The sequence below is a fragment of the Nonomuraea sp. NPDC004186 genome (assembly GCF_053603495.1).
The window spans coordinates 1-56451 of sequence record NZ_JBSGFQ010000059.1 but is presented as its reverse complement, the minus strand read 5'-3'; the positions used below and the strand labels follow the sequence as shown (position 1 = coordinate 56451).

Below are 56451 nucleotides of genomic sequence, written 5' to 3'. Positions count from 1 at the left end.
GGTCCCGCAGCTGGCCAGTGCCTTGCCCGAGGTCTCCGGTGACGGCAAGGAGGTGACGATCAAGCTGCGCGAGGGCGTGAAGTTCAACGACGGCACGGCGTTCGACGCCGAGGCGGTCAAGAAGTCGCTGGACCGGCACCGCACCTGGGAGAAGTCCGCGCGCCAGGCCGACCTGGCGGCGGTGTCCAAGGTGACCGTGGTCGACCCCACGACGGTCAAGCTCACGCTGACGCAGGCGTTCACGCCGCTGACCGCGCAGCTCGCCGACCGCGCCGGCATGATCATGTCGCCCAAGGCCCTGGACGCGGGCAACGACAACTTCGGGGCGAGCCCGGTCTGCGTCGGGCCGTTCAAGTTCGCGAGCCGCACGTCCGGCAGCCAGATCGTGCTGGAGAAGGCCCCCGACTACTACGACGCGGCCAAGGTCAAGCTCGACAAGCTCGTATACAAAATCATCGTGGACCCGAACGTACGGGCCGCGAACCTGAAGTCCGGCGACGTCCAGGTGGGCGACAACCTCGCCACCACCACGGTCAAGGGCGTGCAGAGCGACCCCAACCTCAAGGTCGTGTCCGGTGGCGGCCTCGGCTACTACGGCATCACGATCAACACCGGCAACGCCGGCGGCTCCACCGAGAAGCCCGGCACGGTGAACACGGCGCTGGCCAAGAGCCCGCAGCTGCGCGAGGCGTTCGAGCTGGCCCTCGACCGCGACGTGATCAACAAGACCGTCTACAACGGCCTGCACGAGGTGGACTGCTTCCCCGTGCCGGTGGACAGCCCGTACCGCGCCAAGGACCTGCAGTGCCCGGCGCGTGACCTGGCCAAGGCCAAGCAACTGGTGCAGGCGTCCGGCGTGCAGACGCCGATCCCGGTCACGCTCACCAGCCCGAACGACGCCACCAACGTGCGCCTCGCGCAGGTCATCCAGCAGATGACCAAGGAGGCGGGCTTCAACGTGAACGTGCAGACCGCCGAGTTCGTCAGCACGCTCGAGCAGGGCAAGTCCGGCAAGTTCGACGTCCTGCTGAACGGCTGGTCGGGCCGCGTCGACCCGGACGGCAACCTCACGAACCTCATCACCAGCCGCGGCAGCAACAACTACAGCGGCATGTCCGACCCGGGCATCGACGACCCGATCAAGCAGGCCGCCGCCGAGTCGGACCCGGTCAAGCGGGCCGAGCTCTACGCGGGCGCCCTGAAGAAGGCCGCCGAGGTGAGAGGCGTCCTGTACCTGTACCACAACAAGTACTACCTGGGCATGAGCAAGAACGTGGCCGGCGTCCAGTACTTCAAGGACGGCCTGCCGCGCTTCGTCACCGCCGGGTTCACCGCGTAATGCTCTGGTTCATCCTCCGGCGCTGCGGATCGGCCGTGATCGTGCTGTTCCTGGCCAGCGTCCTGATCTTCCTCGGGATCAGGGCGCTGCCCGGGGACCCGGCCACGGTCATGGCGGGCGAGGAGGCCTCGCCCGCGGTGATCGAGGCCATCCGGCACGAGTTCGGCCTGGACAAGCCGCTGCCCGCCCAGTACCTCGACTACGTCGGCCAGACCCTGACCGGCAACCTCGGCCGCTCCACGCAGGACCAGCTCCCGGTGATCGACATCATCGCCGAGCGGCTGCCGGTGACGCTGGAGCTGTCGGCCCTGGCCATGCTGGTCGCGATCGTCGTCGGGGTGGGCGCGGGCATCGTCGCGGCCGTCCGGCGCGGCCGGCTCGCCGACTACCTGGCCACCGGGTTCGGCCTGGCCGGGCTGTCGGTGCCGCACTTCTGGCTCGGCCTGCTCGGGATCCTGCTGTTCGCGGTCACCTGGCGGGTCCTGCCCGCCTCCGGGTACGTCCCCTTCACCCAGGACCCCGGCCAGAACCTCCAGCGCATGATCCTGCCCGCCCTCGTGCTCGGCACCGGCTTCGCCGCCATCCTCATGCGGCAGACCCGCTCGGCCATGCTCGGCGCGCTCTCGGCCGACTACGTCCGGACCGCCAGGTCGAAGGGCCTGTCCGAGGTCAAGGTCGTGGGCGCGCACGCGTTGCGCAACAGCCTGACGACCGTGGTCACGGTGCTCGGCCTCCAGCTCGGCGCGCTGATCAGCGGCGCGGTGGTGACCGAGCAGATCTTCGTGATCCCCGGGTTCGGCAAGCTGACCGTGGACGCGGTGCTGACCAGGAACTACCCCGTCATCCAGGCCGTCGTGCTGATCACGGTCATCGGGTACGTGCTGGTCAACCTGCTGGTCGACATCGTGTACGCGTTCCTCAACCCCCGGATCAGGCTGTCGGGGGGCGCGAATGACTAGGCTGTGGCGGCGTTTCAAGAGGCGCCCGATGCCGATGGCCGGGCTGGTGCTGGTGGTCGCGTTCGTGCTGCTGGCGCTGATCGGGCCGCTGGTGACCGGCGACCCCACCACGCAGGACTACCTGGCCACGCTCGCGCCTCCGTCGGGCGCGCACCCGATGGGCACCGACGACCTGGGCCGCGACGCGTTCGCCAGGATCGCGCACGGCGCGCAGGTGTCGTTGCAGGCCGGCGTGCTCTCCACGCTGCTGGCGATGGTCGTGGGCATCCCGATCGGCCTGGTCGCCGGGTTCTACCGGCGCTGGCTCGACCCGGTCGTGATGCGGCTGGTGGACGTGACGCTGGCGTTCCCGTTCCTGGTGTTCGCGGTGGGCCTGGCGGCGATCATCGGGCCCTCGCTGAAGGGCGTGGTGTTCGCGCTGGGCTTCTCGCAGCTTCCCGCCGTCATCAGGATCACCCGTGGCGAGGTGCTGGCGGTCAGGGAGATGGACTACGTGGCCGCGGCCGTCGCCGACGGCGCGGGCGACGGGCACCTCATCTTCCGTTACGTGCTCCCGAACTGCCTCAACCCGCTCATCGTGCAGGCCACCGTGGCGATCCCGGGGGCGATCATCGGCGAGGCCACGCTGTCGTTCCTGGGGCTGGGCGTGCAGCCGCCCACGCCCTCGTGGGGCGTGATGCTGACGACCGCGCAGCAGTATCTGAGCGACGCCCCCTGGCTGGCCGTCTGGCCCGGGATCATGATCGCGCTGGCCACGCTCGGCTTCAACCTGCTGGGCGACGGGCTGCGGGACGTTCTGGACCCGAGGAGCGGCCGATGAGCCTGCTGGAGATCACCGACCTGAGGGTCGGCTTCGACACCGAGGACGGCCTGGTGCAGGCGGTCAGGGACATCTCGCTCACGCTGGACGAAGGCGAGATCCTGGCGCTGTGCGGCGAGTCCGGCTGCGGCAAGTCGGTCACCGCGATGTCGGTGCCCAGGCTGCTGCCGCCCGAGACGACCCGGCTGTCCGGCTCGGTCAAGCTGGACGGGCGCGAGCTCACCACGCTCCCCGAGGCGGACCTGCGGCACGTACGCGGCAAGGACGTCTCGGTCGTCTTCCAGGAGCCGATGACCTCGCTGAACCCGTCGTTCAGCGTCGGTTACCAGATCATCGAGGTGCTGCGCAGGCACGAGCGCCTCTCGCGCCAGGCCGCCAGGAGCCGCGCCGTCGAGCTGCTGGAGCTGGTCGGCATCCCGGCGCCGCAGCGCCGCATGAAGGAGTACCCGCACCAGCTCTCCGGCGGCATGCGCCAGCGCGTGATGATCGCGATCGCGGTGGCCTGCTCGCCCCGTGTGCTGATCGCCGACGAGCCCACCACGGCGCTCGACGTGACGATCCAGGCGGGCGTGCTGGACGTCTTCCGCGACCTGCGCGACCGGCTCGGCACGGCGATCATCCTCATCACGCACGACCTGGGCGTGGTGGCCGACATCGCCGACCGGGCCGTGGTCATGTACGCCGGCCGCGCCGTCGAGCAGGCCCCGGTGGCCGAGTTGTTCGCGAACCCGCGGCACCCGTACACGCTGGGCCTGATGAACGCGCTCCCGTCCGCGGCGGTCGACGGCCGCCTGGCCGAGATCCCCGGCATGGTGCCCTCGCCGCTGTCGGATCCCGACGAGTGCGCGTTCCAGGCCCGCTGCCCGCGTGCCCAGGACGACTGCCGCGCGGCCAGACCCCCGCTCGAACGGCACGCGGACGGCCATCTGGCGGCCTGTTTCCACCCGGGAGGCAAGCAGTGATCCTGCGGATCGACAACCTGGTCAAGCACTACGGCCAGGTACGCGCCGTGGACGGCCTGTCGCTGGAGCTCGCCCAGGGCGAGGTGCTCGGCCTGGTCGGCGAGTCGGGCAGCGGCAAGTCCACGGTCGGCAAGTGCGTGCTGCGCCTGACCGAGCCCACCTCGGGGGCCATCGAGCTGGACGGCCGCGACATCACCCATCTGTCGCGCCGGGCCATGCGCCCGCTGCGCAGGGACGTCCACATGGTCTTCCAGGACCCCTACTCCTCGCTCAACCCGCGTTTCACGATCGGGCAGATCGTCGCCGAGCCGCTGCTGCGGCACAAGGTGGCCGACCGGCGCGAGGTCTCCGGACGCGTGTCCGCCATGCTGGAGAAGGTGGGGCTGCGGCAGGAGATGCGTTCCCGGTTCCCGCACGAGCTGTCCGGCGGGCAGCGGCAGCGGGTCGGGCTGGCCAGGGCCCTGATCCTGGAGCCCAAGCTGGTCGTGGCGGACGAGCCGGTGTCGGCGCTGGACGTGTCGGTGCAGGCGTCGGTGCTCAACCTGATCACGGACCTGCAGCGGGACATGGGGTTCTCGTGCCTGTTCATCACGCACGACCTGTCGGTGGTGGAGTTTCTCGCCGACCGGATCGCCGTCATGTACCTGGGCAAGATCGTCGAGTCCGGCCCGACGGCCGAGATCTTCGCCGCGCCGCGGCACCCGTACACGCAGGCCCTGCTGTCGGCGGCGCCGGTGCCCGATCCGGTCCGGCAGCGGGAGCGGCGCAGGATCGTGCTCGGCGGGGACGTCCCCAGCCCGGTCGACCCGCCGTCCGGGTGCCGGTTCCACACGCGGTGCCCGCTGGCGTACGACGCCTGCCGTACCGAGGAGCCGCCCTTGACCGACCCACGTGGGAACGGCCATCCGGCCGCGTGCCACTTGGTAACGGCGGACCACGTCCCCGACGCGGCCGCCAATCACTAGAAGGAGAGATCTTGTTCACCACCAGGCCCGAGCTGACGGGCGACTTCGGCATGGTCGCCAGCACGCACTGGCTGGCCTCGGCCACCGGCATGGGCGTGCTCGAACGCGGCGGCAACGCCTTCGACGCGGCGGTGGCCGCCGGGTTCGTGCTCCAGGTCGCCGAGCCGCACCTGAACGGCCCCGGCGGCGAGGTGCCGATCCTGCTGTGGAGCGAGGACGAGCAGAAGGTGTCCGTGGTGTGCGGGCAGGGCGTGGCGCCGGCCGCGGCCACCATCGAGCGCTACACCGGGCTGGGCCTGGACATCGTGCCCGGCACGGGGCTGCTGGCGGCCACCGTGCCGGGGGCGTTCGGCGGCTGGATGCTCATGCTGGAGCGCTGGGGCACCTGGTCGCTGGCCGACGTGCTGGCCCCCGCGATCCACTACGCCGAGCACGGGGTGCCGGTGCTGGAGCGCATCGCGGCCACGATCGAGTCGGTCGAAGGACTGTTCAACGACGACTGGCCGACGTCGGCGGCGACCTGGCTGCCCGGCGGCCGGGTCCCGGCGGCGGGGTCGAAGCTGGCCAACCCGGTGCTGGCGGCCACCTACCGGCGGGTGGTCGCCGAGGCCGAGGCCGCGTCGAGCACCCGCGAAGGACAGCTCGACGCCGCCCGCCGCGCCTGGTACGAGGGGTTCGTGGCCGAGGCGATCGCCGAGTTCTGCGCCAAGACGGCCTGGCGGGACAGCAGCGGCGAGGCGCACGGCGGGCTGCTCACCGGCGACGACCTGGCCCGGTGGTCGGCCTCGGTCGAGGAGCCGCTCGCCTTCGACTACCGCGGCCACACCGTCTACAAGACGCGGCCGTGGGGGCAGGGGCCGGTGTTCCTGCAGCAGCTCGCGCTCCTGCAGGGCTTCGACCTGGACGGGATGGAGTTCCTCGGCGCCGACTACGTGCACACGGTGACGGAGGCCGCCAAGCTCGCCTTCGCCGACCGCGAGGCCTGGTACGGCGACACCGACGTCCCCGTGTCCGACCTGCTCAGCGAGGCCTACAACGCCGAGCGGCGCAAGCTCATAGGCGCGCAGGCCAGCTTCGAGCTGCGGCCCGGCGCCCCGGGCGGCCGCGTGCCCAGGCTGCCCGACTACCCCGCGCCCGGCACGGCGAGCGACGCCCCCGGCATCTCCGGCGCGCGCTCCCCGCAGGGCGTCGGCGAGCCGACCGTGGCCCGTGACGGCACGGTGAAGGGTGACACCTGCCACCTCGACGTCGTGGACCGGTACGGCAACATGGTCTCCGCCACCCCCAGCGGCGGCTGGCTGCAGAGCTCCCCCACCATCCCCGAGCTGGGCTTCTGCCTGGGCACCAGGGCTCAGATGTTCTGGCTCCAGGACGGGCTGCCCGCCTCGCTGCGCCCCGGCACGCGTCCGCGCACCACGCTGACGCCGTCGTTCGCGCTCAGGGACGGCAGGCCGTGGCTGGCGTTCGGCACCCCCGGCGGCGACCAGCAGGACCAGTGGAGCCTGAACTTCTTCCTCGCGGTCGTCCACGGCGGGCTGAACCTGCAGGAGGCCATCGACGCCCCCATGTTCCACTCCGAGCACTTCCCCAGCTCGTTCTTCCCGCGCGGCTCCCGTCCCGGCGTGCTGCACGTCGAGGACCGGGTGGACGCGGGCGTGACGGCGGAGCTGCGGCGGCGCGGGCACGAGGTCGAGGTGCAGGGCTCGTGGACGCTCGGCAGGCTCAGCGCCGTCGCCCGTGACGGCGAGTTCCTCAAGGCCGCCGCCAACCCGCGCGGCGCCCAGGGCTACGCAGTCGGCCGATGACGGATCTCCTGTTCATGCTGGGCGCCGGTCTGCTGGCCGGTGTGGTGAACGCGCTGGCGGGCGGCGGGACGCTCATCTCGTTCCCCGCGCTGCTGGCGCTGGGTTATCCGAGCCTGACCGCGTCCGTGACCAACGCGGTGGCGCTGTGGCCCGGCTACCTGGGCGGCGTGCTCGGCTACCGGGCCGAGCTGCGCGGCCAGCGGCGCCGGGCGACAGCGTTGTCGATCACGACCGTGCTGGGCGCGGGCGTGGGCAGCGCGTTGCTGCTGCTCACGCCCGGCCGGCTGTTCGAGTCGCTGGTGCCGTGGCTGGTGGCCTTCGCCAGCCTGGCGCTGCTGGCCCAGCCGTGGCTGCGCAGGCTCTTCGGCGGTGAGGCCGACGGGCCGCCCAGCAAGCTGGTGTACGCCGGGGTCTTCCTGGGCGGCTGTTACGGCGCCTACTTCAACGGTGGAATGGGTGTACTGCTCCTGACGGTGCTCGGCATGTTCCTGCACGACAACCTGCATCGGGTGAACGCCGTGCGGGCCACGCTCGCGCTGGTGATCAGCACGGTGTCGGTCGTGGCGTTCTCCCTGTTCGGTCCCGTGCAGTGGCAGGCCGTGGCGGTGATCGCGCCGGCCAGCCTGGTCGGCGGGTTCCTGGGCACGCGTCTGGCCAAACTCATGTCGGCCAAGGTCCTGCGCGGCGTCGTTGTCGCGTTCGGCCTGGGTGTGGCCGTGGCGCTTGCCTTGCGTTAGGCGGTATCGCTACGCGACGGTGGCCTCGATGAGGTCGTCCACCACGTCGGCCAGGTCGTGGCCCCTGGCGTGCACCCGGCGCTGGCGCATGGCTCCCGAGCCCTTGCGCAGCAGCCGGTCCAGCCCCTCCTGGACGAACGTCAGGTCGCCGGCCTCCGCCAGCGCCGGGCGTACGTGCTCCAGGAGGCGGCCCGCCATCACCGGCGCGGGCACGAGTGCGCCGTGCCGCACGTCCATGCTGTCGCCCGTCAGCCCGTAGCGGGCCGCGCGCCAGTAGGCGGCGCGCAGCACCTCCGCCGGGATCGGCAGCCCACGGTCACCCCGCTCCACCGCGGCCAGCGCGGTCACCACCAGCGCGCGGATGAGCCCGATCAGGGTGAGACTGTCGCTCACGTCGAGCGGCACGTCGGCCACCCTGATCTCGACCGTGGGCAGCCGGGACGACGGCCTGGCGTCCCAGTAGACCGTCTTGGCGTCGAGCAGCACGCCCGAGTCCGTGAGCGCCCGCACCGCCAGCTCGTAGTCGCCGAACGACGGGAAGTACGGCGGCGCGCCGGACACCGGCCAGCGACCCCAGCTGATCACCCGCCAGGACGCGTAGCCGGTGTCGCGGCCCACGAAGAACGGCGAGTTGGCGGCCAGCGCGATCAGCGTGGGCAGCCAGGGACGCAGGTGGTTGCCGACGTAGACGGCGTGCTCCTCGTCGGGCACGTCCACGTGCACGTGCAGGGCGCAGATGCTGATCTCGTCATGAAGTGCGCGATAGAGCGTCCTCCCTTGGTGATAGCGATCGTCGTCGGCGAGCGGCGGCGGCATGACGTTCCCCAGCACGGGGATGCCGCTCGCGACGACGGCCAGTCCGCACGAACGGGCGGCGGAGGCCACCTCCTGCCGCGCGGAACGCAGTTGCGAGCCGAGCTCGCTGAGGTCGGCGGAGGGCGGCGTGCGAGCCTCCACCTGGAAACGCGTGATTTCTTGCACCACGTCGAGCACATCCGTCGCCGCGGCCAGGACATCGGCCGCTCGGGGAGCCACGTGGCGGGTGCGGGGATCGACTACGAGGTATTCCTCTTCGATCCCGATCAACGGAACCATACCCACACCTCGCTGGGAGTCCAAACCTCCGACTGAAGGTTGTGCCCGGCGCACGCCCAGGGGAAAACCCCTGGAGCAAACGATTGCTCAGATGGGCCCGTAGAGGGCGTGGGCAAATCCCGTGGACATGGCCCAATAACGGTCGCCGTACGACCAGTGCCACCACTCGGTGGGGTAGTTGACCAGGCCGGTGGGCTCCAGAGCGGCGGCGAGGAGCTTGCGGTGGGCGCGCGCGTCGGCGGTGATATTGGGGGCGGCCGTATAGCAGGCGCCGTCGCTCTGCTCCGGGTTGTCGTTAACCTGGGTGCCCATGTCGTACTCGACGCCGTCGGGGTCGCACAGGGTCAGGTCCACGGCGGCGCCGGCGGTGTGGGGGGCGACCTCGACCGGGGACACGTACCGACTCGCCGCGATATATGACTCGTCGGGGGAAATTTCGGGGAATGTGGTGTGGAGTTCCGCCCGGTACGTCTCGAAGATCCGCCGCTGGGTGGCGATGGGCCGGTAGCCCTCGACGATCAGCAGGTGGAACCCGTCGGGCAGCGAACGCTCGGCCCGCTCCAGCCGGTCGAGCAGGCCGGAGCGCAGATGCGCGTACGCGCCCTCGTCGTCGGCCAGCCGCGTGTCGACCCGCAGCCGCCCGCGCACGTCGGCCAGCGGCTCGCCGCACTCGCGCACGGGAAGCGCGGTCACCCTGGGGTCGGAGATGAGCACGACATCGTTGGGGGACAGCCACATGAGCAGAAATTCTCACACAGTATCGGAGAAGACCTGCTCCCGGGCCTGCTCCAGAGCGGCCACCAGCGCCCCGCGCAGCACGGGGTTGCCCGCGACCTGGGTCGTGACCACGGCCGGCCGGCTGGGGCAGACGCGGGCCACCGCCTCCTGCACCTTGGCGGCCAGCCGCGCGCCGCCCGCCCGGCCGATGTCGCCGCTGAGCACGATCAGCCCGGGATCGAGCACGACGGTCACCGCCGCCGCGCCCACGGCCAGCCGTCCCGCCACCTCGTCCAGGTAGCCCTCGTCGCCGCCGCGCACCAGGTCGGGCACCGTCCTGCCGGTCACGCCGTGCCGGTCGGCCAGGCCGCGCAGCGCGTCGTGGCCCACCAGGCGCTGGAACGAGCCCGACTGCGGCTCCGAGACGTCGGTGGGCAGCGGCTCGCCGGGGACCGGCAGCCAGCCGATCTCGCCCGCTCCCCCGCTGATGCCCCGGTGCAGCCTGCCGCCCAGCATGACGCCGAGGCCCTGGCCGACGCCGGCCCAGATCACCACGAAGTCGTCGTGGCCGACGGCCGCGCCGTGCTTGTGCTCGGCGAGCGCGACCAGGTTGACGTCGTTCTCGATGGTGACGGACGCGCCGAGCGTCTCGCGCAGGCTGGCCAGCACGCCGACGTGCCAGTCCGGCAGGTCGTACGACCAGCGCACGTCACCCGTGATCGGGTCGACCACGCCCCTGGTGCCGATGACGAACGCGCGCAGCCGCGACAGGCTGACGTTCGCCGTGTCGCAGGCGCGCTGCACCGCCTCGTGGACCGCCTTGACCGGGTCGCGGCCGTCGGACGGGTTGAGCGTGATCTCCACGACCACCCTGCCTGTGATGTCCGCCACAGCGACCTTGAGGCTGTCGGGCAGGACCTCGAGCCCGGCGACGTACGCGCTGGAGGGAACGACGGCGTATAGGGCGGCGTGCGGCCCCCTGCCCCCGGCGCGCTCCCCCGCGACCTCGACCAGCCCCCGCTCCTCCAGGCGAGCGAGCAGCTGACCCGCGGTTACCTTGGAGAGCCCGGTCCTTTCCCCCAGCTCGGCCCGGGTGAGCGGGCCGTCCATCAGGAGGAGTTCGAGTGCCGCGCGATCGTTCAACCTGCGCAGCAGCCGGGGGACTCCCGGGCTTCGACTCATTACCGCACCCCTCTCGTCACGAATGGCTAACGGGCGTTTCTTTTAAGAAAGTTTCTTGTTAGTTTAGCAGCGTTGTTCGACATTTGACGATCAGCCTGGTGCGGACCGTAGGCCGGCACCCGGGAAGGGAGAACCCTGTGAGGATCGCGAAGATCACAGCCGCTACGGTCAGCACGGCCGCGCTGGCCCTGGGTCTGGCCGCCTGTGGCTCGAGCGAGACCCCCTCGTCCTCACCAAGCGCCGCCGCACCCGCCAGCAGCGGCCCCAAGTACGCCGGCAAGACGCTGACGTTCTGGCGCCTCGGGGACACCAACCCCGCCGCCCAGAAGTACACCGACGAGCTGGTCGCCGAGTTCGAGAAGGAGACCGGCGCCAAGGTGAACGTCGAGTGGATCCCTTGGCCGCAGGTCAACGACAAGTTCACGGCAGCGGCCGCCGGCGGCACCGGCCCTGACGTGACGGAGATCGGCAACGACCAGGTGCCGCTGTGGCAGAGCCAGGAGGCCCTGGAGCCGATCACCGACATCGTGGCGGGCGGCGACCAGGCCCAGATCCCCAAGAACCTCATGGGGCTGGAGACCATCGACGGCGAGACGTACGCCGTGCCGTGGGGCGGCGGCAGCCGGGCGGTGCTCTACCGCGCCGACTGGTTCAAGGAGCTCAAGATCGAGATCCCCAAGACCTGGGACGAGCTCGTGGCGGCCGCCAAGAAGATCCAGGCCAAGAAGGGCAAGGACGTGGACGGCTTCGCCTTCAACGGCGGCTCCGACGCCAACCACCTGCTCGGCGCCCTCGCCTGGACCGCCGGCGGCGACTACGCCGCCAAGGAGGGCGACAAGTGGGTCGGCAAGCTCACCGACCCCGGCTTCAAGGAGGGCTTCGCCCAGTACACCGGCCTGGTGACCGACGGCCTGTCCAGCAAGTCGCGGCTCAACCAGAACACCACCGAGATCCGCACCCGCTTCGCCAACAACAAGGTCGGCATGTACCTCACCGCGTCGTGGGACCTGCCGGGGATCGCGGAGGACAGCAAGGGCAAGCTCAAGGGTGACAAGCTGGCCTTCTTCCCGCTTCCGTCCAAGGCGGGCGGCGAGGCGCAGTCCTTCCTCGGCGGCAACGACATCGCCGTGTGGGGCTCCGCGAAGGAGAAGGACGCGGCCAAGGAGTTCGTGAAGCTGGCCTCCAACAAGCAGTGGGGCGTCAAGTACGCCACTGACGGCGGCCTGCTCCCCGTCTACCCCGAGGCCCTCGCCGCGCTGTCCAGCGACCCCGCGCAGGCGCCGTTCGCCGCCGCCTTCGCCAAGGCCAAGGCCTTCCCCGCCGACCCGCAGTGGACGGAGGCCAACGAGACCAAGGCGGTGCTGCAGAACGCGGCCCGCAAGGTCATCGAGGGCAAGGCGAGCGCGGATGACGCGCTGGCCGCTGCCAACAAGGAACTCGAAGACATCCTCAACGCCTCCTGAGTCCTGTGACGAACACGTCAACGCTCGCCCCCCGGGGCGGAGGCCGCGCCTCCGCCCCGGGGCGGCGCCGCTCACACCGGCCACCGCGGGCCAGCGGGCTGCCCGCCTGGTCGATCCCCTACGTCCTGCTGGTCCCGGGACTGCTGGTCATCGGCGCGCTGCTGCTGTGGCCGCTGATCCAGATGGTGATCATCTCCTTCCAGAAGGTGGGACTCGTCCAGATCTCGGGCAAGAAGCCGGCCACCTGGGTCGGGCTCGAGAACTTCACCAAGGTCTTCGAGAACGACATCTTCTGGTCCTCGCTGCGCAACACGCTGGTGTTCGCGGTGATCGCGGTGCCGCTCACGCTGATCCTCGGCACCGCCGTCGGCGTCCTGCTGCACCGGCTCGGCAAGAAGATGTCGCTGTTCGTCATCATCGGCATCATGTTCGCCTGGGCGGTCCCGCCGGTGGCGCAGGGCATGATCTGGCGCTCGCTCTTCGACGCCGAGGCCGGCATCGTCAACTGGGCGCTCAACCTGCTGCCCGACGGGCTCTCCAAGGCCCTGTTCGGACGGGCCGACTGGACCGGTCAACCGTGGCTCAATGACGCCTGGTCCATCTACATGGCGCTGATCGTCTGCGTCGTCTGGGCCGGCTTCCCGTTCATCGCGGTCTCGGTGCTGGCCGGCCTCAAGGGCATCCCGGCCGAGCTGTACGAGGCGGCCAAGGTGGACGGCTCCGGCGCCTGGCGCACGTTCAGGAAGATCACCTTCCCGCTGCTCAAGCCGGTGTTCGCGGTGCTGACCGTGCTCTCGATCATCTGGGACTTCAAGGTCTTCTCCCAGCTGTACGTGCTGGCCGGCACCACCAACCGGGAGGCCTACAACCTGTCGATGTACGCGGTGACCGAGGCGTTCAAGGCCCCGCCGAAGATGGGATCGGGCGCGGCCATCGCGGTGGTCCTGACCGTGATCCTGCTCATCGTCACCGCGGCCTACATCCGCCAGATGTTCAAGCAGGAGGAGCTGTGAAGAGCCCGCAGGCCCGCAGGCGCCTGGGCAAGGCCACGCTCAACGCGGCAGGCGTGCTGGTCTTCCTGGTCGCCGTCTTCCCCGTCTACTGGATGGTCTCCACCGGCTTCAAGGCGAACGACCAGATCTTCACCACCGAATTCATCCCGTTCCCCACGCACTTCACCTTCGAGCACATCACGCGGGTGCTCACCGACGGCGTGGCCGGGCACTCGATCTGGCTCTACATGCGCAACAGCGCCATCGTCGCGCTCGGGACGGTCCTGATCGGCGCGGTCTTCGCGCTGCTGTCGGCCACCGCGGTGGCCCGGTTCCGGTTCAAGGGGCGCACGGCGTTCCTGAGCCTGCTGCTCGTCGCGCAGATGATCCCGGCCGAGGCGCTGCTCATCCCGCTGTTCCTCGGTGTCAAGCGGCTGGGCCTCTATGACCAGTTGCTCGGTCTGATCGTGACGCAGGTCGCGCTGACGCTGCCGTTCGGGATCTGGATGCTGCGCACGTTCGTGGCCGCCGTGCCCAAGTCGCTGGAGGAGGCGGCCTGGATCGACGGCGCGAGCCGGTTCACCACCTTCTGGAAGGTGCTCTTCCCGCTGGTGGCCCCGGGTCTGGTCGCGACCAGCATCTTCTCGTTCATCACCGCGTGGAACGAGCTGATCATGGCGCTGTACCTGATCAACGACCCGACCAAGTACACGATGCCCGTCGCCCTGCAGTACTTCTTCGGGCAGAAGGGCACCGACTGGGGCGCCATCATGGCCAGCTCCACGATGATGACCATCCCGGTCGTCATCTTCTTCCTTTTCGTACAACGCCGCATGGTCTCCGGCCTGGTCGCCGGGGCCGTGAAGGGCTGACATCCGCAGGGCGAATGCCTTATTCGACCCTGCCCATCTTTGGGCCTGAAATCCGATGAGGAGCTATGAGTCAGAGTGATCGGGGGCTGCGCCGTCTCGCGGCCGGCACGCTGCTCGTCGCCTTCCAGGGCACCGTGGCGCCCGAATGGGTGCTGCGCGAGCTGGAGCAGGGCCTGGGCGGCGTCACGCTCTTCGGCTTCAACGTGGCCGATCCCGGCCAGGTGAGCGACCTGACGTCCGCGCTGCGGGGCGCCGGTGAGCCCGTCATCTCGCTGGACGAGGAGGGCGGCGACGTGACGCGGCTGGCGTACCACGTCGGCAGCCCGTACCCGGGGAACGCGGCGCTGGGCGCGGTGGACGACGTCGAGCTGACCCGCCGGGTCTACCGCGCGATCGGCTCGGAGCTGGCCGCCTGCGGCATCAACCTGGACATGGCGCCCAGCGCCGACGTCAACACCGAGGCCGACAACCCGGTGATCGGCACCAGGTCCTTCGGGCCCGACCCGGAGCTGGTAGCCAGGCACACGGTGGCGGCCGTGGAGGGCCTGCAGTCGGTGAACGTGGCCGCCTGCGTCAAGCACTTCCCCGGCCACGGCGCCACCCGGGTGGACTCCCACCTGGCGATCCCCGTCGTGGACGTGGACCTGGACGTGCTGCGGAAGCGGGAGCTGGCCCCGTTCCGCGCGGCGGTCGGCGCGGGGGCCAGGTCGGTGATGACCGCGCACGTCGCGGTGCCGGCGGTGACGGGCGAGACGCCCGCCACGCTGTCCAGCGCCGCGCTCACCGGGCTCCTCAGGGGCGAGCTCGGCTACGACGGCGTGGTCATCACCGACGCGCTCGACATGCGGGCGATCACCAGGAGCGTAGGCCTGGCCGGCGGCGCGGTGCTGACGCTCGCGGCCGGGGCCGACCTGCTGTGCCTCGGGCCGCTGCCGACCTACGACGACGTCCAGGCCATCATCGCGGAGATCGTCTCCGCGGTGCGCGCGGGGCGGCTGCCGCTCTCGCGGCTGGAGGAGGCGGCGGCGCGGGTGGCGGCGCTTCGGGCCTGGTTCGGGGCGCCCGCGCCCGTCGCCGCCGAGCAGAACGTGGTCGGCCTGCACGCCGCGCGCCGCGCCGTGCGGCTGACCGGAGCGACGGAGCCCCTGGTCGAGCCCCTGGTGATCGAGGTGGACACCCCGCCGACGATCGCCGTGGGCGACGTGCCGTGGGGCGTCGGCCCGTGGCTGCCGGACGCGGAGATCGTCCGGGTCAAGCCCGCGGCCGCCGACGTCCCTGACCTGCTGGCCAAGGCCGTGAACCGGTCCCTGGTCGTGGTGGTCAAGGACGCGCACCGCCACCAGGCGAGCCAGGAACTGGTCTCCGCGCTGGTGGCGGCCCGTCCGGACGCGACGGTGATCGAGATGGGGCTGCCCGTGTGGCGCCCCGACAGCGCCGCCTACATCGCCACGTACGGGGCCGCCCGGGCCAACGCCCAGGCCGCGATCGAACTGCTCACGGCCTAGCTCCTCGCGGGCCCGGTCGAGCCGCTCACCGCCTGAAGCGCCGGCAGCTCCTCGCGGGCCCGGTCGAGCCGCTCACGGTCTAAGGCGCCAGCAGCTCCTCGCGGGCCTGGTCGAGGGCGGCCAGCACGGCGCCGCGCAGCACCGGGTTGGCGTCGGTGATCTTCGTGGTGACGACCTGGGGGCGCACCGGGCAGATCCTGGCCACGGCCTCCTCCACCCGGGACGTGAGCGCGGGTCCGCCGGCGTGGCCGATCTCCCCGGCCAGCACGACCAGCCCGGGGTCGAGGATCACGCACACGGCGGCGACGCCCAGGGCGAGCCGGTTGGCGATCTCGTCGAGCAGCGGCTCGCCCTGGGCGCCCGCCGCCATCGCGACCTTGACGCACTCGCCCGCGCTGCCGGCCGCGAACCCGTACGTCTGGGCCAGCTCCGCCACCGCCTCGGCGCTGACCAGCGACTGCAGGCCGCCGGCCAGCGAGGGCAGCCGCCCGGGCTCGGTGCGGATGTCCTCGGGGAGCGGCACGCCGGGCACCGGCAGGTAGCCGATCTCGCCCGCGCTGCCGGAGCGGCCCCGGTGCAGCTTGCCGCCGAGCATGATCGCCAGGCCCAGGCCACGGCTGGACCACAGCAGGACGAAGTCGTCGAGCCCCTTGGCCGCCCCGTCGGCCCGCTCGGCGATGGCGGCGAGGTTGACGTCGTTCTCGATGGTGACCGCGCGCCGCAGGTCGCCGGCCAGGGCCTCGTGGATGCCCTCGTGCCAGCCCGGCAGGTCGAACGAGAAGCGCACGTCGCCGCTGCGCGGATCGACCACGCCAGGGGTGCCGATCACGACGCCGCGCAGCTTGGAGAGGCTGATCTTGGCGCTGCGGCAGGCCTTGACGATCGCACCGTGGACCACCGAGACGGGGTCGTCGTGGCCGCCGGGGTCGACCGTGACCTCGGCGATCGTGTGGCCGTGGATGTCGGCCACCGCGGTGGAGATCAACTCGGGCCCGACCTCGAGACCGGCCACGTACGCGCTGGAGGGGATCACCGAGTAGAGCGCCGCGTTGGGCCCCCGCCCGCCTGCCTGGGCGCCGACCACCTCGACCAGGCCGCGCTCCTCCAGCCTGGCCAGCGTCTGCGAGGCCGTGACCTTGGACAGGCCGGTCAGATCGCCGATCTGGCCACGGGTCATGGGGCCTGTGGCGAGCAACAGGTCCAGCGCGGCCCGGTCGTTGATCTCCCTGAGCAGTCTGGGCACACCAGGGCGTCGCTCCACGCTGAATTCCGCCGTCTCATGAGAACCGCTGTTATCGAAAAGGTTGTTGGAAGTTTAGCGCTCCCACCATCGGGTGCATTCGGATCGTGCCCAGGCCGTGGATCAGGCCCGCGATACCCTCGCCACTCTGGACACCACAGAGGAGCCTGGAAGTGAGTGACAAGACCGCTCTCGGCGACCGCATGAAGGCGTACGAGGCCGCCACGAGGACGATCCTGCCGAGACGAACCCACTGCCTGGTCAGGGTGGACGGGAGAGCCTTCCACTCGTTCTTGAGGGACGCCGACAAGCCGTTCGACGAGGCGGTGATGGCCGGCATGAACGCCGTGGCCGAGGCGCTGTGCAACGAGATGTCGGGGGTGGCGTTCGCGTTCACCCAGTCGGACGAATGCTCAGTGCTGTTGACCGACTTCGAATCGCACGGAACGCAGCCGTGGTTCGGCGGGGTGGTCCAAAAGATCGCATCCATCGCCGCGTCGACTGCGACCGTGGCGTTCAACCGCGCCTACGGCGTGCGCCATGACGACGCCTACGCCACCTTCGACGCCCGTGTGTTCACCATCCCCGACCCGGTCGAGGTCGCGAACTACTTCCTGTGGCGGCAGCGGGACTGCGTTCGCAACAGCATCACCATGGCCGCGCAGGCGAAGTTCTCCCACAAGCGACTCCACGGCGTCTCCACCGGCACCATGCAGGAGATGCTGTGGAGCGAGCACGGCATCAACTGGAACGACTACCCGGCCGGCGCGAAACGAGGGCGGGTGTGCGTCCGCCACACGGAAGAGCAGGACGTCACCTGGACCGAACGCCACACGGGGAACCAGATGACGAGCCGGGCGTTACGCTCGCGCTGGCTGTCCGAGGCGGCCCCGCACTTCACCGCCGAACCCGGCGGATGGCTGGCCGCGACGATCCCGCCGCTGCCGTCCCTCATCGCCGCCCCTGGGGAGGTTCGATGAGCCTTGACCGCCACCCTGGAGAGCTGTGGATCGTGGACATCGACGGCACCGTGGCCTTACGAGGAGACCGAGGCCCGTACGACTGGAACCGGGTAGGCGAGGACCAGCCGAACCCTCCCGTCGTGGCGATAGTGCAAGCCCTCCTCCGAGACGGCCACCGCATCGCCTACGTGTCCGGCCGGAAGGAGCAGTGCCGCCGTCAGACCGAGAGGTGGCTCGCCCGGCACGTCGGCGGCGACATCGAAGGATTGTGGATGCGCCGCGACCGGGACAACCGGCCCGACACGGCGGTAAAACGAGAGATCTACCAGGAGCATTTCGCCGACCTGGAGGTGTTCGGGGTGATCGACGACCGGGCGACCGTGGTGGCCATGTGGAGGATGCTCGGCTTGACCGTGTTCCAGGTCGCTGAACGCGACCGATGATGGACCTCCTCGATGTGGTGTGTCTGCGGCAACAAGCCCACGGACCCGGTCTCACTCGCCTACGGGATCGGCCCTGACTGCCGGCGCAAGCCCGCCTGCCGGGCCCTGGCAGGCGCACTCCCGCCGCTCTTTCACTGCCAGGACGTCACCGACAGCGATGCGGATGCTCGGTTGCGCGGCAGGCGGTCGGTCAATGGCCCGCGGAACCGTCCGCCCGGAAGATCGCGGACGGGCTGCCCGGTGTCGCCGGGAACGCGCCTCGACCCGTGACAGGGCTACGACAAGGGCAGTTCCGACAGGTACGCGCGCGGCGAGGCACGAGCCACGACCTACTGCCCTTGCGACCCGTACCTGCCTCGGCCGCAAGTGGGCCATGACGCCTACAAGGTCGGCTACAACGAAGGCTTCCAGTTGTCGTACGGCAGAGGATTCGACGACGGCGCCGCGAAATACCGCAGGCCCGCGTAGCAGCTAGGGTCGGTGATAGGACCAGGTCGCTAGAAGCGGACTACGTGATGTCCGCGCTGTTGAGCCTGATGCCGCGCCCGAACCAGTCTCCGAAGGAGACGGCGGTCACGAACGCCTGGACCAGGCGACTCCCGGAGGACGGCAGTGCCTGAGTCCGGTGCCTCGCAAGCTCGGCGAAATGAAGTGGAAGCCGCCTCTTCCTTTCTGGGATAGTCGGGCTGCCTGCATAGCTCAGTTGGTGAGAGCGCCGCACTCATAATGCGGAGGGCCCGAGTTCGAATCTCGGTGCAGGTACGCGAGGGCTTCGGTCCCGGGTCGCCTCAGTCGTCGCCGAAGAGCGTCGGCCTGGTCGGCTGGCCTCAACGCAGGAGGAGACTCCGAATCCGGTCGAGAACGCGGTGTGGGGTCTTGGAAATCATGAGACTCCGCGAGATCTACCGAGACGCATACTCTTGTCCGATCGCAGGTAGGGCACACCCGGCACCCTCCCAACCAGGACACGAGCGCACCAACCGCGTTCACCAGGGGGGATAATCGAGAACATGCGCCTTTCCGCTCGTGTCGACTACGCCCTCCGTGCCGCCGCCGAACTCGCCGCAGCCGGTGCAGGGCCGACTACCGTGGGCGAACTCGCCAAGGAACAGGACATGCCGCCCAAATACCTGGAGAACATCCTGTTGCAGATGCGGCGTGCCGGGCTCGTGCGCGGGCAGCGTGGGCCCGAGGGTGGCTACGTGCTGGCCAGGCCCGCCACCGACATCTCGCTGGCCGATGTGATCAGGGCCGTGGACGGCCCGCTGGCCAACGTGCGCGGCGAGCGGCCCGAGCATGTCGGCTACCGGGGGCCCGCCGAGTCGTTGCAGCAGGTGTGGATCGCGTTGCGTGCCACCGAGCGTTCCATCCTGGAGGAGGTCACACTCGACCAGGTCGCCTCCGGGGCGTTGCCCGAGCGGGTCCGCCAGCTCGCCGCCGACCCGGCCGCCTGGGACTGATCACTTCCGGGTGAACCAGAGCACCACCCGGGCGATCTCGGTCTTGGGCCCGGCGGCCAGCTTGCGCACGGTGCGGCCGGTGGCATCCGCGAGGACCACGTCGGTGTTCTTGCCGACGGGCGTGGTGGCCAGGAAGTGGGCGTCGTCGAGCCACCCGTGGTAGGCGCCGCCCTTCGGCAGCCGGGCCACGCCTTTTTTGGCGCCGCTCTCCGCATCCCAGAAGCAGACATTTGCCGAAATATCGGGGCATTTAGTGGAAAAGATTGACCCGAGCGTGGTGCGGGCCACGCCGCCTTCGTAAAGCTCGCCCACCCCCATGAACGTCCGCAACGCCCTGCCTTCGAGATCCAGCACCCGCACGGCCCCGCCGGGCATCTCGTACAGCACGCTCTTGCCGTCCGCGCCCCACCCGAACCTGACGTCGTTCCCGCCGGCGACCTTGGTGACCTTGACGGTGCCCGCGACAGCGTCCACGACCGCGAAGCCCACCACGCGGTCCTGTTCCTGATCCTCGATGACGGTGGCCAGCCACCGACGCCCGTCGGCCGACCAGTTCGGGCGGAACAGCGTGGCGGGTTTGTCGACGGTACGGATCTGCCGGTCCTGGCCGGTGACGCGGTCGCGTATCCGGACGGACTCGAAGTCCGGCGTGCGGAAGCGGGTGGCCGAGAGCGAGGCCACGTAGCCGCCGCCGGGCGAGACGATCGGCTCCTCGAAGCCCCCGAAGTAGCCGAAGGTCCCGTTCGACGGGTCCCGCACGTACGACGGGTAGCCGCTGCCGTCGCGCTGGTCGTGGTACGACGAGACCCAGATCGGGTCGGCCGGGTTCTCGTACAGAGTGATCTTGGTGTCGGGGATCTGCACCTTCGCCGTCGAGGTGAGCTCCATCCGGCCCTCGCGCGGGGCGGGCAGGGGCGCGGCGATCAGCGTGGGGGTGCCCGTGCCGGACGGCGGCGGGGCGGGCCGGGTGAGCAGCACGGCCGCCGTCACGGCCACGGCGGCGGTCACGGCCCCCGCGACGAGCCACCACCGGCGGCCCGGCGCTCGGCCGGGAGGCGGTGCCGCCGACTGCTGCCCTTCGGCCAGGAGCCGCTGCTCCGGCACGTGGTGGCCGAGCAGGCCGAGCAGCGCCCGAGCCGCGGTGGGGCGGGCCTCCGGAGCCTTGACCAGGCACCGCGCCACCAGGTCCCGCAGCTCCTCGTCGAGACCGCCCAGGTCGGGCTCGGCGTACAGGATCCGGTTGATCAGCGCGGGCACGTCGCCCGCCCCGAACGGCGGGGTGCCCGTCGCGGCGGCCACCATGGTCGAGGCCCAGGCGAACATGTCGGCCGCCGGCCCCGCCGCCCGCCCGCCGAACTGCTCGGGAGCCATGTACGGCGGCGTCCCCACCAGGTGCTCCCCCGCCAGCTCCGACTCCTCCAGTGCCCTGGAGATGCCGAAGTCGATCACCCGTGGCCCGTCCCTGCTGAGCAGCACGTTGCCGGGCTTGAAGTCCCTGTGCACCACGCCCGCCTGGTGGATGGCCGACAGCGCGGTCAGCGTGCCGATGGCGAGCCTGCGCAGCTCCGCTCCGCGCAGCGCGCCGCGTTCGCGGATGATCTCCGCCAGCGAGGGCCCGTCGACGAACTCGCTCACCACGTACGGGCTGCCGTTCAGCTCGCCGCTGGCCAGCACCTGGGCGGTGCAGAACGCCTTGACCCGGCGCGCGTACCCGATCTCCTGCTGGAAGCGCGTCCGCGCGTCGGGGTCGTCCAGCCCGGCCCCCAGCATCTTGACCGCGACCCGTCTTCCGCCGGGCGCCTCACCGAGGTAGACCACCCCCTGGCCGCCCTCGCCGAGCCGGCCCACGATGCGGTACTCGCCCACCTGGGCGGGGTCACCGGCGCTCAGCGTTCTCGTCATCGCGGCGCGGCGGCGAACTGCATGGAGGCTTTGAGCGGGAGCACGTCGGCGAGCACGCGGACGGTGTAACCGACCAGATCGATGACCTTGACCTGGGCCGTGCCCTTCTTCTTGCCCGGCTCCTGCACCAGCAGGTGCGACTCGCTGAACCAGCCGAGCAGGTTGCCCTCCGAGGTGGCGCGGGGCACCGTTTTCAGCCTGACGCCGGTCGCGGCGTTCCAGACGCACAGGTCCTTGCGACCGCCCGGGCAGACGGTGACGAACTGCTTGCCCGACGGCGAGTACCAGTCGCGGTCACGCGGCAGGCCCACCCAGTGCATCGACCTGGTCACCTCACCTGAGTCGCTGTAGAAGTCGATCCCGTTGGTCTTGCCGTCGAAGTAGGCCTTGGCGATCCTGCCGTCGGGGGTGAAGGTGAAGTTGAGCGAGGCGTTGTCGGTGAAGGCCGTCTCGACGTGCACGGCCTTCCTGGCGGCCACGTCGACCAGCACGAAGCCCACGATCCGCTGCGGCTTGCCGTCGTCGACGACCGAGAGCAGCAGCCTGCGCCCGTCGCGCGACCAGGCCGGGATCATGGTCCGCAAGGGCTTCTTGACCGTGGCGACGGTGAAGCTCTCGCCGGTGGACAGCCTGGTGAACTTCACCTGGTCCATCTCCGCGTTCTGGAACTTCAGCCACGGGTTGAGCGCGACCCAGTCGCCGTCGGGCGAGACCATCGGCTCCTCGGCCAGGCCGACGGCCTTGAAGGCGCCCGACCTGTCCCTGACGTAGCTGGTGAACTTGCCGGCGACCTCCAGGTAGGCCGTCAGCCTGACGGGGTCCTTGGGGTTCTCGTGCAGGGTCGCGCCGACCGCCGGGAGCTTGGTGTCCGTGGCGGCCTTCGCCTCCACCTTCTCCACCGGCACCCGGTTCAGCGAGGAGGTGACCGTGGGCGTGGTGCTCGGCGTGGCACCGGTGGTCGCGGCCGCCTGCCTGACCGGTGCCGGTTCGTCGACCAGCACGTACACCCCGGCTCCTGAGACCAGCGCCCCGGCCGCGAACGCCGCGGCCAGTGCGGCCGGTCCTCTTCCCCCACGCCTCGGCCGGTCGGGCGGCGGTGGCTGCGGGGCGGGCGGCTCCGCCTGCCCGGTCAGGAACACCGTCTGGCCCACCAGCCGTAACAGCACCGCGCTGGCGCTGGGCCGCCCCGCCGGATCCTTGTCCAGGCACGCCACGATCAGGCCGTGCAGCTCACCCAGGTTGCCGGGCAGCGTGGGCGCGTCGCGGACGATCCGATCGACCGTCGCGGCCATGGAGCCGCCGTCGAACGGAGCCGACCCGGTCGCGGCGAACACCATGGTGGCCGCCCAGGAGAACACGTCCGCGGGCGGCTCGGCCCCCGCGCCCCGCAGTCGCTCGGGCGCGGTGTACGCGGGCACGGCGACCTTGCGGGTGGAGATGGCCGCCTCCGCCATCGCCTGCTCGAGCCCGGCGTTGATCACCCGTGGCCCGTCCGGGCCGAGCAGCACGTTGCCGGGCCGGATGTCGCCGTGCACGAGCCCTGCCTGATGGATCGCGACCAGCGCCGTGATGGTCCCGACGGCGAGCCGGTGGAGCCCCACCTCGCCGAGAAAGCCTCCAGCCTCTTCGAGCGCGGGCCCTTCGACGTACTCGCTGACGACGTACGCCTGCTCGCCCAGCATGCCGGTGGCCAGGATCTGCGCGGTGGTGACCGCGGAGACGGCCTGCTGACGCTCCATGGCGAGGAGGAAGGGCTCGGGCTCCATCTCGGCCGGCAGCAGCCTGACGGCCACGGGTTCCCCGGAGCGGGAGCGTGCGGCGTACACGCTGGAGCCCAGGCGGCCGGTCAGCCGATATCCGCCGATCTCGGCGGGGTCGCCCCCACGTAAACCTGTGATCTCCGGCATGCCGCGATCAGCCTTCCGCCAGGCCTACTCCTCGCCGTCATTATGATCCCCGCACCGCCCCGACGCAGCCGTTCTCGATCATCAACCGCCCGCCTCACCCTGCGGCGCCGCGCGATCCTCGACGGTAGCCGGGGGGCGTGCCCTGCCGGCCGCCCAGAAGAGCGCGAGGGCGGCCAGCTCGACGGCGGCCGCGGCCAAGGGCAGCCGGCCACTTCCGTGGCTCTCCAGGACGAGCCCGCCCACCGCGCCACCGCCCGAGACCCCGACGTAGACGGCGCTGCTGTTGAGCGCCAGCGCCTGCGGCCCGGCCGGGCCGGCCAGGGCGAGCAGCCGGGTCTGCGCGGGCGGCGGGATCCACCACGACACGGCCGCCCACACCAGCAGCAGCGGCAGGAGCGCGGGCAGCGGCAGCGGCCGCAGCGCCCAGCAGACGGCGAACAGGCCCATCACCGCCGTGAACCCGGCGATGCCCACGATCAGCGCCCGGTCGGCGCCCCACCGGTCGGCGGCCCACCCGCCGAGCTGTCCGCCCGCCAGCCCGGCGAGCCCGGCCAGCGCGAACACCCACCCCAGCTCCGCCGGCCCGGCCCCGGCCAGGTCCCGCAGGAACGGCGCGAGATAGGTCATCAGCATCATGCTGCCCAGCACGATCCCCACGACCCCGAGCAGGCCGAGCAGCACCTGCGGCCGGGCCAGCGGCGCCAGCCGCTCCCTGACCGGCATGGCGGCCGCCGGGGGTGACTCGGGCAGCGTCGCCCTGATCGCGACCAGCGCGACGAGCCCCAGCAGCCCGCCGAGCCCGAACGTGGCCTGCCAGCCGAACGCGCCGCCCACCCACGTGCCGACGGGAACGCCGAGCATGAGCGAGCCGGTCATCCCGCCCATCACCAGAGCCAGGTAACGTCCCCGGCGCTCTTCGGGGGCCAGCGAGGTCGCGAGGGCGTACACGGCGGGCACGACGGCAGCCGCGGCCAGCGCAGCCAGCACGCGCAGCCCCATGAGGACGGCGTAGGAGGTCGTGAACGCGGCCGCCCAGTTCGCCGCGGTGAACAGTGCCAGGGCCCAGGTGAACAGCCCCCGCCGCGACCAGGTGGCGCTCACCACGGAGGCCACGGGCGCCCCCAGCGCGAACGCCAGCGAGAAGGCGGTGACGAGCTGGCCGCCCGCCGCCACGCTGACCCCGAGATCGGCGGAGACCTCGGGCAGCACGCCCGCGATCACGTAGTCGTCGGTGGCGAAGGTGAACATGGTGAAGACCAGGGCGAGCAACCACGCGGGCATGGGTATCCCCTCGATAAGGGTAACAGTCGTTTCCCATATAAGGTAACAGTCGTAACCCCAATGACCGCAAAGGGATTTCGCCGATGGCCAGGACCGCCGACCCGCACCGCCGGGCCGAACTGCTCGACCAGATCGTCGATTACCTGGCCGGACATGGCCTCTCGACCCTGTCGATGCGCCCGCTCGCCGAGCACCTGGGCAAGTCCACCCGTGTGCTGACCCACCACTTCGCCGACAAGGAAGCGCTGCTCTCGGCCACCATGGAGCGCCTGGACGAGCGGCACCGCGAATGGCTGCGCGCGCTGCCGGGCTGGTCGGGCGCCGACAGCGTGGGCACGATCATCCGCCGCACCTGGGACTGGCAGGCACGGGAGGAGAATCTGCCGGTCGCCCGCCTGATCCGCGAGATCGAGGGACTGGCGGCCGGTGGCCGGCTCATGGGGCACGTGCCCCGGCTGCTGGCGGACCGGTCGGAGTTCGTGGCGGGCCTGCTGCGCGATCGGGGGGTCCCGGAGGCGGAGGCGCTGCGGATCTCCACGCTGGTCAACTCGGCGTACTCGGGGCTGCAGATCGACTTCCTCACGACCGGCGAGCGCGAGCGTGCGGAGGAGGCGCTGGATCAGTTGTGCGCGCTGGTGGACGGCTGGGTGGCCGCGCACGAGGCGGGTGCGCGTTCCTAGACTGGAGGGATGCCCGAAGGAGACGCCGTCTACCGCACGGCCGCGAAGCTGCGCGGCGCGCTGGACGGCCAGGTGCTCACCAGGTCGGACTTCCGCGTCCCCAGGCACGCCACGGCCGACCTGGCCGGCCGTACGGTCATCACCACGGTCTCCAGGGGCAAGCACCTACTCACCCGCGTCGAAGGCGACCTGACCGTGCACACCCATCTGCGCATGGACGGGAGCTGGCAGGTCATGGCGGCCGGACGCCGGACCGCGCCGGGCGACCAGGTCAGGCTGATCCTGGCCAACGAGCGGTGGCAGGCGGTGGGGGTCAGGCTGGGAATGGTGGATCTCGTCAGGACAGGCGAGGAGGCACGGCTGGTCGGCCATCTGGGGCCGGATCTGCTCGGCCCGGACTGGGACCCGGATGAGGCCGTGCGAAGGCTGCGAGGGGCGCCCGACAGGACCATCGGGGAGGCGCTGCTCGATCAGCGCAACCTGGCTGGGATCGGCACGATCTATCGCGCCGAGACCCTGTTCCTGCGCGGTGTCTGGCCGTGGAAGAAGGTCGGGGAGATCGAGGATCTCAACGGGCTCGTGTCACTGGCCCAGCGCTTGCTGGACGCGAACAAGGGGCATGCGGGCACGGTGACCACAGGTGATCGCCGCCCGGCGAACCAGACGTGGGTCTACGGCAGGGCAGGGAGGCCCTGTCGCCGATGCGGCACCCGCATCAGCCGTGGGGAGATGGGGGCGCAGCCACAGGAACGGCTGATCCTGTGGTGTGCTGGCTGCCAGCTGGGTTAGGCAGCCACCATGTCCTTGACTTCGGGGAACACGGAGTCGGAAATAGACCCGGGGACCGTCTCCGTAAGGGGCAGCCGTTCGCGATCGGGCACGTCGGCCAGCACAGGGGCAGCCTGGAGCTCCGCCAGCGCGAACTGGTCGGAAACCTCACGCAACACCTGCGAAAGGGGCACTTCGAGTGCGCCGCAAATGGACGCCAGCAGCTCCGACGAGGCTTCCTTCTGGCCGCGCTCGACCTCGGACAAGTAGCCGAGCGAGACACGTGCCTGGGTGGACACCTCGCGTAGCGTGCGTCCCTGCCGCACCCTCAACCGCCTCAGCACGTCGCCGAGCAGCTGACGCAGCAGAATCATCTGTCGCTCCCTCCCCGGCGCGGATGACTTCACCACGCCCCGCGCGATCGGATCGTGCCGCACTGTGGTCTTCTTAGCTTCGTACATACTCCTCGCCGTCATCATGGGGCGTGGCCGCCCCTGGACCGCCGCTCGCGACGCTTCAGGCCCGCCTGCCGGGCGCTCGGTGCTTGCAGTTGGCTCACGGACCTCACTCACAGCTCCACCGTACCCGTATCCACCGACACCGCGTCAGACCGTGCTTCGCATGTTCGCTCGGGACGTAACACGGTAATCACCCGGAATGTTCCCCTATGTTCGCCTTCAGCACACCTGACAGTAGATCGACTGCCTCGTCCACCGTCTCTACCCTGATACGTTCGCGCGACCCGCCAAGTCTCAATTCACGCCCCCAAATCCTGCCCCCCGGCCCGCAGACGGCCGCGTACACGGTGCCGACGGGCTTGCCGTCCTGCGGCTCCGGCCCGGCCACACCCGTCACGGCCAGCCCGTACGTGGCCCCGCAGAGCCGCGCGACCCCCGCCGCCATGGCCGCGGCCACCTCAGGATGTACGGCCCCCTCGCGCCGCAGCAACTCCCCCGGCACCCCTAGCAGCTCCTGCTTGAGATCGGTGGCGTACGAGATCACCCCGCCCCTGAACGCCTTCGACGACCCCGAGACCGACGTGATGGCGGCCCCGATGAGCCCGCCGGTCAGTGACTCGGCCACCGCCACCGTGGCGGACCGGCCCACCAGCATCGTCAGAACCTCGGCCACGTCGGCCATCGATCACTCCCCGCGCACCTGCTTCGCGACCTTGCGCAGCCGCACTGCCCTGATGACGTAGTCGACCCCGGTGGCCACGGTGACCACCAGAGCCGCCCCCATGACCACCCACCGGACGGGCCCCGGCACCCCCGGCAGGAGGTAGAGCACGATCGCGGCGATCTGCAGCACGGTCTTGACCTTGCCGCCGTAGCTGGCCGGGATGACCGCGCGCCGCAGCAGCAGGAACCTGAGGGCCGTGATGCCGAGCTCCCTGCTGATGATCGGGATCGTGACCCACCAGGGCAGCTCGTTGAGTATGGACAGGCTCACCAGCGCCGCGCCGGTGAGCGCCTTGTCCGCTATCGGGTCGGCGATCTTGCCGAAGTCGGTGATCAGGCCGTACCGCCTGGCCAGCTCACCGTCCAGGTGGTCGGTGATCGAGGCCACCGCGAAGACCGCCAGCGCGGCCACCCGCCAGCCCGTCCCCGGCAGGAACAGGCAGACGACGAAGAAGGGGACGAGCACCAACCGGAGAACCGTGAGGACGTTGGCGATGTTCCACGGGCTTACGACGCGGCGCTCGTCCCTTTTCATGGACTTGCCTTGATACGCGCGATCAGGTCGACCCCCTCGGAGTCGACCACGACCGCGCGCACGATCTGCCCCCTGACGAGGCCGATCCCCTGAACCGTGACGGAGCCGTCGACCTCGGGCCCCTGGTGGGCGGCCCGGCCCTCGTAGCCCCCGTCGCCCAGGTCGTCGTCGATCAGCACGTCGACCTCGGTGCCTATGCGCTCCTCCGCGCGCTGGGCGGTCAGCTCCTCGGCCAGCTCGGTGAGCACGCGCACGCGCTCGTCGATGACCTCCTGGTCGAGCTTGCCCGGCAGATCGGCGGCCTCCGTGCCGTCCTCGTCGGAGTAGCCGAACACGCCGATCACATCGAGCCTGGCCGCCTCCAGGAAGCCCACCAGCTCGCCGAACTCCTCCTCGGTCTCGCCGGGGAAGCCCACGATGAAGTTGGAGCGCACGCCCGCCTCGGGAGCGCGCTCGCGGATGGTCTCGAGCAGCCCCAGGAAGCGCTCCGGGTCGCCGAAGCGGCGCATCCTGCGCAGCACGGTGCCGCTCGCGTGCTGGAAGGACAGGTCGAAGTAGGGGGCGACGCCCTCGGTGCCCGTGAGCACGTCGATGAGCCCAGGACGCAGCTCGGCGGGCTGCAGGTAGCTGACCCGCACCCGGGAGACGCCCTCGACGGCCGCCAGGTCGGGCAGCAGCTTCTCCAGCGCCCGGAGGTCGCCGAGATCCTTGCCGTAGGACGTGGAGTTCTCGCTGACCAGGACGAGCTCGCGCACGCCACGGTGGGCCAGCCAGTCTGCCTCGGCCAGCAGCTCGTCGGGCCGGCGCGAGACGTAGGAGCCGCGGAAGGCCGGGATGGCGCAGAACGTGCAGCGCCGGTCGCAGCCGGAGGCCAGCTTGAGCGAGGCCACCGGGCTCTCGTCCAGGCGCTTGCGCAGCACGCGCGGGCCGCTCGCGGGCGCGAGGCCCGCGGGCAGATCGCCGTGACCGGGGATGTTGGCCTTGGGGGCACTGGCACGGTCCACCGGCGAGATGGGTAGCAGGGTGCGGCGGTCACGTGGCGTGTGGGGCTTCAGCGGCCGCCCGGCGAGGACGTCGTCGAGGCGGCCGCCGATCTCCGTGTAGTCGTCGAAGGAGATCACCGCGCTGGCTTCGGGCAGCGCCTCGGCCAGCTCGTTGCCGTAGCGCTCGGCCATACAGCCCGCTGCGACCACCTTTGCGCCGGTGTCGGCGGCGGCCAGCAGCGTGTCGATGGAGTCCTTCTTGGCCGAGTCGATGAAGCCACACGTGTTGACGACGACGACATCGGGGTCGTCGTCGCCCAGCTGCCAACCGGCAGCCTCAAGTCGCGCGGCCAGCTCCTCGGAGTCGACCTCGTTGCGCGCGCAGCCCAGAGTGATCAGCGATGCGGTTCGGCGGGATGACATGGTGAACACTACGGTATCGGGAGTTGGCCACCACCCGATGCACGGGCTCCCGCCAGATGGCTATCGCTCGGTCGTTTTGGGCGGCCCGAACGAGCGCCGCAGCATCTCCCCCCTGCCCGCGTCCAGCTTCACTTTCTTGCCGTTCACCTGCAGCGTAACGGCCGACGCATCCGCCAGCAGCACGCTGACCTTGTCTTCCGCACTCCACGTGTCGGACTTTCCGGCCTTCAGCGTGCCCGAGAACAGCTTGCGCCCCATCGCGTCGTGAGCCTGGACGTACGACGACCGCTTCGCCTTGATCTCGACGGTCACCGTGCGTTTGACCGCCTTGCCCGCCGCCGGCTTCGGCTGGACGGGCATGTTCGGCGGGACCTTGGGCCGGGCCGAGGCCACCTGCACGTCGGCCGTCCGCACCTGGTCGCTCGCGCCGCCCAGCACTCGCATCATGCCGAAGACGACCACGATCGCCAGCGCCACCCCGAGCGCCATCGTCCAGTTGGGCCCCCGCCGCTCCGGAACGTTGATCTTCTTGTCGGCCTGGAACACGGCCGAGGCCGCGACCGGCCTGGGCGCCCCGCCGTGCTGCTGGTCGTAGAGATGGACGGTGGCCTCCGGATCGAGCCCCACCGCCTTGGCCACGGCCTTGACGTGCCCCCTGGTGTAGAAGTCGCCACCGCACTGGCTGCCGTCATCCTGCTCCAGGCCATGGATGATCGCCTCGCGAATCCTGGTGGCCGCGCTGACCTGCTCGACGGTCAGCCCGGCAGCATGCCTGGCTGCCGCCAGCATGGCCCCGATGCTCTGCTCCTGCACAACGAACGCCTCCCCCACGGCACCTGCACCTGCTACCACAATGGGTAGTGATTTATATTCAACCAGTTACTACCCGGCAGGCACGCATTGGGGTCATTCGCCACGCAGGTCGGCCAGCAAACCCGGCAGATCGTCCGGTTTGACCAGCACCTCGCGGGCCTTGGAGCCCTCGCTCGGGCCGACCACGTTCCGGCTCTCCAGGAGGTCCATCAGCCGTCCCGCCTTGGCGAACCCGACCCGCAGCTTGCGCTGCAGCATCGAGGTCGAGCCGAACTGGGTGGTCACGATCAGCTCGGCGGCCTGGATCAGCACGTCGAGATCGTCGCCGATGTCCTCGTCGATCTCCCGCTTGACCGGCGCGGCGGCCACGTCCTCGCGGTATTCGGCCTGCATCTGCGCCTTGCAGTGCGTGACGATCTCGGCGATCTCCTTCTCGGAGACGAACGCGTTCTGGATGCGGATGGGCTTGCTCGCGCCCATCGGCAGGAACAGCGCGTCACCCTGGCCGACCAGCTTGTCGGCGCCCGGCTGGTCGAGGATGACCCGCGAGTCGGTGAGGCTCGACACGGCGAACGCCAGCCTGGACGGCACGTTCGCCTTGATCAGGCCGGTGACGACGTCCACGGAGGGCCGCTGGGTGGCGATCACCAGGTGGATGCCGGCCGCGCGGGCGAGCTGCGTGATGCGCACGATCGAGTCCTCGACGTCGCGCGGGGCCACCATCATGAGGTCGGCCAGCTCGTCCACGATCACCAGCAGGTACGGGTACGGCTGGTAGACCCGCTCGCTCCCGGGCGGCGGCTGCAGCTTGCCGGCCCGCACGGCCTTGTTGAACTCGTCGACGTGCCTGAACCCCGACGCCGCCAGGTCGTCGTAGCGCCGGTCCATCTCGCCCACGACCCATTCGAGGGCTTCGGCGGCCTTCTTCGGGCTGGTGATGATCGGCGTGATCAGGTGGGGGATGCCCTCGTACACGCTGAGCTCGACCCGCTTCGGGTCGACCAGCACCATCCGCACCTCGTCGGGCGTGGCCCGCATCAGAATGCTCGTGATCAGCCCGTTGACGCAGACCGACTTACCGGCGCCGGTGGCGCCCGCGATGAGCAGGTGGGGCATCTTGGCGAGGTTCGCGACGATGGTGCGGCCCTCGACGTCCTTGCCCAGGCCGACGATCATCGGGTGATGGTCGGCCTGCGCCACCTGCGCGCGCAGCACGTCGCCCAGGGCCACCAGGTCCTTGTCGGCGTTCGGGATCTCGACCCCGATCGCCGACTTGCCCGGGATGGGCGACAAGATCCGGACGTCGGCGGACTTGACGGCGTACGCGATGTTCTTCGTGAGCGCCGTGACCTTCTCCACCTTGACCGCGGGCCCCAGCTCGATCTCGTAGCGGGTCACCGTCGGCCCCCGGGTGAACCCGATCACCTGCGCGTCGATGGTGAACTGCTCGAGCACGCTGGTCAGCGCGTTGACCACGGTGGTGTTGGCCTTGGTCTGCGGCTTGGGCGCCGTGCCCTGCTTGAGGAACTGCAGGTCGGGCAGGCTGTACGGGCCCGCCTGCGGCGACAGCACGAGCTGCTCCACCTTGCGGGGCGCGGGCGTCGGCTGAGGCGGCTCCGGCCGCTTCTCGGGCTCGGCGGCGGGCGCCTCGTCCTCGTCCGTCAGACCGGGCACGATCTCGGGCGAGTGCTCGGGCCGCTTGTCGGTCTTGTCCGACAAGACCGGGGTGTCGTACGGCTTGACCGAGTCGCCCCCCTCCTCGGCTGCCTTCTTGGAGGTCCTGACCCGCTTCTTGCCCGGCTGCCGCGGCGCGGGCTCGGCATGCCGCTCGAAGAGCATGTGCTTCAGCTCGGCCAGCCGCTCCGGGATCCGGTGCACGGGGGTCGCGGTGATCACCAGCACGCCGAACCCGGACAGGAGCAGCAGCAGCGGGATCGTGATCCACGGCGGCAGGATGCTCATCGGCGGCGCCGACACGATGAACCCGACCATGCCCCCGGCCTGCGCCACCTTGTCCATGCCCTGGCCCTCGCCGGCCGGGTAGGGGGTGCCGTTGGCCACGTGGATGACGCCCAGCACGCCGACCATCAGCGCGGCCCATCCGATCACCATGCGCCCGGTGTCGGCGTTCTGGTCGGGGTGGCGCAGGTAGCGCCAGGCCAGCAGCCCGAACAGCAGCGGCAGCGCCCACGCCAGCGAGCCGAACACGCCGTGCACGGTCGCGTTCACCACGCCGGAGACGGCCCCGTCGGCGTTGCGCCACGTCATGGCCGCCAGCACGATCGCTCCCGCGAGCACCGTCAGGCCCACCCCGTCGCGCCGGTGCGCGGGATCGAGCTCGCGGGCGTTCTTGCCCAGCGCGCGAGCCGTGCTGCCGATGCCGTTGGCGAGCAGCATCCACAGCCCGACGATCAGCTTGCCGATCATCGTGAAGACCCAGCTGATCGGGTCCGGGTGGGTCATCGAAGGCTTGCGACCGGAGGCCGCCCGGGGACGTCCCGTCGACGAGGCCCCGCGCTTGGCGGGGGTCGAGCGAGACGAGGTCGACCGCTTCGCCGGCCCCTTCGATGCGCTTTTCGGCGTACGGGTGGCCATGATGCCAAAGGTACGTCGGAGACACCGTGGATCGCGCGGAGGCTCGCCGACGACCCCGCCAAACGGGCACGAAGATCCCGGGAAGGTTCACCCGATGGCCACGTAAAAGCCGTACGGCCGCAGACAACTCCTTCCTGAATGGTCCTATGCCACTCCTCAACCTCCGGGACATCGCGACGGAGACCGCGCTGCGCCCCGGTGTGCTCTACCGCTCCGCGCAGCCGCACACCCTCACGGCCGAGGACGCGAAGCTGGTGGCCGGGCTGCGGCTCATCGCCGACCTGCGCGGCGACAACGAGCGGGGCCCCGGCGACTGGGCGCCCGTCCTCGGCGGCGCCGTCCGGCACGCGCTGCTCGGCGCGGGCTCCTCCGACGCCTCGCCTGCCCAGCTCGCGGCGCTGCCGCCCGACCTGACCCTCGGCGACCTGTACGTCGGCCTCCTGCGGCACAGGACGACCTGGTTCGCCGGCGTCGTCGCCGAGATCGCCGACGGCCTGCCCGCCCTCGTCCACTGCGCCGCGGGCAAGGACCGCACCGGCATCGTCGTCGCGCTGATCCTCGACCTGCTCGGCGTGGAGCACGAGGCCATCGTCCGCGACTACGCGCTCACCGCGAAGGCGCTGCCCGACGTCATGCTCATGCTGGACATGACGCCGTCGCGGGACGCGCCCGCCGCGCTGCTGGAGGCGCCGGAGAGCGCGATGCGGACGTTCCTGGTCGCGCTGGGCGAACTCGGCGGCGCGGAGGGGCTCCTGCTGGCCAACGGCCTCACCAAGGCGCACGTGGACCGCCTCAGGGCCGCCCTCGTGCCCTGAGCGCGCCGGTCCGGCCCACCTTCTTCACAACAGGAGGTATCAACGGCACCATTCTGACACTCTGAGAGTGACCGTACTGCCACATCGAGTGATGTTCTAGGACGCAGAGTGGACACGACCAGGGTGTCGAGCACGGCCTTCGACGGGACGCCACATGCCCCGGCTCAGGCGCGCAAGTTCGTCCGCCAGGTGCTCGGCGAATGGCGCCTGAGTCATCTGGCGGAGGACGCCGTGCTGCTGACCAGTGAACTCGTCACGAACGCCGTCGTGCACGCGGGCACCGGCGTCGAGCTCACCTGCCGCCTGGACGTGACGGCCAGCCCTCCGAAGCTGGAGATCGAGGTCGACGACCGCCACCCCACGCGGACGATCCTGGCGGCCGGGCCCGCGCCCGAGCCGACGCGAGCGTCGGGGCGCGGCCTCGCGCTCGCGGGCATGCTGGCCGACGCCTGGGGCGTCACGTACACGAGGACCGCCAAGCGCGTCTGGGTGCGCATGGAGATCTCGGACGGCTGCGACGTCCAGGAGGCCGCGCCGCCGCCCACCGCGGCGCCCATCGAGACCCTGCACGTCGGCGTGATCGTCGCCGACCGCGACGGGGTCGTGCGGTCGTGGAACCCGGAGGCCGAGAAGCTGCTCGGCTGGCGGGCCGATCAGGCGGTCGGCCGATCCCTGGAGCGGTTAGTGGCCTGGCGCGGCCACGGGCCGTACGCGCTGTCGCTGGCCGACACCCTCGGCCTGGGCCGCTGGCGGGGCGAGGCGCGCATGCGGCACCAGGACGGCCGGCTCGTCCCCGTCTACGTCTCCCACCTGCGCTCCCGGCGGCAGCGCTGCTCGATCTGGATGGTGGTGGCCGCCGACCACGGCTACGTGCTGACGCCGCCGCCGGCGCCGCAGCTGGGCGGGGCAGGCCGGCGCATCAAGGACCTGCTCGCCCAGGACATGCCGTTCGCCGAGCTGCTCGACACGATCGCCCGGATCGTGCAGATCTCCAGCGGGGGCGACGCCGCGTACGTGCTGCTCGCCGCGGAAGGCGGCAACAGGTTCGGCGTGGCGGCGGGCGCGGGTGCGACGGCGGGGCTGGTGGGGGTGCTGGCCACCGGCGTGTTCGGCGCGGAGCGCACGACTCCCACCATGATCGAGGACCTGCTCGCCGTGGACGTCGAGCTGGCCCAGCAGCTGCGCGCCAGGTCGCTGGCGTGCGCGCCGCTGCTGGTCGGCGGCGAGCTGGCCGGCTACATCGTGGTGACGGCCGCCCAGCCGGACCGCTTCGACCAGGAGCTCACGGTCAGCCTCCAGCACATCGCCGGCCAGGTGGCCGTGCCCGTGCAGCGCGAGCGGCTGGCCGAGCAGGACCGCGCGCACCGGGGGCGGCTGTCGTTCCTGGCGGAGGCGGGCGAGCTGCTCGCGGGCGTGCACGACGAGGAGCTGATCGCGGCGCTGACCGCGCAGCTCGTCGTACCCAAGATCGCCACCTGGGCGGCCGTCTACCTGACCGACCTCGCGGGCATGACCAGGCTCGCCCACGTCTGGCACAGCGAGGAGCGCCACAACGCCGACCTGCGCAAGTCGCTGCCCGCCATCCCGCGCACCGCCCTCAGCGAGGTGAGCTGGCCGGTCGGCCCCGAGACCGTGCTGTCGTTCCCGCTGCTCACGCAGGGCAGGTCGCACGGGGCGCTGGTGATCGGCCGCATCGAGCCGACCCTGCCGCTGGAGCTGGCCGACCTGCTGTCGGACCTGTGCCGCCTGGTGGCGCTCAACCTGCACACCGCCATGCTGTACGCCAGGCAGGCGACCACCTCCCGGGTGCTGCAGCGCAGCCTGCTGCCCATGCGCGTGGCGCCCATGCCCGGCCTGGAGTCCGCGGTCGTCTACGAGCCGGCCGAGGAGGGGGCGCACGTCGGGGGCGACTTCTACGACCTGTTCACGGTGGCCGACCACTGGTGCTTCGCGCTGGGCGACGTCTGCGGCAGCGGGCCCGAGGCGGCCGCCGTCACCGGGCTCGCCCGCCACGCCGTACGCCTGCTGGCCAAGGAGCACTACACGGTGGCCGACATCTTCGACCGGCTCAACCACGCGCTGCTGGAGGAGGGTGAGGAGGGCAGGTTCCTCAGCCTGCTGTGCGGCGAGCTGACCCCGCTGCCGCAGGGCGGCGCGCTCTGCACGATCGCCTCCGCGGGCCACCCTCCCCCACTCCTGCTGCGGCGGGACGGCAAGGTCGAGCCCATGGCGAGCCCGCAGCTCCTGCTGGGCATCGAGTCCGGCGCCAGGTTCTACGTCGAGACGTTCGAGCTGGCGCCGGAGGAGCTGCTGCTGTGCGTCACCGACGGGGTGACCGAGCGGCGCAACGGCGGCCGGCTGCTCGACGACGGCGACGGGCTGGCCGAGCTGCTGTCGGGCTGCACGGGGCTGAGCGCCCACGCGGTGGCCGAACGCGTGCGGCACGCGGTCGAGACGTTCGCCGAGGAGCCGTCGCAGGACGACGTGGCCCTGTTGGTGATCAAGGCCTCCGCCGCCCTGCAACCCATCAGGACGTGAATCTGTACGTGGTCGTCGAGGTGCGGCGCGTGCCCGGGCGGAGCACGGTGGAGGGGAACTGGGGCTTGTTGGGCGAGTCGGGGAAGTGCTGCGTCTCCAGGCACAGCCCGCCGAAGGGCCCGTACGGCGTCGCGTCCCCGTCCAGCATGTGGCCGGTGTAGAACTGCACGCCCGGCTCGGTCGTCGTGACCTCCATGGTCAGGCCGCCGGCCGTCACCGTGGCGCCGCCACCGCCGAGCACGTAGCAGTGGTCGTAGGCGCCGTCGTTGCGCTCCCCCACCGCGTGCGGCTCGGTGAAGTCGAACGCCGTGCCCTTGACCGGCGCGAGCTCCCCGGTGGGGATCTTGGCGTCGTCCACCGGCAGGTAGTGGTCGGCGTCGATCCGCACGACGTGGTCGCGCACGTCGCCCTCGCCCGAGAGGTCGAAATAGGAGTGGTTGGTCAGGTTGACCACGGTCGGGGCCTCGGTCTCCATCTCGTAGTCGATGCGGAGCGCGTCGTCCTCGAGCGTGTACGTCACCCGGGCGGTCAGCGTGCCGGGGTAGCCCTCGTCGCCGTCGGGGCTGATCAGCCTGAGCGTCACCGACGTGGCGTCGTTGGACTCGATGGACCACACCTGCTTGTCGAAGCCCACGATGCCGCCGTGCAGGTGGGCGGTGCCGTTGTTGACGGCCAGCTCGTACTCGACGCCGTCCAGGGTGAAGCGGCCGTTCGCGATGCGGTTGCCGTACCTGCCGACGACCGCGCCGAAGTAGCGGCTGCGGGTCAGGTAGTCCTCCAGCGTGTCCAGGCCGAGGACCACGTTGCGGCCGGACACCTCCAGCGAGCGCACGATGGCGCCGTACGTGAGCACCTCGGCGCGCAGCCGTCCCGACGACAGCTCCACCAGCTCGACGCTCTCCCCTGACGGCAGCGTTCCGAAGTTCATGATTGGGCCCTTCCCGTGGACTCTCTGACAATGAGGGCGGTGTCGAGGGTCACTGTCGCGCCCTCGCCCCCCGACTGGAGCAGCAGGTCGACGGCCATCCTCCCGGCGGCCACCGCCGGCATGGCCACCGTGGTGAGCTTGGGCCGGTTGAGCCGTCCCGGCAGGATGTCGTCGAACCCGATCACACTTATCTGGTCTGGTACCCCTATCCCCATCTCCGACAGCCCCTCAATGAGGCCAAGCGCGACGAGATCGTTGTACGCCAGCACCGCCGTGGCCCCGCAGGCCGCCACGTCGGCGGCCACCGCCAGGCCGCCCGACTCCGTGGGCTGGTTGGGGCCGAAGAAGACGAGGTCGAGCCCGGGCGACTCGGCCGCGGCGCCCTGCATCTCGTTGCTGGTCCACGAGCCGATCGGGCCCGACACGAGCGCGATCCTGCGATGCCCCAGCCCGACCAGGTGCTCCAGTGCCAGCTTGGCGCCCTGGGCGACGTTCATCAGCACGGCGGGCATGCCCCGGATGCGCCGGTTGACCACCACGAACGGCACGTCCTCGGCCAGCCGTTCGATCATCTTGTTCGACAGGCGGGGGCTGCACAGCAGGACGCCGTCCACCTGCTTGGCGAACGTCCTGATCAGCTCCTCCTCGACGCGCGGATCCTCGTCGGTGTCGGCCACGAACACGTGGTAGTCGCGGCCCCTGGCCTGCGCCTGGGCGGCCTTGATGAGCGGCGGGAAGAACGGGTTGGCGATGTCCGCCACGATCAGGCCCATGTTGAACGTGCGGCCGGTCGTGAGCGCCCTGGCGGCGCGGTTGGGCCGGTAACCGAGGTCGTCGGCGGCGGCCAGCACGCGGCTTCTGGTGGCAGGATTGACCAGGTGCGGGGCGGAGAAGGTGCGGGACACGGTGGAGACGTGCACGCCGCAGGCGCGGGCCACGTCCTTGATCGTCGCCGCCATCGTCGTTCTCCCTTGCAAACGGTTGCCAGAATAAACCTTGACCTTCGCGCCTCCCGTCGTCAAGGTTCTTGCAACCGGTTGCCGGCCCTTCCGCTTTCCACCCCCTGCGATGCGGCCCGCCCGATACGGCAGCGGCCGCGAATCGACCAGGGTTACCAGCGACCCCCCAGCTCGTTGAGGGTGAACACCCCTCCGGCGCGGTTGTGGAGCGGCTCGGAAAGATCCGGCTCCCCCAGCTCGGCGATGAGCGCCGCCGCCTGGGAGTCGGAGGAGTCGCGGGACTCGTACCCGATGGCCTTGGCCTCCTCCAGCGACCACCACCGCCGCGCGTTGTCCGAGACCCCCCAGACCACGTGGTACCCGGGCGCGGTCAGCGCTGCCTCGATCAACCGGGTCAGGTCGTCCGGCGAGATCCACGTGGCCAGCCCGCGCGTGTCGCCGGAGGCCTCGTTGCAGGTGCCGAGCCGGACCACGGTGACGTTCATGCCGAACCGGTCGTGGTACAGGCTCCCGAGCGCCTCCATGACGACCTTGCTCACTCCGTAGAAGGTGTCAGGCCGGGGAAAGGCGTAGTCGGGCAAATCGGAGCCGTCAGCGGGGCGGGTGTGGTAACCGGCCGCGTGATGGCTGCCCATGAGCACCAACTGCTGGACGCCCTCCTCGCGCGCCGCCTCCAACAGCACTTGCGTGCCGTTGATGTTGGCCTGCACGATGTCCGCCCAGGGATGTTCCCGGCTCTGGCCGCCAAGGTGGATCACCGCGTCCACGCCCTTCATCGCCTCGGCCACCGCGGCCGGGTCGGCGAGGTCGGCCGTCACCCACTCCTCGCCGGGGCCCGGCTCGATCGGGTGAAGGTCGGAAAGCCGCAGGGTGCGGCCGTCACGGGCGAGCCGTGGGCGGAGCAGCGTGCCAACTTTTCCAGCGGCTCCGGTCATAAGAATGCGCATGTCTCATGGTGTACACGATTCTGGCCGAAATTCACATCCTTGAATATTGACCGTGAACCATGCAACTAGTTACGTTCACAGCCACGAGTTCAAGTCCACGACTCATGTCCACGTATGTGAACGGGAGGCGGTCTGATGTCACGTCGTCTGCTCGGGGTCGCGATGACAGCGACCCTGGCCGTAACGCTGACAGGCTGCGGTTCCGGGGGATCAAGCTCAGACAACGCTCTGGAGATCTGGATCAGGCAGGCGCCCGATTCGGACTCCGCCAAGACAGCGGTGAAACTCGCCGACGCATTCACGAAGGCCAGCGGGGTGAAGACGAAAGTCGTCGCGCTATTCGACGACTTCGAGACCAAGCTGAACCAGCAGGCCGCCCAGAAGAAGCTCCCCGACATTGTGATCAACGACACCGCCCAGCTCGGGAACATGCACTCGCAGGGCTGGCTGCGCGAGATCGACAAGGCCACGCTGGCCGGCGGCGACAAGCTGTCCGACCGCGCGTGGGTGGCCGCGACGGGCAGCGACGGCAAGTTCTACGCCGCCCCGTTCTCCGCCCAGGCCTTCGCGCTGATCGTACGGAAGGACTGGCGCGAGAAGGTCGGCATGGAACCGCCGAAGACCTGGGACGACCTGGCCAAGCTGGCGCAGGCGTTCACCGAGAAGGACCCCGACGGCAACGGCCAGGCCGACACGGCGGGCTTCGTCATCCCGGCGGGCACCAAACGCGGCTACGCCTCCTGGTACGCCTCGTCCCTCATCTACGCCAACGGCGGAGACTTCATCAAGAGCACCGGTGGCGGCCACTTCCAGTCCACGGTCAGCGACCCCAAGACCGTCGAGGCCGTCCAGTACCTGCAGGACCAGTTCTGCAAGACCAAGACCGTCAACCCCGGCGCCGTCAGCAACGACACGACCGTCACGCACGAGGTGTTCGAGAAGGGCCAGGGCGGCATCTACCTGGTCGGTCCGTACGTGCTGGCCAGGTTCGTCAAGAGCGTCGGCACCGACAAGATCGAGGTTCTGCCCCTGCCCAAGGGCCCGTCCGGCGGTCCCGGCACCCTCGGCGAGGGCGAGAACGTCTACCTGATGGCCGGCTCCGACCAGCAGGACGCGCAGAAGAAGTTCGCCGAGTTCGCGATCTCCCCTGACGGCCAGAGGATCGGCATGAACAAGGACGCCAACGGCGCCATCGTCCGCCTGCCCGTCAACACGCAGGTCGACATGGCCGCCGAGCGGCAGGATCCGCGCTGGAAGGTGTTCCAGGACGCGTACGCGAACGCCGTCTACGCCCCGCCCGTGCCGAACTGGGCGCCCATCCGCCAGGACTCCGCCGACTCCATCAACGCGGTCTGGGCCGACTGCTCCTCCAACGTCAAGGCGGCCATGGACCAGCTGAACACCAAACTCACCCAGGAACTCCAGAGCCAGAAAGCGTCATGACCTCGACACTGACCGAGGCGCGCAGCCGTACGGCGACCCCCCACCGCCGCACCAAGCGGGTGCGGTGGCGGGGGCCGCTGATCACCTGGCTGTTCCTGGCGCCCGCGCTGCTGCTGTTCCTGTACTTCAAGTTCATCCCGATGTTCGTGGGCCTGTGGAAGAGCTTCTTCAAGGTCCAGACGTTCCTCGGTGACGAGTGGCTGGGCCTGCAGAACTACCAGACGATCATCAGCGACGCCGACTTCGCCGCGGCCATCTGGCACAGCATCCTGCTGGCGCTGGGCACCACGGTCGGCTCGCTCGTCCTGGGTCTGGGGTTCGCGCTGCTCATCGAGGGACCGGCGCGCTACCTGTGGTTCGTGCGCACCGCGGCCTTCCTGCCCGTCGTCACCACGATGGCGGCCGTGGCCGAGGTGTGGCGGATCATGTTCCACCCGGCCGACAGCGGGATGCTGAACGTCATCATCGGCTGGGCCGGCATCGATCCCCAGCCGTGGCTGGCCAGCGAGCACTCCTCCCTGTGGTCGATCATGCTGATGAGCATCTGGCGCGGCACCCCGTACGACATGATGATCTTCCTGGCTGGGCTGGTCGGCGTCGATCGCACGCTCTACGAGGCCGCGGCCGTCGACGGCGCCTCCACCTGGCACCGGCTGCGGCACATCACGCTGCCCGCCCTGCGGCCGGTGTTCTGGATCCTGTTCACGCTGGCCGCCATCCGCGGGCTGCGGGTCTTCGTCGAGGTGTACGTCCTGACGAACGGCGGTCCGAACGGGTCGTCCGAGGTGCTGATGACGCTGATCTACAAGCTCGGGTTCCAGAAGAACGACCTGGGCGTGGCCTCGGCGGGCGGGATCGTGCTGTTCCTGGCCACGCTGGTGCTCACCCTGGTCGCGCAGATGTTGCGCAGGAGGCAGGCGACATGAGGTTCGACAGCGCGCTGGGGCTGGAGTCGCGCAAGGGGCCTCTGGCCGTCGGCGGAAAAGTCCTGATTTATAGCTTTATGGTGGTCGTTTTCACCGGGCCGCTGGTCGGGCTGCTCGTCAGCGCCTTCAGCAAGACGCTCGACCCCACCGCCTTCTCCCTGTGGCCGGACGAGTTCACGCTGGAGAACTTCGTCCAGGCCAAGGAGAAGAACGTCTACCTCTACCTGCTGAACTCCTTCATCGTCGTGGGCTTCGGCCTGCTGCTGCAGATGCTGGTGAGCGTCTTCGCCGCGTACTCGCTGGCCCGCAAGAAGTTTCGCGGCATGACGTTCGTGCTGCTGCTCATGCTCACCACGATGATGCTCCCCGAGGAGATCATCGCGATCCCCCTCTCGCTGGTCCTGGCCGACATGCCGCTGCTGCACGTGAACCTCATCGGCACGTACGCGGGCATGATCCTGCCGGTCGGCGCCTGGGGCTTCTCCATCCTGGTCATGACCGAGTTCATGAAGGAGGTGCCGGTCGAGCTGGAGGAGGCCGCGCGCATCGACGGCGCGGGGGAAATGCGGATCTTCGCCACCATCATCCTGCCGCTGTGCCGTCCCGCGCTCGGCGTGATCGGGGTGTTCGGCTTCACGATGATCTGGGACCAGTACCTGCTGCCCCTGATCGTCGCGCCCGAGTCGAGCATGTGGACGCTGCCCATCGCGCTGCGTTCGCTCCGTTCCGACGAGGAGGTCGGGATCGGCGTGCTGCTGGCCGCCTCGCTGCTGGCGCTGCTGCCGTCGATCATCGCGTTCCTGGCCTTCCAGCGGCAGTTCATGCGCGGTCTGACAAGCGGCGCCATCAAGGGTTAAGTGTCCATGTATCTGGACGCTATCCCATATCCTGGATGTCAACCCGCAGCAGTAGAGGGGATTGAGTATGGAGCCTCAGCTGGTCAAGTCCGCGGAGCGGACGGTGCGCATCCTGGAGGCCCTGGCCGATTCGCACGACAGCCTGACGCTGTCGGAGCTCCAGCAGCGCACCGGGTTCCCGCGCAGCAGCCTCCATGCCCTCATGCGGACGCTGGTCGAGCTCAACTGGGTCGAGACCGACTCGGCCAGGTCCGCGTTCGGGATCGGGCCGCACGCGCTACTCACCGGCACCGCGTACCTCGACAAGGATCCCGCGTTGCCGTTCGCGCAGGAGACCTTGGAGGACCTGCGGGCAGAGATCGGCCAGACCGCCCATTTCGCCCGCCGGGACGGCGCGCACGTGCTCTACCTGGCCACCCGCGAGTCACGCGAGGCCGACCACGTGATCCCCAGGGTGGGCCGGCGCCTGCCCGCCCACGTCACGGCGCTCGGCCAGGTGCTGCTCGCCCAGCTCACCGACGACGAGGTCATGGCCATCCTGCCCGACCCGCTGTCCTCGCTCACCGACCGCACCATCACCGACCTGAACAAACTGACCGGCGAGCTCGACCAGGTCCGCACCCGCGGCTGGGCGTACGAACGCGAGCAGGGCACCCCCGGCCTTGCCTGCGTGGCCGTGGCGGTCGACTACCGCATCCCGGCCACGGACGCGATCAGCTGCTCGATGCCCGCGAGGCTGGCGCCCGCCGAGGTCGAGCGGATCACCGAGGCGGCGATCAAACACACCCGCAAGCTGGCTGCCACCCTGCGCAGGGAGGGCATCCGCTAGAAAGGACCGTCGATGCGGCTGGATGGTGTTCTCTTCTTCCCGGTGACCCCCTTCGAATCCGGTGGCGACCTCGCCGAACCCGCGCTGGCCCGGCACGTCGCCGACGGAGTCGCGGCGGGAGCGGGAGGAGTGTTCGCCGCGTGCGGCACCGGCGAGTTCAACGCCCTCGACCTCGACGAGTACACCCGGGTGGTGGGCGTCTCCGTCGCCTCCACCGCGGGCCGCGTCCCCGTCTTCGCCGGCGCCGGCGGCCCGCTGCCCGCCGCCAGGGCCATCGCCCGCGCGGCCGCCGCCCAGGGCGCCGACGGGCTGCTGCTCATGCCTCCGTACCTGGTCAGCGGCCCGCCCGCGGGCCTGGTGCGCTATGTACGCGAGGTGGCCGCGACCGTCGACCTGCCGATCATCATCTACCAGCGTGGCACCGCCCGCTTCACCCCCTCAGCCGTCGCCGAACTCGCCGAGCTGCCCAACATCGTCGGCTTCAAGGACGGCCTGGGCGACTTCGACCTGCTGCAACGGATCATCCTCACCGTCCGCCGGTCCACCGGCAAGGACTTCACCTTCTTCAACGGCCTCCCCACCGCCGAACTGACCGTCCCCGCCTACCGCGGCCTCGGCGTCAACCTGTACTCGAGCGCGGTGTTCGCCTTCGCGCCCGAGATCTCCCTGGCCTTCTACAAGGCGGTGACGGGCGGGGACGAGGTGCTGACGCAGCGGCTGCTGACCGACTTCTACCTCCCGCTGGTGGAGCTCCGCGATCTCGTACCCGGCTACGCGGTCTCGCTGGTGAAGGCGGGGGCGCGGTTGCGGGGGGCGGAGGTCGGAGGCGTACGCCCACCCCTGATGGACCCGACCCCCGAGCACACGGCCTCCCTGGAGCGCATCATCACCACCGGCCTGGCCATAGCCGGTACCTGACCCGCCAGCCCTTGATCCAGCCTCAGCCGACGTCGAAGGGCGGCAGCTCAGCCAGGTCCAGAATGGCTGCCGGCGGGAAGTCCGGCCACGAGCTCGGCGGGTCCTGGTTCAGGTTGCGCAGGTGCTTGTCGATGAAGCGCTGGGCATTGCGCAGAACCCTGACCGCGGTGGCGGCGTCGATGGCGCCGTCCTGCAGCGCTTCAGCGAGCTCGTCTATGCACCGACGCTCAACCCCACCCAGGGCCGGCGCCCAACCCCACCCCCACCTCATCCCGAAGCCGACACCCGACCCCCGCCCCAGGAACCGGACCCAGTCCCATTGCCACGCCGTCGCCCATGGCCGCCCCATCGGCCCGCGACCGACCAGCCAGCCTCACAGCCGGCCAGTCAGCCGCACGAAACCATCGCCACGAGCCCTGTCAGCGCCCGCGACCACCATCACCCCCATTTCGGGAGTGACCCGCTCACACCTCCAGACGACCGTCAACCCTCCGCGGAACGGACAGCGGGTTGTCGTCCTTGAGCTCGTCCGGCAGCAGCGCCTCCGGCCAGTCCTGGTACGCCGTGGGCGCCAGCCACCGATCGATCGCCGTCGCCCCGACAGAGGTGGACGTCGTGGTCGCGGCAGGCCAAGGGCCACCGTGCTGCATCGCCCAGCACACGGCCACCCCGGTCGGCCACCCGTTCCAGATGAGCCGGCCGGCCTTCCTCCCGAGCACCTCGACGACCTCGCCGGCCTCCTCAGGATCGGTGCCGTGGACGGTCGCGGTCAGCGACCCTTCCAGCCGCTCAAGCACGGGCCGCAAATCGGAAATTTCCCGATACGTCACCACGATCGACGCCGGCCCGAAGCACTCCTCGGCGATCCGCGGCAGCTTCTCCTCGAACGTGTCGAGATCGGCGGTGAACACCTTGGGCGTGACCGCCCAGCTCCCCTCCCCAGGCTTGCCCTCGGCCAGCAGCTGCAGCTCGCCCAGCCGCTCGACGCCGCCGACGTACCCGTCCCTGATCCGCTCGGCCAGCATGGGGCCACCGCTGGTCCCCTCGACCGCCTCGGCCAGGGCCTTGCGCAGCTCGTCACCCTCGGGCACGAACATGAGCCCGGGGTTCGTGCAGAACTGCCCGACCCCCAGCGTCAGCGACCCGGCGAACCCCGTGGCCACGTCCTTGGCCGGAGCGGAGGGCAGCACGACGACGGGGTTGACGCTGCCCAGCTCGCCATAGAACGGGATCGGCACCTCCCGCTCGTCGATCAGGCGCTGGATCGCCTTACCTCCGGCCACGGACCCGGTGAACCCGGCCGCGACCACTCCGGGGTGCTGCACCAGATCGATCCCCGCCTGCATGCCCTGCACCAGACCCAGCAGGTCGGGGTACGGGAGCGCGTCACGAACGATCTTCGCCACCCGCTCGGAGGTGTTCGGGTGCCCGGGGTGCGCCTTGACGACCACCGGGCATCCCGCTGCCAACGCGGACGCCGTGTCACCACCGGCCACCGAGAACGCGAACGGGAAGTTGCTGGCCGCGAACACGGCGACGACGCCGGGCAGCGCGTGCTTCATCCGCCGCACGTCGGGCCGCGGCGGCGCGAGCGAGGCGTCCGCATGATCGATGATGGCCTCGACGTAACCGCCGTCCCTGAGGACCTGGGCGAAGAGCCGGAACTGTCCCGCCGTACGCGCGACCTCGCCGCGCAGCCGTACCTCGCCGAGCGCGGTCTCCTGGTCGGCGAGCTGCCACAGCTCGTCCACGTGCGCGGTGAGCGCGTCGGCGACGGCCTCGAGCGCGAGCGCCCGCTCAGCCGCCGGAGTCGCCCGCCAGGCAGCGCCGGCGGCGGCCGCGGCGGAAACGATCAAGTCGACCCCGGCACTGTCGGTCTCCGGCAGTGCGGCGCCAACGGTCCCGCCGGTCCTGGGGTCGTGTCCGTAGATCATCGAAAGGCCCTTCCGAGCTTGACACTTCTTCAGCTTGATTCTTACAGTTGCGGCAACTTGTCCACAAATCTGGCTATTGTTCACATATCTGGACGGCGGTCTAAATGATCATCAGACAGATCCACGTCACCCCTGTCGCCTTCCGGGATCCGCCGCTTCTGAACGCCGCCGGAGTCCACGAGCCGTGGGCCCTCCGTACCATTGTCGAGGTCGTCACCGATGAGGGCCTGACCGGGTTGGGGGAGACCTATGGGGACCTCGGGCACCTGGGCAAGATACGCGAATGTGCGCAGGCTCTGATCGGCCTCGACGTGCACGCCACGAACACGATGTACGCCCGGATCAGCGCAATCGTCGGTCACACGGTGACCGACCTGCACGGACTGACCGGTGCCGCCACCAAGGAGAAGAGCATCGACCGGGTCTTCTCCCCCTTCGAGGTGGCCTGCCTCGACATCCGGGGCAAGGCGGCCGGTGTCCCGGTGAGCGACCTGTTGGGCGGCCGTGTCCGAGATGCGGTGCCGTACAGCGCGTACCTCTTTTACAAGTGGGCGGGCCACCCCGGCCAGGACCCCGACCGGTTCGGCGCGGCCTTGGACGAATCGGGTCTCGTAGAACAAGCGTCCCTCCTCATCAAGGAATACGGCTTCGAGTCCATCAAGCTCAAAGGCGGCGTGTTCCCTCCCGACCAGGAAATAGCCGCAACCCGCGCGCTTCACGAGGCATTCCCCGGGGTTCCCCTCCGCCTGGACCCGAACGCCGCCTGGACGGTCGAGACCTCGATCCGCGTGGGCCAGGAACTGGAAGGCACCCTCCAATACCTGGAGGACCCCACTCCCGGCATTTCCGGCATGGCGGAAGTGGCCGCTGCCGTCCCCATGCCGCTCGCCACGAACATGTGCGTGGTCACCCATGAACACCTCCCTCCCGCCATCGCATCCCGCGCGATCGGCGTACTCCTCCTGGACCACCACTACTGGGGCGGTCTCGTACGTTCCGCGCACGTCGCCACCTTGTGCGACACATTCGGCCTGGCGCTGTCCATGCACTCCAACTCCCATCTCGGGATCAGCCTGGCCGCCATGACCCATTTGGCCGCCGCCACACCGAACCTCACGTTCGCGTGCGACACGCACACCCCCTGGCAGGATGGTCAGGACGTGGTGGCGCCCGGCGTCCTGCGCTTCGTGAACGGCGCCGTCACCGTGCCCACCGGCCCTGGCCTCGGCGTCGAGCTCGACCGCGACGCGCTGGCCGTCATGAACGAGCAGTACGAGAAGTGCGGGATCTCCGCCCGCGACGACACGAGTTACATGCAACGCTTCGAGCCCACCTTTTCCGCAAGGAGACCGCGCTGGTGAACGTGGCCTACGTCTACCCCTGGGACATCGTCGGCGACCCCTCCGCCCCCGACCGCCTGGCCGGCCTCGGGGTGGAGGCGGTAGCTCTGGCAGCGAGCTACCACTCGACGAGAGCGGCCACGCCTTACCACCCGTCCCATCGCGTACTCGACGTTCCCTATCCGGCCTTCTACCTGCCGATCCGCCCGGCGTCCTGGTCCCGCCTGGTCCCCGCGACCCCCACCTGGACCCCGGAGGACGCGTACCTCCAGGCCCGAGACGCTCTGAAGGCGGTCGGCCTCCAGGTGCACGCCTGGACCGTCCTGACTCACAACTCCCACCTGGGCACCGCGAATCCCGACCTGGTCGTACGCAACGCCTTCGGCGACCCGTACCCGTACGCGCTCTGCCCCGCCCACGAGGACGTCCTGGAGTACTGCGAGCACCTGGTCAAGGAGATCCTCACTGTGGGCGAGCCGGACGGCCTCATCCTGGAGGCCTGTGGCCCCATGGGCTTCGGCCACCAGAGCGTCCACGAGAAGACGTCCGGTGCGGATTGGACACCCGCCGACTCGGACCTCCTCTCCCTGTGCTTCTGCACTGCCTGCGCCGACCGCTACCCCGCAGACACCCGAGACAGAGTCCGCGCCACCATCGACCGCACCCACCCCGCGCAACCCACCCCAGCCCCCACGCTCGGCACCACCGCCACCAGCACCACAATCGGCACCACCACGGCGGGCAACACCCCTGCCAGCGCCACGACCAGCGCCACCACGGCCAGCACTAGCACCTCGGCCAGCGCCACAACGGCCGACACCACCACAGTCGGCGCCACCACGGTCAGCACCACCACCACGGCCGGCACCACCACCACGACCGGCACCACGACTCCCAGCACTCACCCACTCACGATCGAACAGGCTCTCGGCGAGCTGACCGACGAGGTCCGCGCCATCCGCGTAGACCTGTCCGACTCTCTCCGCCACCGCCTGATCGCCGTCGCCCGTAGCACCGCCCCCAACACCCCCATCACCCTGCATGCCAACCCGAACCCCTGGGCAGCAGGCGCCTTCGCACCACTGCCGTCAGGCGAACCGGGAGCAGACGTACTGGTGGCCAACTGCTGGGGCGACCCCGCCACGGACGCCGCCCGCCTCGCCCAGCTCAAGGACCTGTCCACCCCTGGCCAGCGAATCGGCGCCTACGTCCTGGCCCTGCCCCCTCGTCCGGCCGACGCCGCGGCCCTGGCCGACCAACTCCGTACGTACGCCAAGGCAGGCGCGACCGAGTTTCACCTGTACCACGCCGGCTTGGCCTCCCCACAGCGCCTGGCTGCCATCACAGAGGCCCTACGTCAACACGCCTAACGCGACAACCCCAGCCACCCGAACGAACTCCAGGGTCCTGCGCAATACGTGGGGCCCTGAACGCTGAAGCCCCCGCACCGCAGATAAGTTGCCAGACGTGACCAATGTGCGAATTGTGTACCGAAAGTACGGCGGAGCGCTGCACTGGAACCACCCCGGCCAACTGCTGGGCGAGGACGAACACGGAGTCTGGGCCGAAGTCCCCGGTGGAACGGTCGCCCGCAAGGGCGAGGGCCCACCGGTCACGTGGGAGACCACTGCGATCATGCTGTTCCCTCGAAACGCCTGGTGGACTGCGTCCTTCAACGCACCACCCCACCGAAGCGAGATCTACGTCGACGTCACGACCGTCCCCGAGTGGAGAGACGGCGAGGTGACGATGCTCGACCTCGACCTCGACGTGATCAGGATGCGAGACGGCCGGCTCATCCTCGACGACGAAGACGAGTTCGCCGAACATCAGGTCCTCCTGGGCTATCCCCCCGAGCTCATCACCCAGGCAGAAGCCACTGCCCGCTGGCTACTCGACGCAGTAGGCCACAGAAAGGGCCCATTCGGCGGCGCCCACCTCGAATGGCTCACCAGAACCCCCTGACCAACTCACCACCAACTAAAAGAACCCGCGCCACCACGCCTTACAACCACCGAGAAAACCCACACCAAATATCCATCAACACCCCCTTTTCATCTCTATACGGCACGGGCAACGCGCCGATCGTGAAGCCCGGCAACGACCTTTCAGAGATGCTCAACCTTGAACGGGCTACAGCAAAGCTTCTACAACCTGGGCCTTTCGCGCGCTCGTCGAGACCGCGGAGCTTGGCGCTGACTCAGCCGCCCTGGGCGTAAGTGTCGCCGTCGCGCAGGTGGGCCAGCACCAGTAATGCCTGCTGGCCAGAGGTGAGCTTGCGCCATCGTGAGCCGCCGGCGGTGCGGTGGCGGCGGATGATGCCGGCGAGGTGGGCCAGGGAGCGGCGTGACACCGGTACTGCGGCGCGGTGGAACAGCACACGAAGCTCCTGAAATGGTGTTGCTCTTGATCGACAACCCATCTACAGGGGCTTCGCTATTTGTGATCAAGCCGGGTGATCCGCAATCGGGTCATGACCTGCGCCTTCAGATGAGAAATACCTCCCTGCTCGATCCGTCAGCGGTCAGTGGCGTGCGCAAGGCCGCCGGGCAGGCCCACGCCGCCGACGCCGGAGTGGATCAGCCGTGCAGTCGCACGCGATAAACCCGGTGACGTCGATGGTCATCCCCGCGATAATCGCCAACGTGGAAGAGGTCGAGGTCGTCGTCGCCCATAACGAGCGCGCGACCCTGTGCGTCGGTGACGTGTTTCTGAAGATCGACTCCGATCAGACGCGCACCGACGTCGAGGTCGAGGCGATGGCTATGGCGCCGATCCCGACGCCGGAGGTCCTGTGGCGGAAGCCGCCCGTGCTCGCGCTCGCCGCCCTCCCAGGCACGGCACTCGGCCGCCTCGGCGAGCCGTCCACCGCGTCGCCGGCGGCGTGGGCCGCAGCGGGTGCCGCCGCACGGAAGCTGCATGACGCGCCACTGCCGCCATGGCCCGGTCGGAGCCTCGACGAGATCGCATCGCGCCTCGACGACGAATGCGAGTGGCTCGTCACGAACGGCGTCCTTCCCACCGAGCTGGTCACGCGCAACCGCCAGGTTGCCGAGGCTGCGCTCCGGCCGTGGACACCGGTGTTCACGCACGGCGACCTGCAGATCACCCACGTGTTCGTCGACGGTGACGAGATCACCGGCGTGATCGACTGGTCCGAGGCGAGCCAGGGCGATGCCCTGTTCGACCTCGCCACCTTGACGCTCGGACACGAGGAGCACCTTGGCGACGTCGTCGCCGGCTACGGCACCGACGTCGACCTTGACGTGATCCGCGCGTGGTGGTCGCTGCGAAGCCTGCTGGTGATCCGCTGGCTGGTCGAGCACGGCTTCGACCCGTCCTCGCCAGGCTGCGAGGTCGACGTGCTGAGATCCCGGCTGTAAGGCTCCACGAGCCCGACAGGTACGAGTGCCGTTCTACCGCATCAAGCAGGCCATCTCCTGAAGCGCGTCACCTTCCGGACCAACGAGGTCACGGTCCTCGAAGATCCCCGGCAGCCGGTCGGCGACATCGGCAGCCGACGCACGACTCGAGTCGAAGCTGCACCTCAGCTGAGGACCAGCAACTGCCTCAAATAGACCCAGGATGAAAAGCCTCACCACCGCCCGGCACCTCACCACCGCGCCGCATCCCACCACCGCCCGGCACCTCATCACCGCTCGGCACCTCACCACCGCGCCGCATCCCACCACCGGGCATCCCACCACCACGCCGCACCTCACCACCGCGGCATCTCATCACCGCCCGGCACCTCACCACCGCGCCGCATCCCACCACCGAGCATCCCACCACCACGCCGCACCTCACCACCGCGGCATCTCATCACCGCCCGGCACCTCACCACCGCGCCCACCGCGCCGCATCCCGCCACCACGCCGCACCACCACCGCCCGGCATCCCGTCACCACGCCGCACTTCACCACCGCGGCATCTCACCACCACGCCGCATCTCGCTATGACGTCACCCGAGACCCTGGCCCTCGAGACCTCGGCCAATTCCTCAAACAAGGCCGCCAATATCGCCCTAGCAAGCGCCGACAGCTCCAACATCAGCTCCGTGACTCGGCGCCGGCGCGCGCGAATTTAGCCCGCAGCGGAAACGAGCCCACTCTCATATGCCGCGATAACAAGCTGTGCCCGATCCCGAGCCTCCAGCTTGGCCAGCAACCGAGTGATATGAGTCTTCACCGTAGCCAAGCTCACCTGAAGATATTCCGCGATCTCCCCATTGGACAAGCCGCGCGCGATCAACATCAGAACCTCGCGCTCCCGCTCCGTAACCCCGTCCAACCCCTTCACCCGAGGCAGAACCGGTGTACGCGTGAACTCCTCAATCAGCCTGCGCGTAACCGTAGGCGCCAACAAAGCTTCCCCACTCGCGACCACGCGGATAGCGGCGAGTAGATCCGCAGGCGGCGTGTCCTTAAGCAGGAATCCGCTAGCCCCAGCCCTCAGTGCATCATAGACATAAGAATCGAGGTCGAACATCGTCACGACAAGCACTCGGGAAACATCCCGGAGACGCCGAGCGGCCTCGATCCCATCCATTTCGGGCATTCGAACATCCATAAGCACGACATCCGGCCGCTGTTCCAAAGCGACAGTAACAGCCTCCACCCCAGTGGCCGCCTCACCGACAACAGCCAGATCTGGCTCGGAGTCCACAAGCACGCGAAAACTTCCCCTGAGCAACGCCTGATCGTCGGCGATAACGACCCGGATCACAAGACCTCCTCATAAGGCAGTTCGGCGAAAACACGGAACCCTCGGCCAGAAAGGCGCCCGGCTTCAAACGTCCCGCCGTACATCATGACCCGCTCCCGCATCCCGATCAGACCATGCCCGGTGCCGGCAGCAGACGACGTACGACTGCCAGTCCCGTCATCCACCACCTCGATCCGTACTTTCTTGCCATCGGCGACCACGGACACCCTGCAGCGAGCGCGCGCGGCATACTTGATGACATTCGTCAGCGCTTCCTGCACGATGCGATAAACCGACAGCCCCACGCCCTCAGGCATCCGCCCTCGCCTGCCGGGCTCCCCTTCTCCGCGTCCATCGCCATTCCCGATCCGTACCTCGAGCCTGACCTCGACCCCGGCCAGCCGAGCCTGCGCCACCAGCCCTTCGATCCCCGCCAGACCAGGCGCGGGGACAAGGTCGGGCTTGGATGAAGAGCGAAGCACACCGAGCAAATAGCGCATCTCAACCAGCGCGCTCCGGCTGGCCGTCTCGATCACACGCAGCGCGTCATGCGCCTCGTCCGGCTTGGTCGCCATCACGTGATTGGCCACGCCGGCCTTGACGGCGATCAATCCCACGCTGTGTGTGACCACATCGTGCAGCTCGCGAGCGATCCGTAAACGCTCCTCCGTCACCGCCTGCGCCGCCAACCGCTCAGCGTCGCGGGCCGCGTAGAGCCGGCGCTCCTGCACGGCCCGGCCGACAGTCCAAGCGCCGCCCAGCGCTGCGATCCCCATGAGCGGCTGGTCGAGATGCAACAGCCATCCCGGAGCGGTGTCACGCGGCGCACCCGCTAGAGCCAGGCCAAGGACTGTGACCAGGCTCAACCCGCCGATGGCCGACGTCGGGACCACGGCCCCGAACCTGTCGGAGAGGGCGACTATATAAAGCGCGTACGCAGGCGCGAGGTAGGCGAACCCCACGGCGTCGACCAGCGCGGCGAAGACGGCGACCACAAGCGTGAAGCAGAAGACGGGCAGGGGCCACAGTCTTCGCAGCCCCAGCGGCAGCCCCAGCCAGAAGGGGATGGCGATCCTCATCCAGGGCGGCAGCGCGGTGGCGTTCACCGCCACCGTGAAAGAGACAAGGGCAAAGCACATCCCCGCCGCCAGATCGAGCATGATCAGCTGGCCACGGCTCAATCGCCTGGCGAAGAAGGGATGGGTGTCGTCCACGCGTTGAACGGTAGCCGCTGCGGCGGTCTCCTCACGTCAACCCAGGGTCTGACCTTGAGATTCGAACCGTGGTCCGACGCGCGGGCGGCGCGCCGTCCCGCATCCTTTACCGCGTGATCGAACTCCAGCACCTCACGAAGCGCTACGGCGGCACCCTCGCCGTGGACGACCTGTCGTTCAGGGTCGAGCCGGGCCACGTGACCGGCTTCCTCGGCCCCAACGGCGCGGGCAAGTCCACCACGATGCGTCTGATCCTCGGCCTCGACGCCCCGACCTCCGGCCAGGCACTGGTCAACGGGCGCCGATACACGTCGATCGCCAAGCCGATGCACGAGGTGGGCGCCCTCCTCGATGCCAGTGCCGTCCATGGCGGTCGCAGCGCCTACAACCACCTGCTGTCCCTGGCCCGCACCAATGACATCGGCCCTATGCGCGTTGCCGAGGTGCTCGACCAGGTCGGCCTGGCAGGCGTGGCCCGAAAACGGGTGGGCGGGTTCTCACTCGGCATGAAACAGCGGCTCGGCATAGCGTCGGCGCTGCTCGGCGATCCGGCCGTGTTGATGTTCGACGAGCCAGTGAACGGCCTGGATCCAGATGGTGTGCGCTGGATCCGCGACCTCATGCGTTCTCTGGCCGCCGAAGGTCGCACGATCCTGCTCTCCAGCCATCTGATGAGCGAGATGGCCCTCACCGCCGAGCGCATCATCATCGTGGGCCGCGGCAGGCTGATCGCCGAGGCCACCGTCGCGGAGCTGACTGCGCGCTACCCCTCGCTAGAAGACGCCTACATGGCCCTGACCGCCGGAAGCGTGCAGTACGGAGCGTCCCGATGAAAGCGGTCCTCTCCGCCGAATGGCTGAAGCTGCGCTCAGTGACCTCCACCTACCAGACGCTGGGTACGGCGGCCCTCACAGTGCTCCTGGGCGTGGCCTGGACCCTCTATGTGAGCGGCCTGGCCGACGAGCGGGGCGAGCTGCGGGCAGCGGCCCCAGAGCAGGGTTTCCTTCCGCTCGTCCAGATCAGCCTGGCGGTGCTGGGCGTGCTCGCGATCACTTCCGAGTACGCCACGGGGACGATCAGCACCAGTCTGATCGCCGTCCCGAAACGCGGCACATTACTTCTGGCCAAGGCCGGCATCGTCGGCCTGGCCACGTTGACAGCCGCGAACGCGGTCCTCCTGGTCACCTATTCGGCGAGCCGCCTGATAGCGAGCGGTCACGAGCTGGGCTTCAACAACACCTCGATCACCGACGACCTGCCCATGCTGCTCGCTTCCGGCCTGTCGGTGACCGCCCTGGCACTGGTAGGCCTCGGCCTCGGCACCGCGATCCGCTCAACAGCGGGAGCAATCGTCTCGATCGTGGCATTGCTGTTCGTGCTCCCAGGTGTCGTCAACTACTTGCCCCCACCCTGGAACACCCGCGTGGCCACGCTCCTCCTACCGAATCTCGTCCCCCAAATAGCCGACCAGCACCTCTCCTCGCGCTTGGGCGACGGTCTTCTGCCTCCCTGGGCCGCACTTGCCGCCCTCCTCGCCTATCCCCTCGTCGCCCTCGCCATCGGCTACTACCAACTCAACCGCAGAGACGTCTGAATCCTCCCTCCCCTTTCCAGGACGAACACCACAGACGCCACCACACAAACGAGACCAGCCCCGACAGAGCACCATCAGCCCCGAAACGAGCGCCCATGCAGGCGCGCTCCCACGCGAACCGAAATGCCCGTAGGAGCAGAAGTGACACGAGCATCCCCTACGCCACGATCGAGCAACCGCAGACGCACTCTCACCACGGAAGCGCGGGCCGCGAAGCCGCCCTCACCGCTGGCGCGCGAACGGCGAAGCCCACTCTAAGCACTGGAGCAAGGACACCAAAGCCCGCTCTCGCCAAATGAGCAGCCAGTGAAACGAACGCTCTCGCCCGAAGGACGCACGAGCGTTCGAGCATCCCCGTACCAAGAACCAACGACCATGAACGCCCCCAACCGCGGCAACAACGCGGACGAGCACGCTTTCGCCCTACGAAGGGACGCTCGTATGAGCATCTCCCAGCAGCAGGAAGAGCCACTTGCATAAGCGTTTCCCGGCGGAGCCGCGGCACGCTCTCGCTCAAAGTTCTTCAGTAAGCGCTATGACGACGGCCGCACGAGCTTCCTCACCGTCACCTGACCGAACGTTCCCACACCACAGCAATGGCTCTGGAACGCAAGGCCACACGAACGCTCCCGCCTCAGGAACAGGCATAACGGAGCATTTCCCTCACGAACGGACCAACCCCACATGACCGCACTCATCCGAAGAATGGATACCCGCATCGGCATCCTCAGCTCGGAGCGGACGAAAGCATGAGCGTTCTTACCTCGGAATGGCTGAAGGTACGTTCCCTCCGCTCCACGCACCTGATTCTCAGCCTCAGCCTAGGCACGGTTGTCTTGGGGTTCGCACTCGCCATGATGGCCGCCAACATGTACGACACCGCCCCCGCCGCCCGGCGACCCGGCGCTCGGATCGCGGATCTGGAGGAGGTGATCGTGATCGTGCCCCAACTGTGCATGGGCATCCTGGGCACGCTTGCCATCACTTCCGAATACGTGACCGGCTTGATCAGAACGAGCTTGACCATCATCCCGCGTCGTTGGCCCGTCCTCGTCGCCAAATCCGCCATCGTCGGCACGCTGGGCCTGATCATCGGCTTGGTGACGGTCTTCGGCACCTACTTCGTCACCCGATGGGTGATAGGCGACCGCTTCTCCGGCGCGTACACCGACGCCTTCATGGACCGACTGCCACTCCTCACTGCCATCAGCCTCACAGTGCCTACGTTCGCGCTGCTCGGCTTGGGCTTGGGCGCGCTCTTCCGTTCGACCGCCGCCTCGATCGCCACCTTGGCCGGCCTCGTCTACGTGATCCCCATAATCATCGGCAACATCCCGGAGCCATGGAGTGAACGCCTCGGCTCTGTGATGATCGGCGCACTTCCCCGCGAGATCACTGGCGACCTGATCACCACATCGGTATACGGCTCCCTCCTGTCTCCCGTAGCGGCCGCCGCAGTGCTGGTCGCGTACGCAGCGTGCCCGTTGGCAGTGGCCCTGTGGCTGGTAGGCCGGAGGGACGCCTGAGACGTCCACCCTGGGGCCTTTGAGGCCGTTCCGGAAGGCGAGACCACCAAGCACCTCAGATGCCCGGCATCCACCCTGGAGGGCGAGAGCACCAAGCACCAGTGATGACCGGACCCCGCCCCGCAGGACAAGACCGCCAAACACCGGTAACAACCAGCACCCACCTCGCAGGACGAGACCGCCAAACACCCGTAACAACCAGCACCCACGTCGAAGGGAAAGGTCGCTGGAACCCGCAGACCGCCAGTGCCCCAAAGAGGCAGCAGCACCGCATCGTCCGGGCCGGTAGTGCCGCTAGCCTCGATCTTTCGCGATCAAGGTGTGGTCGGCTGAGCGGTCCAGCTGAGGGTTGAATTGCGTGCTGTGGTCAGCGCGCTGGCCCGGCTGTCGCGC

General features: G+C 69.6%; 50 protein-coding genes, 1 tRNA gene and 2 pseudogenes (1 of these 53 only partly in view). 32 read left to right on the top strand and 21 right to left on the bottom strand.

The features are described from left to right. The 7 genes in view from ACWEPL_RS38075 to ACWEPL_RS38045 are tightly spaced (at most 50 nt apart) and all read left to right on the top strand, a layout consistent with a single transcriptional unit that may run on beyond the window. A protein-coding gene (locus tag ACWEPL_RS38075; protein ID WP_449895274.1) for an ABC transporter substrate-binding protein crosses the window boundary here: on the top strand, window positions 1-1339 show its 3' portion. It extends 278 nt beyond the left edge of the window; only the last 1339 of its 1617 coding nucleotides appear in the window; the start codon falls outside the window, past its left edge; it ends in the stop codon at window positions 1337-1339. Further along, window positions 1339-2298, top strand: coding sequence for an ABC transporter permease (locus tag ACWEPL_RS38070; protein ID WP_364240163.1), 960 nt, complete (start codon window positions 1339-1341; stop codon window positions 2296-2298). The genes ACWEPL_RS38075 and ACWEPL_RS38070 overlap by 1 nt, the downstream gene beginning before the upstream one ends. Further along, on the top strand, window positions 2291-3118 hold the full coding sequence (locus ACWEPL_RS38065) for an ABC transporter permease (protein ID WP_363967596.1): 828 nt from the start codon (window positions 2291-2293) through the stop codon (window positions 3116-3118). Before ACWEPL_RS38070 ends, ACWEPL_RS38065 begins: the two co-directional genes overlap by 8 nt. Further along, window positions 3115-4080, top strand: a complete 966-nt coding sequence (locus ACWEPL_RS38060) for an ABC transporter ATP-binding protein (RefSeq protein ID WP_452439029.1) — start codon at window positions 3115-3117, stop codon at window positions 4078-4080. The genes ACWEPL_RS38065 and ACWEPL_RS38060 overlap by 4 nt, the downstream gene beginning before the upstream one ends. Continuing rightward, a complete protein-coding gene (locus ACWEPL_RS38055) occupies window positions 4077-5045 on the top strand; it encodes an ABC transporter ATP-binding protein (protein WP_363967600.1) in 969 nt (322 codons plus the stop codon). Before ACWEPL_RS38060 ends, ACWEPL_RS38055 begins: the two co-directional genes overlap by 4 nt. Window positions 5046-5095: 50 nt before the next feature. Continuing rightward, window positions 5096-6850, top strand: a complete 1755-nt coding sequence (locus ACWEPL_RS38050) for a gamma-glutamyltransferase family protein (RefSeq protein WP_452439037.1) — start codon at window positions 5096-5098, stop codon at window positions 6848-6850. Beyond that, entirely contained in the window at window positions 6847-7587 is a 741-nt protein-coding gene (locus ACWEPL_RS38045) for a sulfite exporter TauE/SafE family protein (protein ID WP_357734252.1), read from the top strand. Before ACWEPL_RS38050 ends, ACWEPL_RS38045 begins: the two co-directional genes overlap by 4 nt. Before the next feature lie 9 nt (window positions 7588-7596). Here ACWEPL_RS38045 and ACWEPL_RS38040 read toward each other — a convergent pair whose 3' ends face one another. The 3 genes from ACWEPL_RS38040 to ACWEPL_RS38030 form a co-directional block, all read right to left on the bottom strand. Continuing rightward, complete coding sequence (locus ACWEPL_RS38040; RefSeq protein WP_397367657.1) at window positions 7597-8682, bottom strand: glutamate--cysteine ligase; 1086 nt, start codon at window positions 8680-8682, stop codon at window positions 7597-7599. An 87-nt stretch (window positions 8683-8769) separates the two neighbouring features. After that, a complete protein-coding gene (locus ACWEPL_RS38035; RefSeq protein WP_355201684.1) occupies window positions 8770-9420 on the bottom strand; it encodes a M15 family metallopeptidase in 651 nt (216 codons plus the stop codon). A gap of 12 nt (window positions 9421-9432) precedes the next feature. Continuing rightward, entirely contained in the window at window positions 9433-10581 is a 1149-nt protein-coding gene (locus ACWEPL_RS38030) for an ROK family transcriptional regulator (RefSeq protein ID WP_363967606.1), read from the bottom strand. 137 nt (window positions 10582-10718) lie between these two features. Between ACWEPL_RS38030 and ACWEPL_RS38025 the strand changes: the two genes are divergently transcribed. The 4 genes from ACWEPL_RS38025 (at window position 10719) to ACWEPL_RS38010 (ending at window position 15413) form a co-directional block, all read left to right on the top strand. Further along, on the top strand, window positions 10719-12044 hold the full coding sequence (locus tag ACWEPL_RS38025) for an extracellular solute-binding protein (RefSeq protein ID WP_363967608.1): 1326 nt from the start codon (window positions 10719-10721) through the stop codon (window positions 12042-12044). Window positions 12045-12049: 5 nt separating this feature from the next. Continuing rightward, window positions 12050-13057, top strand: a complete 1008-nt coding sequence (locus tag ACWEPL_RS38020; protein ID WP_452439028.1) for a carbohydrate ABC transporter permease — start codon at window positions 12050-12052, stop codon at window positions 13055-13057. Next, entirely contained in the window at window positions 13054-13908 is an 855-nt protein-coding gene (locus tag ACWEPL_RS38015; RefSeq protein ID WP_363967612.1) for a carbohydrate ABC transporter permease, read from the top strand. The genes ACWEPL_RS38020 and ACWEPL_RS38015 overlap by 4 nt, the downstream gene beginning before the upstream one ends. Window positions 13909-13973: 65 nt before the next feature. Then, window positions 13974-15413, top strand: a complete 1440-nt coding sequence (locus ACWEPL_RS38010) for a glycoside hydrolase family 3 protein (protein ID WP_363967614.1) — start codon at window positions 13974-13976, stop codon at window positions 15411-15413. A gap of 79 nt (window positions 15414-15492) precedes the next feature. On the opposite strand, the gene ACWEPL_RS38005 is transcribed toward ACWEPL_RS38010, so the two are convergent. After that, window positions 15493-16674 carry an ROK family transcriptional regulator gene (locus tag ACWEPL_RS38005; RefSeq protein ID WP_350724758.1) on the bottom strand — a complete coding sequence of 394 codons (1182 nt, stop codon included), beginning with the start codon at window positions 16672-16674 and terminating at the stop codon, window positions 15493-15495. A gap of 152 nt (window positions 16675-16826) precedes the next feature. On the opposite strand from ACWEPL_RS38005, the gene ACWEPL_RS38000 reads away from it, so the two are divergent. From ACWEPL_RS38000 to ACWEPL_RS37980, 5 genes are all read left to right on the top strand, one after another. After that, complete coding sequence (locus tag ACWEPL_RS38000) at window positions 16827-17633, top strand: tRNA(His) guanylyltransferase Thg1 family protein (RefSeq protein WP_363967616.1); 807 nt, start codon at window positions 16827-16829, stop codon at window positions 17631-17633. Then, complete coding sequence (locus tag ACWEPL_RS37995; RefSeq protein WP_452439027.1) at window positions 17630-18058, top strand: phosphatase domain-containing protein; 429 nt, start codon at window positions 17630-17632, stop codon at window positions 18056-18058. The genes ACWEPL_RS38000 and ACWEPL_RS37995 overlap by 4 nt, the downstream gene beginning before the upstream one ends. Before the next feature lie 12 nt (window positions 18059-18070). After that, a complete protein-coding gene (locus tag ACWEPL_RS37990; RefSeq protein WP_452439026.1) occupies window positions 18071-18328 on the top strand; it encodes a DUF6011 domain-containing protein in 258 nt (85 codons plus the stop codon). A gap of 418 nt (window positions 18329-18746) precedes the next feature. Then, window positions 18747-18820 (top strand) — tRNA-Met (locus ACWEPL_RS37985). A gap of 248 nt (window positions 18821-19068) precedes the next feature. Continuing rightward, window positions 19069-19518, top strand: coding sequence for an RrF2 family transcriptional regulator (locus ACWEPL_RS37980; RefSeq protein WP_185071836.1), 450 nt, complete (start codon window positions 19069-19071; stop codon window positions 19516-19518). On the opposite strand, the gene ACWEPL_RS37975 is transcribed toward ACWEPL_RS37980, so the two are convergent. The 3 genes from ACWEPL_RS37975 to ACWEPL_RS37965 all read right to left on the bottom strand — a co-directional run bounded on the left by ACWEPL_RS37975 (window position 19519) and on the right by ACWEPL_RS37965 (window position 24608). After that, entirely contained in the window at window positions 19519-21420 is a 1902-nt protein-coding gene (locus ACWEPL_RS37975; protein WP_452439025.1) for a serine/threonine protein kinase, read from the bottom strand. Next, complete coding sequence (locus ACWEPL_RS37970) at window positions 21417-23327, bottom strand: protein kinase domain-containing protein (RefSeq protein WP_452439024.1); 1911 nt, start codon at window positions 23325-23327, stop codon at window positions 21417-21419. Before ACWEPL_RS37970 ends, ACWEPL_RS37975 begins: the two co-directional genes overlap by 4 nt. Window positions 23328-23408: 81 nt before the next feature. Then, entirely contained in the window at window positions 23409-24608 is a 1200-nt protein-coding gene (locus tag ACWEPL_RS37965; protein ID WP_355201669.1) for an MFS transporter, read from the bottom strand. Between the two features lie 83 nt (window positions 24609-24691). Between ACWEPL_RS37965 and ACWEPL_RS37960 the strand changes: the two genes are divergently transcribed. Together ACWEPL_RS37960 and ACWEPL_RS37955 are read left to right on the top strand one after the other, a co-directional pair. After that, window positions 24692-25288: a TetR/AcrR family transcriptional regulator gene (locus ACWEPL_RS37960; protein WP_363967626.1), complete on the top strand. Its 597-nt coding sequence runs from the start codon at window positions 24692-24694 to the stop codon at window positions 25286-25288. Window positions 25289-25297: 9 nt separating this feature from the next. Further along, the gene (locus tag ACWEPL_RS37955) at window positions 25298-26077 is read left to right on the top strand and encodes a DNA-formamidopyrimidine glycosylase family protein (protein WP_452439023.1); all 780 of its coding nucleotides are present in this window, start codon (window positions 25298-25300) and stop codon (window positions 26075-26077) included. Here ACWEPL_RS37955 and ACWEPL_RS37950 read toward each other — a convergent pair. From ACWEPL_RS37950 to ACWEPL_RS37925, 6 genes are all read right to left on the bottom strand, one after another. Further along, on the bottom strand, window positions 26074-26430 hold the full coding sequence (locus tag ACWEPL_RS37950; protein WP_185071833.1) for a helix-turn-helix domain-containing protein: 357 nt from the start codon (window positions 26428-26430) through the stop codon (window positions 26074-26076). The two genes, ACWEPL_RS37955 and ACWEPL_RS37950, sit on opposite strands and share 4 nt — an antisense overlap. Before the next feature lie 274 nt (window positions 26431-26704). After that, window positions 26705-27196: a CinA family protein gene (locus tag ACWEPL_RS37945; protein WP_355201665.1), complete on the bottom strand. Its 492-nt coding sequence runs from the start codon at window positions 27194-27196 to the stop codon at window positions 26705-26707. A 3-nt stretch (window positions 27197-27199) separates the two neighbouring features. Next, entirely contained in the window at window positions 27200-27772 is a 573-nt protein-coding gene (pgsA, locus tag ACWEPL_RS37940; protein WP_363967630.1) for a CDP-diacylglycerol--glycerol-3-phosphate 3-phosphatidyltransferase, read from the bottom strand. Beyond that, window positions 27769-29178 carry a 30S ribosomal protein S12 methylthiotransferase RimO gene (gene rimO / locus ACWEPL_RS37935; RefSeq protein ID WP_350724739.1) on the bottom strand — a complete coding sequence of 470 codons (1410 nt, stop codon included), beginning with the start codon at window positions 29176-29178 and terminating at the stop codon, window positions 27769-27771. The genes pgsA and rimO overlap by 4 nt, the downstream gene beginning before the upstream one ends. 60 nt (window positions 29179-29238) lie before the next feature. Then, complete coding sequence (locus ACWEPL_RS37930; protein WP_363967632.1) at window positions 29239-30009, bottom strand: helix-turn-helix domain-containing protein; 771 nt, start codon at window positions 30007-30009, stop codon at window positions 29239-29241. Window positions 30010-30084: 75 nt separating this feature from the next. After that, window positions 30085-32586 carry a DNA translocase FtsK gene (locus tag ACWEPL_RS37925; RefSeq protein ID WP_452439022.1) on the bottom strand — a complete coding sequence of 834 codons (2502 nt, stop codon included), beginning with the start codon at window positions 32584-32586 and terminating at the stop codon, window positions 30085-30087. 146 nt (window positions 32587-32732) lie between these two features. Here ACWEPL_RS37925 and ACWEPL_RS37920 point away from each other — a divergent pair, with 146 nt between their 5' ends. Both ACWEPL_RS37920 and ACWEPL_RS37915 read left to right on the top strand, forming a co-directional pair. Continuing rightward, entirely contained in the window at window positions 32733-33401 is a 669-nt protein-coding gene (locus ACWEPL_RS37920; RefSeq protein ID WP_363967636.1) for a tyrosine-protein phosphatase, read from the top strand. 108 nt (window positions 33402-33509) lie between these two features. Further along, window positions 33510-35939, top strand: coding sequence for a SpoIIE family protein phosphatase (locus ACWEPL_RS37915; RefSeq protein WP_452439021.1), 2430 nt, complete (start codon window positions 33510-33512; stop codon window positions 35937-35939). Here the strand turns inward: ACWEPL_RS37915 and ACWEPL_RS37910 are convergent. The 3 genes from ACWEPL_RS37910 to ACWEPL_RS37900 form a co-directional block, all read right to left on the bottom strand. Continuing rightward, a complete protein-coding gene (locus ACWEPL_RS37910) occupies window positions 35929-36867 on the bottom strand; it encodes an aldose epimerase family protein (RefSeq protein ID WP_363967640.1) in 939 nt (312 codons plus the stop codon). The genes ACWEPL_RS37915 and ACWEPL_RS37910 overlap by 11 nt on opposite strands. After that, window positions 36864-37826: a LacI family DNA-binding transcriptional regulator gene (locus tag ACWEPL_RS37905; protein ID WP_355201651.1), complete on the bottom strand. Its 963-nt coding sequence runs from the start codon at window positions 37824-37826 to the stop codon at window positions 36864-36866. Before ACWEPL_RS37905 ends, ACWEPL_RS37910 begins: the two co-directional genes overlap by 4 nt. A 152-nt stretch (window positions 37827-37978) precedes the next feature. Next, window positions 37979-38773, bottom strand: coding sequence for an NAD-dependent epimerase/dehydratase family protein (locus ACWEPL_RS37900; RefSeq protein ID WP_363967642.1), 795 nt, complete (start codon window positions 38771-38773; stop codon window positions 37979-37981). Window positions 38774-38908: 135 nt separating this feature from the next. Here ACWEPL_RS37900 and ACWEPL_RS37895 point away from each other — a divergent pair, with 135 nt between their 5' ends. From ACWEPL_RS37895 to ACWEPL_RS37875, 5 genes are all read left to right on the top strand, one after another. Continuing rightward, the gene (locus ACWEPL_RS37895; protein WP_350724723.1) at window positions 38909-40216 is read left to right on the top strand and encodes a sugar ABC transporter substrate-binding protein; all 1308 of its coding nucleotides are present in this window, start codon (window positions 38909-38911) and stop codon (window positions 40214-40216) included. Then, on the top strand, window positions 40213-41142 hold the full coding sequence (locus ACWEPL_RS37890) for a carbohydrate ABC transporter permease (RefSeq protein ID WP_350724721.1): 930 nt from the start codon (window positions 40213-40215) through the stop codon (window positions 41140-41142). The genes ACWEPL_RS37895 and ACWEPL_RS37890 overlap by 4 nt, the downstream gene beginning before the upstream one ends. Further along, window positions 41139-41999 carry a carbohydrate ABC transporter permease gene (locus ACWEPL_RS37885; protein WP_363967646.1) on the top strand — a complete coding sequence of 287 codons (861 nt, stop codon included), beginning with the start codon at window positions 41139-41141 and terminating at the stop codon, window positions 41997-41999. Before ACWEPL_RS37890 ends, ACWEPL_RS37885 begins: the two co-directional genes overlap by 4 nt. A 67-nt stretch (window positions 42000-42066) precedes the next feature. Beyond that, window positions 42067-42828, top strand: a complete 762-nt coding sequence (locus ACWEPL_RS37880; protein WP_350724718.1) for an IclR family transcriptional regulator — start codon at window positions 42067-42069, stop codon at window positions 42826-42828. A gap of 12 nt (window positions 42829-42840) precedes the next feature. Beyond that, window positions 42841-43746, top strand: a complete 906-nt coding sequence (locus tag ACWEPL_RS37875; protein ID WP_452439020.1) for a 5-dehydro-4-deoxyglucarate dehydratase — start codon at window positions 42841-42843, stop codon at window positions 43744-43746. Between the two features lie 22 nt (window positions 43747-43768). Here ACWEPL_RS37875 and ACWEPL_RS37870 read toward each other — a convergent pair whose 3' ends face one another. Continuing rightward, window positions 43769-44017 carry a hypothetical protein gene (locus ACWEPL_RS37870; RefSeq protein ID WP_452439019.1) on the bottom strand — a complete coding sequence of 83 codons (249 nt, stop codon included), beginning with the start codon at window positions 44015-44017 and terminating at the stop codon, window positions 43769-43771. A 193-nt stretch (window positions 44018-44210) separates the two neighbouring features. Continuing rightward, window positions 44211-45680 (bottom strand): aldehyde dehydrogenase (NADP(+)), encoded by a 1470-nt coding sequence (locus tag ACWEPL_RS37865; protein WP_350724714.1) that lies wholly within the window; start codon window positions 45678-45680, stop codon window positions 44211-44213. Window positions 45681-45784: 104 nt separating this feature from the next. On the opposite strand from ACWEPL_RS37865, the gene ACWEPL_RS37860 reads away from it, so the two are divergent. From ACWEPL_RS37860 to ACWEPL_RS37850, 3 genes are all read left to right on the top strand, one after another. Continuing rightward, window positions 45785-47041 carry a glucarate dehydratase family protein gene (locus ACWEPL_RS37860; protein WP_363967654.1) on the top strand — a complete coding sequence of 419 codons (1257 nt, stop codon included), beginning with the start codon at window positions 45785-45787 and terminating at the stop codon, window positions 47039-47041. Then, window positions 47038-48390 (top strand): hypothetical protein, encoded by a 1353-nt coding sequence (locus tag ACWEPL_RS37855; RefSeq protein WP_452439018.1) that lies wholly within the window; start codon window positions 47038-47040, stop codon window positions 48388-48390. The genes ACWEPL_RS37860 and ACWEPL_RS37855 overlap by 4 nt, the downstream gene beginning before the upstream one ends. Window positions 48391-48487: 97 nt before the next feature. Continuing rightward, window positions 48488-48985, top strand: a complete 498-nt coding sequence (locus ACWEPL_RS37850; protein WP_363967869.1) for a DUF402 domain-containing protein — start codon at window positions 48488-48490, stop codon at window positions 48983-48985. Window positions 48986-49229: 244 nt separating this feature from the next. On the opposite strand, the pseudogene ACWEPL_RS37845 reads toward ACWEPL_RS37850, so the two are convergent. Beyond that, a pseudogene (locus ACWEPL_RS37845) lies at window positions 49230-49400 on the bottom strand (IS5/IS1182 family transposase); the annotation flags it as partial. Window positions 49401-49665: 265 nt separating this feature from the next. Here ACWEPL_RS37845 and ACWEPL_RS37840 point away from each other — a divergent pair. Continuing rightward, on the top strand, window positions 49666-50403 hold the full coding sequence (locus ACWEPL_RS37840; protein WP_452439017.1) for a phosphotransferase family protein: 738 nt from the start codon (window positions 49666-49668) through the stop codon (window positions 50401-50403). Window positions 50404-51103: 700 nt separating this feature from the next. Here the strand turns inward: ACWEPL_RS37840 and ACWEPL_RS37835 are convergent. Both ACWEPL_RS37835 and ACWEPL_RS37830 read right to left on the bottom strand, forming a co-directional pair. After that, window positions 51104-51745: a response regulator transcription factor gene (locus ACWEPL_RS37835; RefSeq protein WP_350724704.1), complete on the bottom strand. Its 642-nt coding sequence runs from the start codon at window positions 51743-51745 to the stop codon at window positions 51104-51106. Further along, window positions 51742-52938, bottom strand: coding sequence for a sensor histidine kinase (locus ACWEPL_RS37830; protein ID WP_363967662.1), 1197 nt, complete (start codon window positions 52936-52938; stop codon window positions 51742-51744). The genes ACWEPL_RS37835 and ACWEPL_RS37830 overlap by 4 nt, the downstream gene beginning before the upstream one ends. Window positions 52939-53051: 113 nt before the next feature. Here ACWEPL_RS37830 and ACWEPL_RS37825 point away from each other — a divergent pair. The 3 genes and pseudogenes from ACWEPL_RS37825 to ACWEPL_RS37815 form a co-directional block, all read left to right on the top strand. Beyond that, window positions 53052-53705, top strand: a pseudogene (locus tag ACWEPL_RS37825) (ABC transporter ATP-binding protein); the annotation flags it as partial. 62 nt (window positions 53706-53767) lie between these two features. Next, window positions 53768-54532, top strand: a complete 765-nt coding sequence (locus ACWEPL_RS37820; protein WP_452439016.1) for an ABC transporter permease subunit — start codon at window positions 53768-53770, stop codon at window positions 54530-54532. A 749-nt stretch (window positions 54533-55281) separates the two neighbouring features. Then, entirely contained in the window at window positions 55282-56058 is a 777-nt protein-coding gene (locus ACWEPL_RS37815; protein WP_452439015.1) for an ABC transporter permease, read from the top strand. Window positions 56059-56451: the final 393 nt, after the last annotated feature.

Excerpts from the sequence above, each read along its gene's own strand:
- ACWEPL_RS38070 (WP_364240163.1), top strand. The coding sequence starts at position 1,339 with ATGCTCTGGTTCATCCTCCGGCGCTGCGGATCGGCCGTGATCGTGCTG.
- ACWEPL_RS38065 (WP_363967596.1), top strand. The coding sequence starts at position 2,291 with ATGACTAGGCTGTGGCGGCGTTTCAAGAGGCGCCCGATGCCGATGGCC.
- ACWEPL_RS38060 (WP_452439029.1), top strand. The coding sequence starts at position 3,115 with ATGAGCCTGCTGGAGATCACCGACCTGAGGGTCGGCTTCGACACCGAG.
- ACWEPL_RS38050 (WP_452439037.1), top strand. The coding sequence starts at position 5,096 with ATGGTCGCCAGCACGCACTGGCTGGCCTCGGCCACCGGCATGGGCGTG.
- ACWEPL_RS38045 (WP_357734252.1), top strand. The coding sequence starts at position 6,847 with ATGACGGATCTCCTGTTCATGCTGGGCGCCGGTCTGCTGGCCGGTGTG.
- ACWEPL_RS38040 (WP_397367657.1), bottom strand. The coding sequence starts at position 8,682 with ATGGTTCCGTTGATCGGGATCGAAGAGGAATACCTCGTAGTCGATCCC.
- ACWEPL_RS38035 (WP_355201684.1), bottom strand. The coding sequence starts at position 9,420 with ATGTGGCTGTCCCCCAACGATGTCGTGCTCATCTCCGACCCCAGGGTG.
- ACWEPL_RS38030 (WP_363967606.1), bottom strand. The coding sequence starts at position 10,581 with ATGAGTCGAAGCCCGGGAGTCCCCCGGCTGCTGCGCAGGTTGAACGAT.
- ACWEPL_RS38010 (WP_363967614.1), top strand. The coding sequence starts at position 13,974 with ATGAGTCAGAGTGATCGGGGGCTGCGCCGTCTCGCGGCCGGCACGCTG.
- ACWEPL_RS37995 (WP_452439027.1), top strand. The coding sequence starts at position 17,630 with ATGAGCCTTGACCGCCACCCTGGAGAGCTGTGGATCGTGGACATCGAC.
- ACWEPL_RS37990 (WP_452439026.1), top strand. The coding sequence starts at position 18,071 with ATGTGGTGTGTCTGCGGCAACAAGCCCACGGACCCGGTCTCACTCGCC.
- ACWEPL_RS37980 (WP_185071836.1), top strand. The coding sequence starts at position 19,069 with ATGCGCCTTTCCGCTCGTGTCGACTACGCCCTCCGTGCCGCCGCCGAA.
- ACWEPL_RS37975 (WP_452439025.1), bottom strand. The coding sequence starts at position 21,420 with ATGACGAGAACGCTGAGCGCCGGTGACCCCGCCCAGGTGGGCGAGTAC.
- ACWEPL_RS37970 (WP_452439024.1), bottom strand. The coding sequence starts at position 23,327 with ATGCCGGAGATCACAGGTTTACGTGGGGGCGACCCCGCCGAGATCGGC.
- ACWEPL_RS37965 (WP_355201669.1), bottom strand. The coding sequence starts at position 24,608 with ATGCCCGCGTGGTTGCTCGCCCTGGTCTTCACCATGTTCACCTTCGCC.
- ACWEPL_RS37960 (WP_363967626.1), top strand. The coding sequence starts at position 24,692 with ATGGCCAGGACCGCCGACCCGCACCGCCGGGCCGAACTGCTCGACCAG.
- ACWEPL_RS37955 (WP_452439023.1), top strand. The coding sequence starts at position 25,298 with ATGCCCGAAGGAGACGCCGTCTACCGCACGGCCGCGAAGCTGCGCGGC.
- ACWEPL_RS37950 (WP_185071833.1), bottom strand. The coding sequence starts at position 26,430 with ATGATTCTGCTGCGTCAGCTGCTCGGCGACGTGCTGAGGCGGTTGAGG.
- ACWEPL_RS37945 (WP_355201665.1), bottom strand. The coding sequence starts at position 27,196 with ATGGCCGACGTGGCCGAGGTTCTGACGATGCTGGTGGGCCGGTCCGCC.
- pgsA (WP_363967630.1), bottom strand. The coding sequence starts at position 27,772 with ATGAAAAGGGACGAGCGCCGCGTCGTAAGCCCGTGGAACATCGCCAAC.
- rimO (WP_350724739.1), bottom strand. The coding sequence starts at position 29,178 with ATGTCATCCCGCCGAACCGCATCGCTGATCACTCTGGGCTGCGCGCGC.
- ACWEPL_RS37925 (WP_452439022.1), bottom strand. The coding sequence starts at position 32,586 with ATGGCCACCCGTACGCCGAAAAGCGCATCGAAGGGGCCGGCGAAGCGG.
- ACWEPL_RS37920 (WP_363967636.1), top strand. The coding sequence starts at position 32,733 with ATGCCACTCCTCAACCTCCGGGACATCGCGACGGAGACCGCGCTGCGC.
- ACWEPL_RS37910 (WP_363967640.1), bottom strand. The coding sequence starts at position 36,867 with ATGAACTTCGGAACGCTGCCGTCAGGGGAGAGCGTCGAGCTGGTGGAG.
- ACWEPL_RS37905 (WP_355201651.1), bottom strand. The coding sequence starts at position 37,826 with ATGGCGGCGACGATCAAGGACGTGGCCCGCGCCTGCGGCGTGCACGTC.
- ACWEPL_RS37900 (WP_363967642.1), bottom strand. The coding sequence starts at position 38,773 with ATGCGCATTCTTATGACCGGAGCCGCTGGAAAAGTTGGCACGCTGCTC.
- ACWEPL_RS37895 (WP_350724723.1), top strand. The coding sequence starts at position 38,909 with ATGTCACGTCGTCTGCTCGGGGTCGCGATGACAGCGACCCTGGCCGTA.
- ACWEPL_RS37890 (WP_350724721.1), top strand. The coding sequence starts at position 40,213 with ATGACCTCGACACTGACCGAGGCGCGCAGCCGTACGGCGACCCCCCAC.
- ACWEPL_RS37885 (WP_363967646.1), top strand. The coding sequence starts at position 41,139 with ATGAGGTTCGACAGCGCGCTGGGGCTGGAGTCGCGCAAGGGGCCTCTG.
- ACWEPL_RS37880 (WP_350724718.1), top strand. The coding sequence starts at position 42,067 with ATGGAGCCTCAGCTGGTCAAGTCCGCGGAGCGGACGGTGCGCATCCTG.
- ACWEPL_RS37875 (WP_452439020.1), top strand. The coding sequence starts at position 42,841 with ATGCGGCTGGATGGTGTTCTCTTCTTCCCGGTGACCCCCTTCGAATCC.
- ACWEPL_RS37870 (WP_452439019.1), bottom strand. The coding sequence starts at position 44,017 with ATGAGGTGGGGGTGGGGTTGGGCGCCGGCCCTGGGTGGGGTTGAGCGT.
- ACWEPL_RS37865 (WP_350724714.1), bottom strand. The coding sequence starts at position 45,680 with ATGATCTACGGACACGACCCCAGGACCGGCGGGACCGTTGGCGCCGCA.
- ACWEPL_RS37860 (WP_363967654.1), top strand. The coding sequence starts at position 45,785 with ATGATCATCAGACAGATCCACGTCACCCCTGTCGCCTTCCGGGATCCG.
- ACWEPL_RS37820 (WP_452439016.1), top strand. The coding sequence starts at position 53,768 with ATGAAAGCGGTCCTCTCCGCCGAATGGCTGAAGCTGCGCTCAGTGACC.
- ACWEPL_RS37815 (WP_452439015.1), top strand. The coding sequence starts at position 55,282 with ATGAGCGTTCTTACCTCGGAATGGCTGAAGGTACGTTCCCTCCGCTCC.